Origin of the sequence: Escherichia sp. MOD1-EC5189 (assembly GCF_002966045.1) — a bacterium.
GTDB classification, from domain to species: domain Bacteria; phylum Pseudomonadota; class Gammaproteobacteria; order Enterobacterales; family Enterobacteriaceae; genus Escherichia; species Escherichia coli_F.
The window spans coordinates 1-50,625 of the sequence record NZ_PTRX01000032.1 but is presented as its reverse complement, the minus strand read 5'-3'; the positions used below and the strand labels follow the sequence as shown (position 1 = coordinate 50,625).

At 49.6% G+C, this 50,625-nt stretch carries 44 protein-coding genes, 1 pseudogene and 1 riboswitch; of the genes and pseudogenes, 28 read left to right on the top strand and 17 right to left on the bottom strand.

The window, feature by feature from the left end; genetic code table 11:
- The first annotated feature begins 144 nt into the window (after positions 1-144).
- Complete coding sequence (locus ATB02_RS21490) at positions 145-528, top strand: YjaA family stress response protein (protein ID WP_001353546.1); 384 nt, start codon at positions 145-147, stop codon at positions 526-528.
- A 63-nt stretch (positions 529-591) separates the two neighbouring features.
- Here ATB02_RS21490 and ATB02_RS21485 read toward each other — a convergent pair whose 3' ends face one another.
- Complete coding sequence (locus ATB02_RS21485) at positions 592-1,035, bottom strand: acetyltransferase (protein WP_105272200.1); 444 nt, start codon at positions 1,033-1,035, stop codon at positions 592-594.
- A 156-nt stretch (positions 1,036-1,191) separates the two neighbouring features.
- Between ATB02_RS21485 and metA the strand changes: the two genes are divergently transcribed.
- The 4 genes from metA to aceK all read left to right on the top strand — a co-directional run bounded on the left by metA (position 1,192) and on the right by aceK (position 7,375).
- Positions 1,192-2,121, top strand: a complete 930-nt coding sequence (gene metA / locus ATB02_RS21480) for a homoserine O-acetyltransferase MetA (protein ID WP_105272199.1) — start codon at positions 1,192-1,194, stop codon at positions 2,119-2,121.
- A gap of 268 nt (positions 2,122-2,389) precedes the next feature.
- Entirely contained in the window at positions 2,390-3,991 is a 1,602-nt protein-coding gene (gene aceB / locus ATB02_RS21475) for a malate synthase A (protein ID WP_105272198.1), read from the top strand.
- A gap of 29 nt (positions 3,992-4,020) precedes the next feature.
- Positions 4,021-5,325: an isocitrate lyase gene (gene aceA / locus ATB02_RS21470; RefSeq protein ID WP_000857856.1), complete on the top strand. Its 1,305-nt coding sequence runs from the start codon at positions 4,021-4,023 to the stop codon at positions 5,323-5,325.
- A gap of 313 nt (positions 5,326-5,638) precedes the next feature.
- Positions 5,639-7,375: a bifunctional isocitrate dehydrogenase kinase/phosphatase gene (aceK, locus tag ATB02_RS21465; protein WP_105272197.1), complete on the top strand. Its 1,737-nt coding sequence runs from the start codon at positions 5,639-5,641 to the stop codon at positions 7,373-7,375.
- Here aceK and ATB02_RS21460 read toward each other — a convergent pair.
- Both ATB02_RS21460 and iclR read right to left on the bottom strand, forming a co-directional pair.
- The gene (locus ATB02_RS21460; protein ID WP_105272196.1) at positions 7,344-9,530 is read right to left on the bottom strand and encodes a ShET2/EspL2 family type III secretion system effector toxin; all 2,187 of its coding nucleotides are present in this window, start codon (positions 9,528-9,530) and stop codon (positions 7,344-7,346) included. The two genes, aceK and ATB02_RS21460, sit on opposite strands and share 32 nt — an antisense overlap.
- Before the next feature lie 316 nt (positions 9,531-9,846).
- Positions 9,847-10,671 (bottom strand): glyoxylate bypass operon transcriptional repressor IclR, encoded by an 825-nt coding sequence (gene iclR / locus ATB02_RS21455; protein WP_032304279.1) that lies wholly within the window; start codon positions 10,669-10,671, stop codon positions 9,847-9,849.
- A 199-nt stretch (positions 10,672-10,870) separates the two neighbouring features.
- On the opposite strand from iclR, the gene metH reads away from it, so the two are divergent.
- Together metH and ATB02_RS21445 are read left to right on the top strand one after the other, a co-directional pair.
- Positions 10,871-14,554, top strand: coding sequence for a methionine synthase (gene metH, locus ATB02_RS21450; protein WP_000096047.1), 3,684 nt, complete (start codon positions 10,871-10,873; stop codon positions 14,552-14,554).
- Between the two features lie 219 nt (positions 14,555-14,773).
- Positions 14,774-16,405: a Na/Pi cotransporter family protein gene (locus ATB02_RS21445; RefSeq protein WP_000956830.1), complete on the top strand. Its 1,632-nt coding sequence runs from the start codon at positions 14,774-14,776 to the stop codon at positions 16,403-16,405.
- A gap of 89 nt (positions 16,406-16,494) precedes the next feature.
- On the opposite strand, the gene pepE is transcribed toward ATB02_RS21445, so the two are convergent.
- Entirely contained in the window at positions 16,495-17,184 is a 690-nt protein-coding gene (pepE, locus tag ATB02_RS21440; protein ID WP_000421763.1) for a dipeptidase PepE, read from the bottom strand.
- Positions 17,185-17,395: 211 nt separating this feature from the next.
- On the opposite strand from pepE, the gene rluF reads away from it, so the two are divergent.
- Positions 17,396-18,268, top strand: a complete 873-nt coding sequence (rluF, locus tag ATB02_RS21435) for a 23S rRNA pseudouridine(2604) synthase RluF (RefSeq protein WP_032185666.1) — start codon at positions 17,396-17,398, stop codon at positions 18,266-18,268.
- Here rluF and ATB02_RS21430 read toward each other — a convergent pair whose 3' ends face one another.
- Complete coding sequence (locus tag ATB02_RS21430; RefSeq protein ID WP_001207638.1) at positions 18,269-18,541, bottom strand: DUF3811 domain-containing protein; 273 nt, start codon at positions 18,539-18,541, stop codon at positions 18,269-18,271. It abuts the gene before it with no gap.
- A gap of 251 nt (positions 18,542-18,792) precedes the next feature.
- Positions 18,793-20,142: a lysine-sensitive aspartokinase 3 gene (gene lysC / locus ATB02_RS21425; protein WP_001290326.1), complete on the bottom strand. Its 1,350-nt coding sequence runs from the start codon at positions 20,140-20,142 to the stop codon at positions 18,793-18,795.
- Between the two features lie 91 nt (positions 20,143-20,233).
- A riboswitch (Lysine riboswitch) is annotated at positions 20,234-20,430 on the bottom strand.
- Between the two features lie 236 nt (positions 20,431-20,666).
- Between lysC and pgi the strand changes: the two genes are divergently transcribed.
- The 6 genes from pgi to psiE all read left to right on the top strand — a co-directional run bounded on the left by pgi (position 20,667) and on the right by psiE (position 27,185).
- A complete protein-coding gene (gene pgi, locus ATB02_RS21415; RefSeq protein WP_000789986.1) occupies positions 20,667-22,316 on the top strand; it encodes a glucose-6-phosphate isomerase in 1,650 nt (549 codons plus the stop codon).
- 512 nt (positions 22,317-22,828) lie between these two features.
- Positions 22,829-23,071 (top strand): exopolysaccharide production protein YjbE, encoded by a 243-nt coding sequence (gene yjbE, locus ATB02_RS21410; protein WP_000757333.1) that lies wholly within the window; start codon positions 22,829-22,831, stop codon positions 23,069-23,071.
- Positions 23,072-23,185: 114 nt separating this feature from the next.
- Positions 23,186-23,824, top strand: a complete 639-nt coding sequence (locus ATB02_RS21405; protein WP_105272195.1) for a YjbF family lipoprotein — start codon at positions 23,186-23,188, stop codon at positions 23,822-23,824.
- Positions 23,821-24,558 carry a capsule biosynthesis GfcC family protein gene (locus ATB02_RS21400; RefSeq protein ID WP_105272194.1) on the top strand — a complete coding sequence of 246 codons (738 nt, stop codon included), beginning with the start codon at positions 23,821-23,823 and terminating at the stop codon, positions 24,556-24,558. Before ATB02_RS21405 ends, ATB02_RS21400 begins: the two co-directional genes overlap by 4 nt.
- Entirely contained in the window at positions 24,558-26,654 is a 2,097-nt protein-coding gene (locus tag ATB02_RS21395; protein ID WP_105272193.1) for a YjbH domain-containing protein, read from the top strand. The genes ATB02_RS21400 and ATB02_RS21395 overlap by 1 nt, the downstream gene beginning before the upstream one ends.
- 120 nt (positions 26,655-26,774) lie before the next feature.
- The gene (gene psiE / locus ATB02_RS21390) at positions 26,775-27,185 is read left to right on the top strand and encodes a phosphate-starvation-inducible protein PsiE (protein WP_000202899.1); all 411 of its coding nucleotides are present in this window, start codon (positions 26,775-26,777) and stop codon (positions 27,183-27,185) included.
- A gap of 93 nt (positions 27,186-27,278) precedes the next feature.
- Here psiE and malG read toward each other — a convergent pair whose 3' ends face one another.
- The 3 genes from malG to malE all read right to left on the bottom strand — a co-directional run bounded on the left by malG (position 27,279) and on the right by malE (position 31,072).
- Complete coding sequence (gene malG / locus ATB02_RS21385) at positions 27,279-28,169, bottom strand: maltose ABC transporter permease MalG (RefSeq protein WP_001252058.1); 891 nt, start codon at positions 28,167-28,169, stop codon at positions 27,279-27,281.
- Positions 28,170-28,183: 14 nt separating this feature from the next.
- Positions 28,184-29,728, bottom strand: a complete 1,545-nt coding sequence (gene malF / locus ATB02_RS21380; protein ID WP_001353545.1) for a maltose ABC transporter permease MalF — start codon at positions 29,726-29,728, stop codon at positions 28,184-28,186.
- A gap of 153 nt (positions 29,729-29,881) precedes the next feature.
- Positions 29,882-31,072 (bottom strand): maltose/maltodextrin ABC transporter substrate-binding protein MalE, encoded by a 1,191-nt coding sequence (gene malE, locus ATB02_RS21375; protein WP_105272192.1) that lies wholly within the window; start codon positions 31,070-31,072, stop codon positions 29,882-29,884.
- 364 nt (positions 31,073-31,436) lie between these two features.
- Between malE and malK the strand changes: the two genes are divergently transcribed.
- The 6 genes from malK to ubiA all read left to right on the top strand — a co-directional run bounded on the left by malK (position 31,437) and on the right by ubiA (position 38,540).
- Positions 31,437-32,552 carry a maltose/maltodextrin ABC transporter ATP-binding protein MalK gene (gene malK / locus ATB02_RS21360; protein ID WP_000179165.1) on the top strand — a complete coding sequence of 372 codons (1,116 nt, stop codon included), beginning with the start codon at positions 31,437-31,439 and terminating at the stop codon, positions 32,550-32,552.
- 71 nt (positions 32,553-32,623) lie between these two features.
- Positions 32,624-33,964: a maltoporin LamB gene (gene lamB, locus ATB02_RS21355; protein ID WP_105272191.1), complete on the top strand. Its 1,341-nt coding sequence runs from the start codon at positions 32,624-32,626 to the stop codon at positions 33,962-33,964.
- A gap of 242 nt (positions 33,965-34,206) precedes the next feature.
- Complete coding sequence (gene malM / locus ATB02_RS21350; protein WP_032185672.1) at positions 34,207-35,127, top strand: maltose operon protein MalM; 921 nt, start codon at positions 34,207-34,209, stop codon at positions 35,125-35,127.
- A 228-nt stretch (positions 35,128-35,355) separates the two neighbouring features.
- On the top strand, positions 35,356-36,936 hold the full coding sequence (locus ATB02_RS21345; RefSeq protein WP_105272190.1) for a SopA family protein: 1,581 nt from the start codon (positions 35,356-35,358) through the stop codon (positions 36,934-36,936).
- Between the two features lie 221 nt (positions 36,937-37,157).
- A complete protein-coding gene (ubiC, locus tag ATB02_RS21340; protein WP_001353542.1) occupies positions 37,158-37,655 on the top strand; it encodes a chorismate lyase in 498 nt (165 codons plus the stop codon).
- A 12-nt stretch (positions 37,656-37,667) separates the two neighbouring features.
- Positions 37,668-38,540: a 4-hydroxybenzoate octaprenyltransferase gene (ubiA, locus tag ATB02_RS21335; RefSeq protein ID WP_105272189.1), complete on the top strand. Its 873-nt coding sequence runs from the start codon at positions 37,668-37,670 to the stop codon at positions 38,538-38,540.
- Positions 38,541-38,694: 154 nt separating this feature from the next.
- Here the strand turns inward: ubiA and plsB are convergent, their stop codons facing one another.
- Positions 38,695-41,118 carry a glycerol-3-phosphate 1-O-acyltransferase PlsB gene (plsB, locus tag ATB02_RS21330; RefSeq protein ID WP_000017354.1) on the bottom strand — a complete coding sequence of 808 codons (2,424 nt, stop codon included), beginning with the start codon at positions 41,116-41,118 and terminating at the stop codon, positions 38,695-38,697.
- Positions 41,119-41,288: 170 nt separating this feature from the next.
- On the opposite strand from plsB, the gene dgkA reads away from it, so the two are divergent.
- The 4 genes from dgkA (at position 41,289) to ATB02_RS21305 (ending at position 44,098) form a co-directional block, all read left to right on the top strand.
- The gene (gene dgkA / locus ATB02_RS21320) at positions 41,289-41,657 is read left to right on the top strand and encodes a diacylglycerol kinase (RefSeq protein ID WP_000002907.1); all 369 of its coding nucleotides are present in this window, start codon (positions 41,289-41,291) and stop codon (positions 41,655-41,657) included.
- Positions 41,658-41,766: 109 nt separating this feature from the next.
- Positions 41,767-42,375, top strand: coding sequence for a transcriptional repressor LexA (gene lexA, locus ATB02_RS21315; protein ID WP_000646078.1), 609 nt, complete (start codon positions 41,767-41,769; stop codon positions 42,373-42,375).
- A 72-nt stretch (positions 42,376-42,447) separates the two neighbouring features.
- Positions 42,448-43,773, top strand: coding sequence for an MATE family efflux transporter DinF (gene dinF / locus ATB02_RS21310; RefSeq protein WP_001353541.1), 1,326 nt, complete (start codon positions 42,448-42,450; stop codon positions 43,771-43,773).
- Positions 43,774-43,888: 115 nt separating this feature from the next.
- On the top strand, positions 43,889-44,098 hold the full coding sequence (locus ATB02_RS21305) for a CsbD family protein (RefSeq protein WP_001030595.1): 210 nt from the start codon (positions 43,889-43,891) through the stop codon (positions 44,096-44,098).
- Positions 44,099-44,139: 41 nt separating this feature from the next.
- Here the strand turns inward: ATB02_RS21305 and zur are convergent, their stop codons facing one another.
- Positions 44,140-44,655: a zinc uptake transcriptional repressor Zur gene (zur, locus tag ATB02_RS21300; RefSeq protein WP_001353540.1), complete on the bottom strand. Its 516-nt coding sequence runs from the start codon at positions 44,653-44,655 to the stop codon at positions 44,140-44,142.
- Between the two features lie 316 nt (positions 44,656-44,971).
- Between zur and ATB02_RS21295 the strand changes: the two genes are divergently transcribed.
- From ATB02_RS21295 to ATB02_RS21280, 4 genes and pseudogenes are all read left to right on the top strand, one after another.
- A complete protein-coding gene (locus tag ATB02_RS21295) occupies positions 44,972-45,976 on the top strand; it encodes a DUF2713 family protein (RefSeq protein ID WP_105272187.1) in 1,005 nt (334 codons plus the stop codon).
- A gap of 361 nt (positions 45,977-46,337) precedes the next feature.
- Positions 46,338-46,442 (top strand): annotated as a pseudogene (locus ATB02_RS21290) (tRNA-dihydrouridine synthase); the annotation flags it as partial.
- A gap of 202 nt (positions 46,443-46,644) precedes the next feature.
- Complete coding sequence (locus tag ATB02_RS21285; RefSeq protein ID WP_001504946.1) at positions 46,645-47,184, top strand: hypothetical protein; 540 nt, start codon at positions 46,645-46,647, stop codon at positions 47,182-47,184.
- Between the two features lie 16 nt (positions 47,185-47,200).
- Positions 47,201-47,635: a type II toxin-antitoxin system YafO family toxin gene (locus tag ATB02_RS21280; RefSeq protein WP_000549966.1), complete on the top strand. Its 435-nt coding sequence runs from the start codon at positions 47,201-47,203 to the stop codon at positions 47,633-47,635.
- Between the two features lie 26 nt (positions 47,636-47,661).
- On the opposite strand, the gene ATB02_RS21275 is transcribed toward ATB02_RS21280, so the two are convergent.
- The 6 genes from ATB02_RS21275 to ATB02_RS21250 all read right to left on the bottom strand — a co-directional run bounded on the left by ATB02_RS21275 (position 47,662) and on the right by ATB02_RS21250 (position 50,488).
- Positions 47,662-47,934: a pyocin activator PrtN family protein gene (locus tag ATB02_RS21275; RefSeq protein WP_001093909.1), complete on the bottom strand. Its 273-nt coding sequence runs from the start codon at positions 47,932-47,934 to the stop codon at positions 47,662-47,664.
- A gap of 36 nt (positions 47,935-47,970) precedes the next feature.
- Positions 47,971-48,543: a 3'-5' exonuclease gene (locus tag ATB02_RS21270; protein WP_001061339.1), complete on the bottom strand. Its 573-nt coding sequence runs from the start codon at positions 48,541-48,543 to the stop codon at positions 47,971-47,973.
- Complete coding sequence (locus ATB02_RS21265; protein WP_000207906.1) at positions 48,543-49,124, bottom strand: DUF551 domain-containing protein; 582 nt, start codon at positions 49,122-49,124, stop codon at positions 48,543-48,545. The genes ATB02_RS21270 and ATB02_RS21265 overlap by 1 nt, the downstream gene beginning before the upstream one ends.
- A 1-nt stretch (position 49,125) precedes the next feature.
- Positions 49,126-49,542: a hypothetical protein gene (locus ATB02_RS21260; RefSeq protein ID WP_001343341.1), complete on the bottom strand. Its 417-nt coding sequence runs from the start codon at positions 49,540-49,542 to the stop codon at positions 49,126-49,128.
- A gap of 146 nt (positions 49,543-49,688) precedes the next feature.
- Entirely contained in the window at positions 49,689-50,162 is a 474-nt protein-coding gene (locus ATB02_RS21255; RefSeq protein ID WP_000145671.1) for a class I SAM-dependent methyltransferase, read from the bottom strand.
- Positions 50,159-50,488: an Eae protein gene (locus ATB02_RS21250; RefSeq protein ID WP_105272201.1), complete on the bottom strand. Its 330-nt coding sequence runs from the start codon at positions 50,486-50,488 to the stop codon at positions 50,159-50,161. The genes ATB02_RS21255 and ATB02_RS21250 overlap by 4 nt, the downstream gene beginning before the upstream one ends.
- Between the last annotated feature and the right edge of the window lie 137 nt (positions 50,489-50,625).

The window sequence follows — 50,625 nt, the reverse complement described above, 5'->3', positions numbered from 1 at the left end:
GAAGTGAAACGCCGTAGCGCCGATGGTAGTGTGGGGTCTCCCCATGCGAGAGTAGGGAACTGCCAGGCATCAAATTAGAAAAACCCCGGTCCATAAGGCCGGGGTTTTTTGCATATCAATTATTTGCATGATGAAGGGAATCTCATGTCAGTTCTGTATATCCAAATTCGTCGTAATCAAATTACTGTTCGCGATCTTGAAAGCAAACGTGAAGTGTCAGGAGAGGCTGCCTTCAGTAACCAGCGCCTGTTAATCGCCAATTTCTTTGTTGCAGAAAAAGTTCTGCAAGATCTTGTTTTGCAACTCCACCCACGTTCACCCTGGTACTCTTTTTTGCCAGCAAAACGTATGGATATTGTTGTGAGCGCGCTGGAAATGAATGAGGGCGGTTTGTCACAGGTTGAGGAACGCATTCTTCATGAAGTGGTCGCTGGTGCAACGTTAATGAAATATCGCCATTTCCACATCCATGCGCAATCAGTGGTGCTCAGTGATAGTGCGGTCATGGCAATGCTTAAGCAGAAATAATCATGTCACCATTGGTGGGTACGAAACCTGAAGTTCAGCTCACCGGGATGAGAAAAAAATTGCCTACGCCTCCACATACGCCAGATTCAGCAACGGATACGGTTTCCCCAAATCGTCCACCTCAGAGCGTCCCGTAACCTTAAATCCCAACTTCTTATAGAACCCTACCGCCCGGGCATTTTGCTCATTAACATTGGTTGTCAGTTCCGGGGCCATTGAGAGCGCATGCTCGACCAGCAACCGACCCACGCCGCAGCCGCGCGCATCAGGATCGATAAACAGCGCATCCATATGCTGACCACTCAATAACATAAACCCAACCGGCTGATCCCGCTCATTAACCGCGACCCACAACGGCGCTTCCGGCAGGAAAGAACGTACTAGCTCCTCCAGCTCGGCCCGATACTCTGCTGATAAAAAATCGTGGGTGGCATCGACAGAACGGCACCAAATCGCAACCAGTTCTTCCCCTTCCTCATGCCGTGAGCGGCGAATACTAATAACCATTTCCTCTCCTTTTAGTCATTCTTATATTCTAACGTAGCCTTTTCCTTGAAACTTTCTCACCTTCAACATGCAGGCTCGACATTGGCAAATTTTCTGGTTATCTTCAGCTATCTGGATGTCTAAACGTATAAGCGTATGTAGTGAGGTAATCAGGTTATGCCGATTCGTGTGCCGGACGAGCTACCCGCCGTCAATTTCTTGCGTGAAGAAAACGTCTTTGTGATGACAACTTCTCGCGCGTCTGGTCAGGAAATTCGTCCGCTAAAGGTGCTTATCCTTAACCTGATGCCGAAGAAGATCGAAACTGAAAATCAGTTTCTGCGCCTGCTTTCAAACTCACCTTTGCAGGTCGATATTCAGCTGTTGCGCATCGATTCCCGTGAATCGCGCAACACGCCCGCAGAGCATCTGAATAACTTCTACTGTAACTTTGAAGATATTCAGGAACAAAACTTTGACGGTTTGATAGTTACCGGCGCGCCGCTGGGCCTGGTGGAGTTTAATGATGTCGCTTACTGGCCGCAGATCAAACAGGTGCTGGAGTGGTCGAAAGATCACGTCACCTCGACGCTGTTTGTCTGTTGGGCGGTCCAGGCCGCGCTCAATATCCTCTACGGCATTCCTAAGCAAACCCGCACCGACAAACTATCTGGCGTTTACGAGCATCATATTCTCCATCCTCATGCGCTTCTGACGCGTGGCTTTGATGATTCATTCCTGGCACCGCATTCGCGCTATGCTGACTTTCCGGCAGCGTTGATTCGTGGTTATACCGATCTGGAAATTCTGGCGGAGACAGAAGAAGGGGATGCATATCTGTTTGCCAGCAAAGATAAGCGCATTGCCTTTGTGACGGGGCATCCGGAATACGACGCACATACGCTGGCGCAGGAATTTTTCCGCGATGTGGAAGCTGGGCTGAATCCAGATGTACCGTATAACTATTTCCCGCATAATGATCCGCAAAATACACCGCGAGCGAGCTGGCGTAGTCACGGTAATTTGCTGTTTACCAACTGGCTCAACTATTACGTCTACCAGATCACGCCATACGATCTACGGCACATGAATCCAACGTTGGATTAATCTTCTATGATAGTCGATCGTTAAGCGATTCAGCACCTTACCTCAGGCACCTTCGGGTGCCTTTTTTATTTCCGAAACACACCTCAAGAGGTGAATAAATTTTATTCATATTGTTATCAATAGGTTAACATGTATTTTTATTTAAAATGGAAATTGTTTTTGATTTTGCATTTTAAATGAGTAGTCTTAGTTGTGCTGAACGAAAAGCACACAACGATCCTTCGTTCACAGTGGGGAAGTTTTCGGATCCATGACGAGGAGCTGCACGATGACTGAACAGGCAACAACAACCGATGAACTGGTTTTCACAAGGCCGTATGGCGAGCAGGAGAAGCAAATTCTTACTGCCGAAGCGGTAGAATTTCTGACTGAGCTGGTGACGCATTTTACGCCACAACGTAATAAACTTCTGGCGGTGCGCATTCAGCAGCAGCAGGATATCGATAACGGAACATTGCCTGATTTTATTTCGGAAACGGCTTCCATTAGAAAAGATGACTGGAAAATTCGTGGTATTCCTGCGGACTTAGAAGATCGTCGGGTAGAGATTACCGGACCCGTAGAGCGCAAGATGGTGATCAACGCGCTCAACGCCAATGTGAAAGTCTTTATGGCCGATTTTGAGGATTCACTGGCCCCGGACTGGAACAAAGTGATCGATGGACAAATTAACCTGCGCGATGCAGTTAATGGCACCATCAGTTACACCAATGAAGCAGGCAAAATTTATCAGCTCAAGCCCAATCCAGCGGTTTTGATTTGTCGGGTACGCGGTCTGCACTTGCCGGAAAAACATGTCACCTGGCGTGGTGAGGCAATCCCTGGCAGCCTGTTTGATTTTGCGCTCTACTTCTTTCACAACTATCAGGCACTGTTGGCAAAGGGCAGCGGTCCCTATTTCTATCTGCCAAAAACCCAGTCCTGGCAGGAAGCGGCCTGGTGGAGCGAAGTCTTCAGCTATGCAGAAGATCGCTTTAATCTGGCGCGCGGCACCATCAAGGCGACGTTGCTGATTGAAACGCTGCCCGCCGTGTTCCAGATGGATGAAATCCTTCACGCGCTGCGTGACCATATTGTTGGTCTGAACTGCGGTCGTTGGGATTACATCTTCAGCTATATCAAAACGTTGAAAAACTATCCCGATCGCGTCCTGCCAGACAGACAGGCTGTGACGATGGATAAACCGTTCCTTAATGCCTATTCACGCCTGTTAATCAAAACCTGCCATAAACGCGGCGCATTTGCGATGGGCGGCATGGCAGCGTTTATTCCGAGCAAAGATGAAGAGCGCAATAACCAGGTGCTCAACAAAGTAAAAGCGGATAAATCGCTGGAAGCCAATAACGGTCACGATGGCACATGGATCGCTCACCCAGGTCTTGCGGATACGGCAATGGCGGTATTCAACGACATTCTCGGCTCCCGTAAAAATCAGCTTGAAGTGATGCGCGAACAAGACGCGCCGATTACTGCCGATCAGCTACTGGCACCTTGTGATGGTGAACGCACCGAAGAAGGTATGCGCGCCAACATTCGCGTGGCTGTGCAGTACATCGAAGCATGGATCTCCGGCAACGGCTGTGTGCCGATTTATGGCCTGATGGAAGATGCGGCGACGGCTGAAATTTCCCGTACCTCGATCTGGCAGTGGATCCATCATCAAAAAACGTTGAGCAATGGCAAACCGGTGACCAAAGCCTTGTTCCGCCAGATGCTTGGCGAAGAGATGAAAGTCATTGCCAGCGAACTGGGCGAAGAACGTTTCTCCCAGGGGCGTTTTGACGATGCCGCACGCTTGATGGAACAGATCACCACTTCCGATGAGTTAATTGATTTCCTGACCCTGCCAGGCTACCGCCTGTTAGCGTAAACCACCACATAACTATGGAGCATCTGCACATGAAAACCCGTACACAACAAATTGAAGAATTACAGAAAGAGTGGACTCAACCGCGTTGGGAAGGCATTACTCGCCCATACAGCGCGGAAGATGTGGTGAAATTACGCGGTTCAGTCAATCCTGAATGCACGCTGGCGCAACTGGGCGCGGCGAAAATGTGGCGTCTGCTGCATGGCGAGTCGAAAAAAGGCTACATCAACAGCCTCGGTGCACTGACTGGCGGTCAGGCGCTGCAACAGGCGAAAGCGGGTATTGAAGCAGTCTATCTGTCGGGATGGCAGGTAGCGGCGGACGCTAACCTGGCGGCCAGCATGTATCCGGATCAGTCGCTCTATCCGGCAAACTCGGTGCCAGCTGTGGTGGAGCGGATCAACAACACCTTCCGTCGTGCCGATCAGATCCAATGGTCCGCGGGCATTGAGCCGGGCGATCCGCGCTATGTCGATTACTTCCTGCCGATCGTTGCCGATGCGGAAGCCGGTTTTGGCGGTGTCCTGAATGCCTTTGAACTGATGAAAGCGATGATTGAAGCCGGTGCAGCGGCAGTTCACTTCGAAGATCAGCTGGCATCAGTGAAGAAATGCGGTCACATGGGCGGCAAAGTTTTAGTGCCAACTCAGGAAGCTATTCAGAAACTGGTCGCGGCGCGTCTGGCAGCCGACGTGACGGGCGTTCCAACCCTGCTGGTGGCTCGTACCGATGCCGATGCGGCGGATCTGATTACCTCCGATTGCGACCCGTATGACAGCGAATTTATTACCGGCGAGCGTACCAGCGAAGGCTTCTTCCGTACTCATGCAGGTATTGAACAAGCGATCAGCCGTGGCCTGGCGTATGCGCCATATGCTGACCTGGTATGGTGTGAAACCTCCACGCCAGACCTGGAACTGGCGCGTCGCTTTGCACAAGCCATCCACGCGAAATATCCAGGCAAACTGCTGGCTTATAACTGCTCGCCGTCCTTCAACTGGCAGAAAAATCTCGACGACAAAACTATTGCCAGCTTCCAGCAGCAGCTGTCGGATATGGGCTACAAGTTCCAGTTCATCACCCTGGCAGGCATCCACAGCATGTGGTTCAACATGTTTGACCTGGCAAACGCCTATGCCCAGGGCGAGGGTATGAAGCACTATGTTGAGAAAGTGCAGCAGCCGGAATTTGCCGCCGCGAAAGATGGCTATACCTTCGTATCTCACCAGCAGGAAGTGGGTACAGGTTATTTCGATAAAGTGACGACCATTATTCAGGGCGGCACGTCTTCAGTCACCGCGCTGACCGGCTCCACCGAAGAATCGCAGTTCTAAGCAACAACAACCGTTGCTGACTGTAGGTCGGATAAGGCATTCACGCCGCATCCGACAATGAGCGCCTGATGCGACGCTTGCGCGTCTTATCAGGCCTACAGTCGTTGCCGAACGTAGGCCGGATAACGCGTTCACGCCGCATCCGGCAATCGGTGTACGATGCCTGATGCGACTCTTGCGCGTCTTATTAGGCCTACAACCGTTGCTGACCGTAGGCTGGATAAGGCGTTCACGCCGCATCCGGCAATCAACGCCTGATGCGACGATTTGCGCGTCTTATCCGGCAATTCACTGCTCCTGATGAGGGCAACAAATGCCGCGTGGCCTGGAATTACTGATTGCACAAACCATTCTGCAAGGCTTCGACGCTCAGTATGGTCGATTCCTCGAAGTGACTTCTGGGGCGCAGCAGCGTTTCGAACAAGCCGACTGGCACGCTGTCCAGCAGGCGATGAAAAACCGTATCCATCTTTACGATCATCACGTGGGTCTGGTGGTGGAGCAACTGCGCTGCATTACCAACGGCCAAAGCACGGACGCGGCATTTTTACTGCGCGTTAAAGAGCATTACACCCGGCTGTTGCCGGACTACCCGCGTTTCGAGATTGCGGAGAGCTTTTTTAACTCCGTGTACTGTCGGTTATTTGACCACCGCTCGCTTACTCCCGAGCGGCTTTTTATCTTTAGCTCCCAGCCAGAGCGCCGTTTTAGTACCATTCCCCGCCCGCTGGCGAAAGACTTTCACCCCGATCACGGCTGGGAATCTCTGCTGATGCGCGTTATCAGCGATCTGCCGTTGCGTCTGCGCTGGCAGAATAAAAGCCGTGACATTCATTACATCGTTCGCCATCTGACGGAAACGCTGGGGACAGACAACCTCGCGGAAAGTCATTTACAGGTGGCGAACGAACTGTTTTACCGCAATAAAGCCGCCTGGCTGGTGGGCAAACTGATCACGCCTTTCGGCACATTGCCATTTTTGCTGCCGATCCACCAGACGGACGACGGCGAGTTATTTATTGATACTTGCCTGACGACGACCGCCGAAGCGAGCATCGTCTTTGGCTTCGCACGCTCCTATTTTATGGTTTATGCACCGCTGCCCGCAGCACTGGTCGAGTGGCTACGGGAAATTCTGCCAGGTAAAACGACCGCAGAATTGTATATGGCTATCGGCTGCCAGAAGCACGCTAAAACCGAGAGCTACCGCGAATATCTCGTTTATCTACAGGGCTGTAATGAGCAGTTCATTGAAGCGCCGGGTATTCGTGGCATGGTGATGTTGGTGTTTACGCTGCCGGGTTTTGATCGGGTGTTCAAAGTGATTAAAGACAAGTTCGCGCCGCAGAAAGAGATGTCTGCAGCTCACGTTCGTGCCTGCTACCAACTGGTGAAAGAGCACGATCGCGTGGGCCGAATGGCGGACACCCAGGAGTTTGAAAACTTTGTGCTGGAGAAGCGGCATATTTCCCCGGCATTAATGGCATTACTGCTCCAGGAAGCAGCGGAAAAAATCACCGATCTCGGCGAACAAATTGTGATTCGCCATCTTTATATTGAGCGGCGGATGGTGCCGCTCAATATCTGGCTGGAACAAGTGGAAGGTCAGCAGTTGCGCGACGCCATTGAAGAATACGGCAACGCCATTCGCCAGCTTGCTGCCGCCAACATCTTCCCCGGCGACATGCTGTTTAAAAACTTCGGTGTCACCCGTCACGGGCGCGTGGTGTTTTATGATTACGATGAAATTTGCTACATGACGGAAGTAAACTTCCGCGACATCCCACCGTCGCGCTACCCGGAGGACGAACTTGCCAGCGAACCGTGGTACAGCGTCTCGCCGGGCGATGTTTTCCCGGAAGAATTCCGCCACTGGCTTTGCGCCGATCCGCGCATTGGTCCGCTGTTTGAAGAGATGCACGCCGACCTGTTCCGCGCCGATTACTGGCGCGCACTACAAAACCGCATTCGTGAAGGACATGTGGAAGATGTTTATGCGTATCGGCGCAGGCAAAGATTTAGCGTACGGTATGGGGAGATGCTTTTTTGAGTAAAGCTTCCATCTTATTTTTCTCCGCGATGTATCGAGGGTTATCCGTAAAGCCATAGCTTTCAGCCATCTTATTTAACGTATTAAGGATTAATTCAGCAATAACCCGGTGACCCAATTCAAAAGCCAACTCAAAGGCAGAGTATTTTTGTGGCGCTTTATGTTGCCAAAAATCCATAATATCTTCAGCGGTAAATCCAAAAAGGCGTGCATGGTCAGATAAAGCAAGATAAACCGTCTCTACAACGTTTTGTTGTTTATGCTGTATCGCTGAAAACAAACCGGGATATTCATTAGAATTATGTGCCAGGAGGAGGGTCTTCATATTTTTTTTATCGAATTTAAACGTATTAAACAGAGTGGGTAATGCGTTAAAAATAGTCTTAATAACGTTCATATGTCCGCGCTGCATGGCTATAAACAAACCCGTGTCGCGCGCAAGATTTTTGGCGGTCAGAAGATCTACAATATCAGAAGCGGAAATGTTAATTTCCTGGGCCAGACAGGGCAATGCTTCGAGTATAACTCTCACGATATCGCTATGCCCATTTTGCATCGCCAGGTATAGCCCCGGGTAACCATAAAAATCCTTTGCCTTCAGGAGAACGAGTACCTGCTCTTTAGTCAAATGACATGTGCGAATTAACAAAGGTAATGCATCCAAAAAAACTTTCAGCATGTCGGCATCACCATTCGCCATAACATAGTATAAAACATGGCTGGACGATCTACTTTTGGCACTCAGGATTTTATACACCTGTTCGTTATCTAAATGATGTGTAGCAGCAAGTTTAGGTAAGGCGTTCAGAATCGAGGTTACGACATTTTTATCCTTACGTGATATCGCTAAAAATAATCCAGAACAACCATTTTTATCTTTTGCCTCCACAATATTAATGAGGTTTTTTTTCGAGAGTAATCCTTCATATCCAGGAGCTGACAGTGAATTGAAAATAGTCTCAACGATATCCGCATTACCATAATTTATAGCCAAATATAAACCTGGCAGGTTAATACTATTATAGGCAGTCAACATTTCTGTTCTATGTAGTTCCGGCATTTTCTGGAGCTGAATCATCAGCTGCGTAAGTTTGTGATTCTGACCAATTGCCATAAGCAAATTCATCGTTGCAGGTGATAATGGAGGGGTTATTTCATCCACAGATCCTTTTAACATCAATAGCTGTTCTTTATGAAGTGCTGGAATTATTGCAACAGATTGGTTAATAACATGATCATTTGACCATTTCAGGAGGCTATAATCTACATTCATAAAATCCATCAGAGAATAGTGTTTAATATCCTCTTTACTTTCGCTCATGATTCTTATTTTATCGTTAGTTACATTAGGATCATAAACCGAAACCACGTAATGGGTACATCCTTCAGTTGTATTTTTTATTCTTAGCCGGGCCGTCAAAGCATGGTTATCCACCAATAATATGGCTGCCATAACACTAATACCATTTGATTCCATCTTGTCAAAATATGCCTTCATAACTAGACCGAAATCACCGCAGGCAGCAACACAACGCCCCTCAGGACGGCTGGAAATTAACGCCAAAGTCTGGTTTTTGCATTTTTTGTTGAAGTGAGCGAGAAAATTTTCAGCTGAAGAATAATCATCTTGATGGGGTTTGTAATCAACATTCTGATAAATATCATTAATATATTGTGCAGCAATGTGTCGGCATACTATACGGTTTTGGGGGCGCCCCGGAAAATAACATTGACCATTAAGTTTAACTCTTGGAAATTCTTTTTCTTTTCTATCTGAGGTTAGGTTTAATTCTTGTTTATCAAGAGTGTCTAAGCGTTGAGGTAAAATTTCCATTAGGTATTCTTCAAATATTGGAGCAATGGTTTGAGTGAGTGTCGTGTTTTCATTTTTATTAATTATCGTAATTTCTTTTTTATCAGTCTGTAAGACAGACGTGGAAAATTTAATGACAAAATCCTTATTACTAAAGATATGACGGCCGTTTTGTCTACAGTTTTCTGAGAAGCTTTTTAATAGAGGTGTCCCCAGCTCCTTGCCAGAAAATTTATTCTCGAGTTCTTTATAAAACAATTCACTCAGGTTTTGGTGTTCATTTGTCTGGGCTGTATTATTAATATTTAAAGAGAAAGAATTGCGATGAATACGAGTAATCATTTAAATATCTCATTGTTTATTGATGTCTGGAATTTTAACTATCAGAACAGTGAAAAATTTAATATGATTACAAGTAAAGAAATATCATAAATCGCTCAATCATCATAATGAAACCGCAAAAGTTTCGGCGCAATGAGTTCTTGCGATTTTGTTAATAATTAAGTGGTTTGATGTTTAAAAATAATGCTGAGTTAATAAAAGTGTGTGAAGTGTATGATATTAAGTTATTTTTGCGTCAATGCGATTAACAGATACCCTTATTCTATTGCTACTCAGGTATGACGGGCAGAATATTACCTCTACCCGCCAGAAAAAGTCAGCGCATTCCACCGTACGCCAGCGTCACTTCCTTCGCCGCTTTAATCACCATCGCGCCAAACTCGGTCACGCGGTCATCGGTAATACGTGAGATCGGCCCGGAAATCGAAATTGCCGCAAATGGTTCGCGGTGCTCATCGAAAATACACGCTGCGAGGCAACGCAGCCCCAGCGCATGTTCCTCATCGTCAAATGAATAACCCCGTTTGCGCGTCTGCGCGAGGTCTTCTTTTAAATGCACAGGAGACACCAGCGTTGCGTGAGTATAGGCATGTAACCCTTTGCGGTGCAGCAGCTTCGTCACCTGTTCTTCGCTCAGTTGGGCTAAAAAGGCTTTACCGGCACCGGAAGCGTGCATAGGTAATTTACCGCCGATAGGTGCGGACATTCGCATCAGGTGAGTACACTGTACCTGGTCGATAATAATCGCTTCGTGATCGCTTTGATCAAGTACCGCCATATTGACCGTTTCGCCAGACTCTTCCATTAGATTGCGCAGGATAGGATGAACAATGGCTAACAGATTACGGCTCTGGAGAAAGCTGCTGCCGACCATAAAAGCATGTGCGCCGATCGCCCAGTGACCCAGTTCGCCAACCTGACGCACAAAGCCCTGTTGTTGCATCGTGGTTAGCAAGCGATGGGTCGTGGAATTAGGCAATCCGGCTTGCTGTGCCAGTTCCGTGAGTGCCACACTGCCATTGGATTCGGCTATCCATTCCAGTAATTTCAGGCCACGCGTTAAAGACTGTACTTGCCCGGTAGCGGGGGCGGTGGCAGCGGCGGGTTTTCTGCCGCGTTTTGCGGGAACAGGTGCGACCATGACAGCCTCCTTTTTCTGTATCGTGGAAATCATTTTCATTTTTATTGCTATCTAATGCAATAGTTGCCACACTGATCCGATGAGTTAATGTTGAACAAATCTCATGTTGCGTGGTGCTCGCTTTTACCACAGATGCGTTTATGCCAGTATGGTTTGTTGAATTTTTATTAAATCTGGGTTGAGCGTGTCGGGAGCAAGTGTGAGCAGCAAAGTGGAACAACTGCGTGCGCAGTTAAATGAACGTATTCTGGTGCTGGATGGCGGTATGGGCACTATGATCCAGAGCTATCGACTGAACGAAGCCGATTTTCGTGGTGAACGCTTTGCCGACTGGCCATGCGATCTCAAAGGCAACAACGACCTGCTGGTACTCAGCAAACCGGAAGTGATCGCCGCTATCCACAACGCCTACTTTGAAGCGGGCGCGGATATCATCGAAACCAACACCTTCAACTCCACGACCATTGCGATGGCGGATTACCAGATGGAATCCCTGTCGGCGGAAATCAACTTTGCGGCGGCGAAACTGGCGCGCGCCTGTGCTGACGAGTGGACCGCCCGCACTCCGGAGAAACCGCGCTACGTTGCCGGTGTTCTCGGCCCAACCAACCGCACGGCGTCTATTTCTCCGGACGTGAACGATCCGGCATTCCGCAACATCACTTTTGACCAGCTGGTGGCGGCCTATCGTGAATCCACCAAAGCGCTGGTGGAAGGCGGCGCGGATCTGATTCTGATTGAAACCGTTTTCGACACCCTTAACGCCAAAGCGGCGGTCTTTGCGGTGAAAACGGAGTTTGAAGCGCTGGGCGTTGAGCTGCCGATTATGATCTCCGGCACCATCACCGACGCCTCCGGGCGCACGCTCTCCGGGCAGACCACCGAAGCATTTTACAACTCATTGCGCCACGCCGAAGCCCTGACTTTCGGCCTGAACTGTGCGCTGGGGCCAGATGAACTGCGCCAGTACGTGCAGGAGCTGTCACGGATTGCGGAATGCTACGTCACCGCGCACCCGAACGCCGGGCTGCCCAACGCCTTTGGTGAATACGATCTCGACGCCGACACGATGGCAAAACAAATACGTGAATGGGCACAAGCGGGCTTTCTCAATATCGTCGGCGGCTGCTGTGGCACCACGCCACAACATATTGCAGCGATGAGTCGTGCTGTAGAAGGATTAGCGCCGCGCAAACTACCGGAAATTCCCGTAGCCTGCCGTTTGTCTGGCCTGGAGCCGCTGAACATTGGCGACGATAGCCTGTTTGTGAACGTGGGTGAACGCACCAACGTCACCGGTTCCGCTAAGTTCAAGCGCCTGATCAAAGAAGAGAAATACAGCGAGGCGCTGGATGTGGCGCGTCAGCAGGTGGAAAACGGTGCGCAGATTATCGATATCAACATGGATGAAGGGATGCTCGACGCCGAAGCGGCGATGGTGCGTTTTCTCAATCTGATTGCCGGTGAACCGGATATCGCTCGCGTGCCGATTATGATCGACTCCTCAAAATGGGAGGTCATTGAAAAAGGTCTGAAGTGTATCCAGGGCAAAGGCATTGTTAACTCTATCTCGATGAAAGAGGGCGTCGACGCCTTTATTCATCATGCGAAACTGTTGCGTCGCTACGGTGCGGCAGTAGTGGTGATGGCCTTTGACGAACAGGGCCAGGCCGATACCCGCGCACGGAAAATCGAGATTTGCCGTCGGGCGTACAAAATCCTCACCGAAGAGGTTGGCTTCCCGCCGGAAGATATCATTTTTGACCCGAACATCTTCGCGGTCGCAACCGGTATTGAAGAGCACAACAACTACGCGCAGGACTTTATTGGCGCGTGTGAAGACATCAAACGTGAACTGCCGCACGCGCTGATCTCCGGCGGTGTTTCTAACGTTTCTTTCTCATTCCGTGGCAACGATCCGGTGCGCGAAGCCATTCACGCGGTGTTCCTCTACTATGCCATCCGTAACGGTATGGATATGGGGATCGTCAACGCCGGGCAACTGGCGATTTACGACGATTTACCCGCGGAACTGCGCGACGCGGTGGAAGATGTGATTCTTAATCGTCGCGACGATGGCACCGAGCGTTTACTGGAGCTTGCCGAGAAATATCGCGGCAGCAAAACCGACGACACCGCCAACGCCCAGCAGGCGGAGTGGCGCTCGTGGGAAGTGAATAAACGCCTGGAGTACTCGCTGGTCAAAGGTATTACCGAATTTATTGAACAGGACACCGAAGAAGCCCGTCAGCAGGCTACGCGCCCGATTGAAGTGATTGAAGGCCCGTTGATGGACGGCATGAACGTGGTCGGCGATCTGTTTGGCGAAGGCAAAATGTTCCTGCCGCAGGTGGTCAAATCGGCGCGTGTGATGAAGCAGGCGGTGGCTTACCTCGAACCATTCATAGAAGCCAGCAAAGAGCAGGGCAAAACTAATGGCAAGATGGTGATCGCTACAGTGAAGGGTGACGTCCACGACATCGGTAAAAATATCGTTGGCGTGGTGCTGCAATGTAACAACTACGAAATTGTTGATCTCGGCGTTATGGTGCCGGCGGAAAAAATTCTCCGCACCGCCAAAGAAGTGAATGCTGATTTGATTGGCCTTTCGGGGCTTATCACGCCGTCGCTGGATGAAATGGTTAACGTGGCGAAGGAGATGGAGCGTCAGGGCTTCACCATTCCGCTATTGATTGGCGGCGCGACCACCTCAAAAGCGCACACGGCGGTGAAAATCGAGCAGAACTACAGCGGCCCGACGGTGTATGTGCAGAACGCTTCACGCACCGTTGGTGTGGTGGCGGCGCTGCTTTCCGACACTCAGCGCGATGATTTTGTCGCTCGTACCCGCAAGGAGTACGAAACCGTGCGTATTCAACACGGGCGCAAGAAACCGCGCACTCCACCGGTCACGCTGGAAGCGGCGCGCGATAACGATTTCGCTTTTGACTGGCAGGCTTACACGCCGCCGGTGGCGCACCGTCTCGGCGTGCAGGAAGTCGAAGCCAGCATCGAAACGCTGCGTAATTACATCGACTGGACACCGTTCTTTATGACCTGGTCGCTGGCCGGGAAGTATCCGCGCATTCTGGAAGATGAAGTGGTAGGTGTTGAGGCGCAGCGGCTGTTTAAAGACGCCAACGACATGCTGGATAAATTAAGCGCCGAGAAAACGCTGAATCCGCGTGGCGTGGTGGGGCTGTTCCCGGCAAACCGTGTGGGCGATGACATTGAAATCTACCGTGACGAAACGCGTACCCATGTGATCAACGTCAGCCACCATCTGCGTCAACAGACCGAAAAAACGGGCTTCGCTAACTACTGTCTCGCTGACTTCGTTGCGCCGAAGCTTTCTGGTAAAGCAGATTACATTGGCGCATTTGCTGTGACCGGCGGGCTGGAAGAGGACGCACTGGCTGATGCTTTCGAAGCGCAGCACGATGATTACAACAAAATCATGGTGAAAGCGCTTGCCGACCGTTTAGCCGAAGCGTTTGCGGAGTATCTCCATGAGCGTGTGCGTAAAGTCTACTGGGGCTATGCGCCGAACGAGAACCTCAGCAACGAAGAGCTGATCCGCGAAAACTATCAGGGAATCCGCCCGGCACCAGGCTACCCGGCCTGCCCGGAACATACGGAAAAAGCCACCATCTGGGAGTTGCTGGAAGTGGAAAAACATACCGGCATGAAACTTACAGAATCTTTCGCCATGTGGCCCGGTGCATCGGTTTCGGGTTGGTACTTCAGCCACCCGGACAGCAAGTACTACGCGGTGGCGCAAATTCAGCGCGATCAGGTCGAAGACTATGCCCGCCGTAAAGGTATGAGCGTCTCAGATGTTGAACGCTGGCTGGCACCGAATCTGGGGTATGACGCGGACTGATTCACAAATCTGTCACTTTTCCTTACAACAAACAGGGCGCTCAATGAGTGCCCTGTCTCTTTATTAATATGAAACACTTATACTGGAATCAGGTTGGAATAATCTTAGCCGGAAAAACGAATGTCAAAAGTCACGATAAAGATTTCAGTCAGCGTGTTTCCGGTCCTTTGGTCATTCAATTGCTTCAGGAACATATAACGATAAGGAGAACCTGAACTCGTGTTAACGCTGCTTCACCTGCTTTCTGCCGTCGCCCTGTTGGTCTGGGGGACACATATTGTTCGAACAGGCGTAATGCGCGTCTTCGGCGCACGTCTGCGTACCGTTCTGAGCCGGAGCGTCGAAAAAAAGCCGCTCGCCTTTTGTGCGGGGATCGGCGTTACCGCACTGGTGCAGAGCAGTAATGCTACCACCATGCTGGTGACTTCGTTCGTCGCTCAGGATCTGGTTGCCCTCGCGCCTGCGCTGGTGATTGTGCTGGGTGCAGATGTCGGGACGGCGCTAATGGCGCGTATTCTCACCTTCGACTTATCCTGGCTGTCACCGTTACTTATTTTTATCGGCGTGATTTTTTTCCTCGGCCGCAAACAGTCACGCGCCGGGCAACTAGGCCGTGTCGGTATTGGTCTTGGGCTGATTTTACTGGCGCTGGAATTGATTGTGCAGGCCGTAACGCCGATCACCCAGGCAAACGGCGTTCAGGTGATCTTTGCCTCGCTAACCGGCGATATTCTGCTGGATGCGCTGATTGGCGCGATGTTCGCCATTATCAGCTACTCCAGCCTTGCTGCTGTACTGCTGACCGCGACTCTGACCGCCGCAGGCATCATCTCCTTCCCCGTGGCACTTTGTCTGGTGATTGGTGCTAACCTCGGCTCCGGCTTGCTGGCGATGCTCAACAACAGTGCCGCCAATGCCGCAGCTCGCCGTGTCGCGCTGGGTAGTCTGCTGTTTAAGCTGGTGGGTAGCCTGATTATCCTGCCGTTTGTTCATTTGCTGGCAGAGACAATGGGGAAGTTGTCATTGCCAAAAGCGGAACTGGTGATCTATTTCCACGTCTTCTACAACCTTGTACGCTGCCTGGTCATGCTGCCATTTGTTGACCCGATGGCACGGTTTTGCAAAACGATTATTCGCGATGAACCGGAACTGGATACCCAGCTACGGCCTAAACATCTGGATGTCAGCGCGCTGGATACGCCCACGCTTGCTCTGGCGAACGCTGCCCGCGAAACCCTGCGCATTGGCGACGCCATGGAACAGATGATGGAAGGGTTGAATAAAGTGATGCACGGCGAGCCACGGCAGGAGAAAGAGCTGCGTAAGCTGGCTGATGACATCAACGTTCTCTATACCGCCATTAAGCTGTATCTGGCGCGAATGCCAAAAGAAGAGCTGGCGGAGGAAGAGTCGCGTCGCTGGGCGGAGATCATCGAAATGTCGCTCAACCTTGAACAGGCCTCCGATATCGTCGAGCGCATGGGTAGTGAAATTGCCGACAAATCGCTGGCTGCAAGGCGAGCATTTTCGCTTGATGGCTTGAAGGAACTGGATGCGCTCTATGAGCAATTGCTCAGTAATTTAAAACTGGCAATGTCGGTTTTCTTCTCTGGCGATGTTACCAGCGCCCGTCGTTTGCGCCGCAGCAAACATCGTTTTCGCATTCTTAATCGCCGCTATTCCCACGCCCACGTCGATCGCCTGCATCAGCAAAACGTGCAGAGCATTGAAACCAGTTCGCTACATTTAGGCTTACTGGGAGATATGCAGCGCCTGAACTCGCTGTTTTGTTCAGTCGCTTACAGTGTGCTGGAACAGCCTGATGAAGATGAAGGACGGGACGAGTATTAATACCGTGACCCTGAAGGCCTGATAAGACGCGTAAAGCGTCGCATCAGGCACTATGTACAAGATGCCGGATCATGCATCCGGCAATTCACTTAAAAACGGTGACCCGCTTCCAGCGGCACCGCTTCTTCACCAGCCTTAAACACATAAGTGGTGTTCGGGCCACCCAGCGTAGCGTGACCTTTACTTACTGTGATCCAGTTACCTTCCGGCAGACCAATAATCGTCAGTTCTGGCGCGACGACCAGCAGTTCGCGAATACGCTGCTCACGGGTTTCACCTTTATGGCCTTCCGGCAGCGCGTTGGTGAAGTGCGGGTTGATTTGCAGCGGGAACAGATTTAGCGCATCGAAACCTTGCGGATCGACAATCGGCATATCGTTGGTGGTACGAATGGTTGGGCAAGCAAGGTTAGCGCCTGCGCTCCAGCCAATATACAGCGCGCCACGTTTCACCACGTCAGTAATTGGTGCCAGCAGCCCGCGCTCGCGGCACTGTTTCAGCAACTGGAAAGTATTACCGCCGCCTACAATCACAATTTCCGCATTTTCAATCGCGGCAACGGGATCGACAACGCTATGAATACCGGTGACAGAAACACCCAGCGGAGCGAGAACCGCAGCCGTTTTCGCTGTGTAATCATCCCAGGTCTGCGTTACGCCCGCGAAAGGAATAAATACCGCTGAACGGCGACCCTGCAACTGTTCAGCAATCAGCGGCAGCGCATGTTCCAGCCAGGCTTTTCCCGGCAGCGTCGAGTTACTCAATAAAAGCAGTTCCATTACTTCTCCGGTTAGTAAGAAATCACGGGAGGCATGCTATCACTGTGATTTTAATCGCTTACTGACATGGCTCACGATGTCGCACATTGCTTCTGGAAAGTGATTTGAGCAGGTAACGAATTCAAGCCAATGGAAATAACAAATAGTTCGCTCATGACTATTTTTTATCAACCCAAAGGTACGGTATATTCCGTTTTTTACAGGAGAATTTATGCTGCCCGACTCATCAGTCCGTTTAAATAAATACATCAGCGAAAGCGGAATTTGCTCACGCCGCGAAGCGGATCGCTATATCGAGCAAGGCAATGTGTTCCTTAATGGCAAGCGAGCCACCATTGGCGATCAGGTGAAACCCGGCGACGTTGTGAAAGTAAATGGTCAGTTGATTGAGCCTCGGGAAGCCGAAGATTTGGTACTTATCGCCCTGAACAAGCCCGTCGGTATTGTCAGCACCACCGAAGATGGCGAGCGCGATAACATTGTCGATTTTGTTAACCACAGCAAACGCGTGTTCCCGATTGGCCGCCTGGATAAAGATTCCCAGGGGCTGATTTTCCTCACCAATCACGGCGACCTGGTGAATAAGATCCTCCGTGCGGGTAACGATCATGAGAAAGAGTATCTGGTTACGGTCGATAAACCGATTACCGATGAATTTATTCGTGGTATGGGGGCGGGGGTGCCGATCCTCGGGACGGTGACGAAAAAGTGCAAAGTCAAAAAAGAAGCGCCGTTTGTTTTTCGCATTACCCTGGTGCAGGGACTGAACCGTCAGATCCGTCGCATGTGCGAGCACTTTGGTTACGAAGTGAAAAAGCTGGAGCGTACGCGCATTATGAACGTCAGTTTAAGCGGCATTCCGCTGGGTGAGTGGCGCGATTTAACCGACGATGAGCTAATTGATCTCTTTAAATTAATTGAGAATTCCACTTCTGAGGTAAAACCCAAAGCGAAGGCCAAACCGAAAACGGCGGGCATTAAACGCCCGGTGGTGAAGATGGAAAAAACATCAGAAAAAGGCGGTCGCCCGACGTCCAACGGTAAACGTTTCACCTCGCCGGGGCGCAAAAAGAAGGGGCGCTAATCAGCGCCTGCCGCGCGTTGACGTATTTGCCGACCAGCTAAACGATGCTTCGGGATCGGGTTTATAAGCCTGCTTTTTCTTCAACTGGCGGGCTTTTTTTGCTTCAGCCTCACGCTCAACCATTAATTTATCGATGTACTCTTTCTTAATGCTGTTAGTTTCCGAGTTGGTCAGCACGCGACCATGCGCAATACGCGCCCGATCCAGCAGTGTTTTAAGTTCACGCTGCTCGCGTTCAGTCATCTCTTTTTGGGTAATACGGGGGAGTGCCATGATGGTGCCCTCAGTGAGCCGGAGAGTTCAGTGTACGGGAATTCCTTTGCGAGCAGAACTGATAATATTCATTTTGCCTTCTCTTAAATATTTATCTCTCTCGATAATTAGCTAGAGATGCAGATAAAAAATTAAAGGTAATTATTCTTAGATAAAGATGCTGGTTAACAGGGAATAGACTCGTTTATTGATGGGCATAATGACAAGAAAAACATACGGCCCGAAATAATGTCTTTCGGACCATACTGTGTTTACTCAAACAAATTAAAATGCAGCTTCTGCACCACCTGCTCGGCATCTTCGCCGGGCACCAGGAAGCACAGGTTATGGCTGGATGCGCCGTAGCAAATCATGCGGATGTTAAACGGTTCCAGTACGCCAAATACCTCTTTGCCTACGCCGCAGGCTTTTGACAGGTCATTGCCAATCAACGCGACCAGCGCCAGGCCTTCTTCCACTTCTACCCGGCACAGTGCGGAAAGCTCCATCAGCAGAGATTGCGTCAGCAATGTATCGCCAGTGGAGGTTGAACCGGTGGTATCAAGGGTTAATGCCACGCTCACTTCTGATGTGGTGATTAAATCCACCGAGATATTATGCCGCGCGAGAATGCCAAAAACTTCCGCGAGGAAACCGCGAGAATGCAGCATATTCAGGCTGTGCAAAGTGAGCAGAGTCTGATTACGACGAAGCGCCAGGGCGCGGAACAGCGGCGGATTTTCAGTTTTATTGCACACCAGCGTACCACCTGCGCGTGGGTCTTTACTGGAGCCGACAAACACCGGAATATCGCTGCGTACTGCGGGTAGCAATGTTGCCGGATGCAGTACTTTTGCACCAAAAGTTGCCATCTCTGCCGCTTCGGCAAACGCGATTTCATCAATACGTTTTGCTGCGGTGACCACGCGTGGATCGGTGGTGTAGATGCCTGGGACATCGGTCCAGATATCAACACGAGAAGCGTGTAAAGCCTCCGCCAGCAAGGCTGCCGTATAATCGCTGCCTCCACGGCCAAGCGTCGTTGTACGGCCTTTACTTTCGCTGCCGATAAATCCTTGGGTGATCACTAAGCCTTCATTGAGGCGCGGGAGCAGCTGCAGCGCAGCCAGTTCCGCCAGCGCGGCTACATCTGGCTCTGCACGACCAAATCGGTCATTGGTACGCATCACTTTACGTACATCAAACCACTGTGCCTGAACATCGCGTTCGCGCAGGATCTCCACGAACAGCAGGGTCGACATCAGCTCGCCGTGGCTGACCAGTTCATCTGTCAGCGCCGGAGACGTTGCCAGCGCCGCCGCTTCTGCCAGAACAGTAATGTTCTCCAGCAGACGTTCAATCTCTTCACGGATAACGTTCGGGTAACGCAGACGTTCCAGAATGGCAAACTGGATATTGCGGATTGCGTCGAGTTTTTCGAATCGCTCGCCAGGTTCCAGTCCTTCAGCTAAAGCGACCAGCAGATTAGTGATACCAGCAGAAGCCGAGAGGACAACTAAACGTACGTTGGCATCAGAAAGCACAATATCAGCACTGCGGTTCATCGCGTCAAAATCAGCTACGCTGGTACCGCCAAATTTGGAGACAACAATTTCAGACATAACTACCTCGTGTCAGGGGATCCATTTTCAGCCTTGGCACAAGGGAAGAGCGGAAGACGGGTGGGCGCAGAGCGATACTTCGCTACTATTTTCACCCAGAAGTGCTCCACCACTTGCGAAACGCCCGACTGCGAACGCTTCTGGTGACAACCCAGGGGATTCAGCCCCTGTAGCCGATGATGAACGTGGCCAGCCGTTCAATCACCTCGGCGATGCACCCCCTCAGGTGTTATCACAGGACTGGCTCCTCCAACACCGTTACTTGGGCAACGCGCCTCTTCTGGCCTGCGCTAGCGCAGGTAGTACATTTATAAATAAAGGGTGAGCGGGGCGGTTGTCAACGATGGGGTCATGCGGATTTTTCATCCACTCCTGGCGGTCAGTAGTTCAGCTAATAAATGCTTCACTGCGCTAAGGGTTTACACTCAACATTACGCTAACGGCACTAAAACCATCACATTTTTCTGTGACTGGCGCTACAATCTTCCAAAGTCACAATTCTCAAAATCAGAAGAGTATTGCTAATGAAAAACATCAATCCAACGCAGACCGCGGCCTGGCAGGCACTACAGAAACACTTCGATGAAATGAAAGACGTTACGATCGCCGATCTTTTTGCTAAAGACGGCGATCGTTTTTCTAAGTTCTCCGCAACCTTCGACGATCAGATGCTGGTGGATTACTCCAAAAACCGCATCACTGAAGAGACGCTGGCGAAATTACAGGATCTGGCGAAAGAGTGTGATTTGGCTGGCGCGATTAAGTCGATGTTCTCTGGCGAGAAGATTAACCGCACCGAAAACCGTGCCGTACTGCACGTAGCGTTGCGTAACCGTAGCAATACCCCGATTCTGGTTGATGGCAAAGATGTCATGCCGGAAGTCAACGCGGTGCTGGAGAAGATGAAAACCTTCTCGGAAGCGATTATTTCTGGTGAATGGAAAGGTTATACCGGCAAAGCAATCACCGACGTGGTGAACATCGGTATCGGCGGTTCTGACCTCGGCCCGTATATGGTGACCGAAGCACTGCGTCCGTACAAAAATCACCTGAACATGCACTTTGTTTCTAACGTCGATGGAACTCACATCGCGGAAGTGCTGAAAAAAGTAAACCCGGAAACCACGCTGTTCCTGGTAGCATCTAAAACCTTCACCACTCAGGAAACTATGACCAACGCCCATAGCGCGCGTGACTGGTTCCTGAAAGCGGCAGGTGATGAGAAACACGTTGCGAAACACTTTGCGGCGCTCTCAACCAATGCCAAAGCCGTTGGTGAGTTTGGTATTGATACCGCCAACATGTTCGAGTTCTGGGACTGGGTCGGCGGTCGTTACTCTTTATGGTCAGCGATTGGCTTGTCGATTGTTCTCTCCATCGGCTTTGATAACTTCGTTGAACTGCTTTCCGGCGCACACGCGATGGACAAGCATTTCTCCACCACACCTGCAGAGAAAAACCTGCCTGTACTGCTGGCGCTGATCGGCATCTGGTACAACAATTTCTTTGGCGCGGAAACTGAAGCGATTCTGCCGTACGACCAGTATATGCACCGTTTCGCAGCGTACTTCCAGCAGGGCAATATGGAGTCCAACGGTAAGTATGTAGACCGTAACGGTAACGTTGTGGATTACCAGACTGGCCCGATTATCTGGGGTGAACCTGGTACTAACGGTCAGCACGCGTTCTACCAGCTGATCCACCAGGGTACGAAGATGGTGCCATGCGATTTCATCGCCCCGGCTATCACCCACAACCCGCTCTCTGATCATCACCAGAAACTGCTGTCTAACTTCTTCGCTCAGACCGAAGCGCTGGCGTTTGGTAAATCCCGCGAAGTGGTTGAGCAGGAATATCGCGATCAGGGTAAAGATCCGGCAACGCTTGACTACGTGGTACCGTTCAAAGTGTTCGAAGGTAACCGCCCAACCAACTCTATCCTGCTGCGCGAAATCACTCCGTTCAGCCTGGGTGCGTTGATTGCGCTGTATGAGCACAAAATCTTTACTCAGGGCGTGATCCTGAACATCTTCACCTTCGACCAGTGGGGCGTGGAGCTGGGTAAACAGCTGGCGAACCGTATTCTGCCAGAGCTGAAAGATGACAAAGAAATCAGCAGCCACGATAGCTCGACCAATGGTCTGATTAACCGCTATAAAGCGTGGCGCGGTTAATCATCGTTCATGCCTGATGCCGCTATGTAGGCCGGATAAGGCGTTTACGCCGCATCCGGCAACTGGTGCCTGATGCGACGCTTTACGCGTCTTATCAGGCCTACAGATCGATGCCGATATGTACATCGTATTCGGCAATTAATGCATAGCACGGTTAATTAAATAACCTTAATAACAATGCCGACTATAAGTCGGCATTGTTTTATCAGATAAATCCCCTTGTCTGTGATTTAACGAAAATCATACCGTGAGGTTAATCCTAAAATAGATTTTTAATCATGATTGATTTCGGAAAATACGTAGGTTAATTATTTTTGATTTTGTTTTAAATTTTTGATTTTAAATATTATTTATATATAAGTTGAAACTTATATTTGATATTCATTCCAATTATCTTAAAACCCCATCACTAATTCCCCACGCCGTAATTCGCATGCTTTAGTTGTGTATACTCGATCCCGCCCGAAATGTTTTTGGGTAAATCTCCATTCATTCAATGAAGGGAAATTGTTATGAAAAAAGTTCTGTATGGCATTTTTGCCATATCTGCGCTTGCGGCGACTTCTGCGTGGGCTGCACCTGTACAGGTGGGCGAAGCGGCAGGGTCGGCAGCAACGTCGGTTTCGGCGGGTAGTTCCTCCGCGACCAGCGTCAGCACCGTAAGCTCGGCGGTGGGTGTCGCGCTCGCGGCAACCGGTGGCGGTGATGGTTCTAATACCGGGACCACCACAACCACGACCACCAGTACCCAGTAATAAAGTATGTATCCCTAAAATAATTCGAGTCATCGCATCTGTGGCTTGAAGTATGACGGGGATTAACCATAACCACACTCCGGTGTGGTTATTCTGCCCCTCTGGAGAAGAGTCGTGAAGCGACCTGCACTCATTCTTATCTGCCTGCTATTACAGGCCTGTTCAGCCACGACTAAAGAGCTGGGCAATTCACTGTGGGACAGTCTGTTCGGTACGCCAGGCGTACAGCTGACGGACGATGATATTCAAAATATGCCCTACGCCAGCCAGTACATGCAGCTTAATGGCGGGCCGCAGTTGTTTGTGGTGCTGGCCTTCGCTGAAGACGGACAACAAAAATGGGTTACTCAGGATCAAGCCACTCTCGTCACACAACATGGTCGTCTGGTGAAGACTTTGCTTGGCGGCGACAACCTGATTGAAGTGAATAACCTTGCCGCCGACCCGCTGATTAAACCCGCACAAATTGTTGATGGCGCAACCTGGACGCGCACGATGGGCTGGACCGAGTACCAGCAGGTGCGCTACGCCACCGCACGCTCGGTTTTCAAATGGGATGGTACCGATACCGTCAAAGTCGGTAGCGTTGAAACTCCGGTTCGTGTGCTGGACGAAGAAGTCTCCACCGACCAGGCGCGCTGGCATAACCGCTATTGGATCGACAGCGAAGGGCAAATTCGCCAGTCGGAACAGTATCTCGGCGCGGATTATTTCCCGGTGAAAACCACTCTCATCAAGGCGGCAAAACAATGATTAAACAAACTATTGCTGCGTTGATTATGAGCGTGGGAGCGTCATCGGTCTTTGCGGCAGGCACCGTCAAAGTGTTCAGCAATGGCAGCAATGAGGCCAAAACGCTAACGGGCGCAGAGCATTTAATCGATCTGGTAGGCCAACCGCGGCTCGCAAACAGTTGGTGGCCCGGAGCGGTGATTAGCGAAGAGCTGGCAACGGCGGCGGCATTACGGCAGCAGCAGGCGTTGCTGACAAGGCTGGCAGACCTGGCCTCAGAATCCAGCACCGACGATGCCGCCGCCATTAACGCCTTACGCCAGCAAATTCAGGCGTTGAAGGTGACGGGCAGACAAAAAATCAATCTTGATCCTGATATCGTGCGCGTTGCCGAACGCGGTAACCCGCCGTTGCAGGGCAACTACACGCTGTGGGTCGGACCACCACCGTCCACGGTCACGTTATTCGGGCTTATCGGCCGTCCTGGCAATCAGCCATTCACTCCCGGTCGCGACGTGGCGAGCTATCTCTCTGACCAGAGCCTGCTCAGCGGTGCGGATCGCAGCTACGCGTGGGTCGTTTATCCGGATGGACGCACGCAAAAAGCTCCGGTGGCTTACTGGAACAAGCGTCACGTAGAGCCGATGCCCGGCAGCATTATTTATGTTGGCCTCGCGGACTCCGTCTGGAGTGAGACGCCTGATGCCCTTAACGCTGACATTCTTCAGACTCTGACGCAGCGGATACCGCAATAATGAAAAAAAGACATCTGCTTAGTTTACTGGCGCTGGGCATTAGCACGGCTTGCTACGGCGAAACATATCCTGCGCCCATTGGTCCGTCGCAATCGGATTTCGGTGGCGTAGGATTATTACAAACACCTACTGCGCGCATGGCGCGGGAAGGGGAGTTGAGTCTGAACTATCGCGATAACGATCAGTACCGTTATTACTCTGCTTCGGTGCAACTCTTCCCGTGGTTGGAAACAACGCTGCGTTATACCGATGTGCGCACTCGGCAGTACAGCAGCGTCGAAGCGTTCTCTGGTGATCAAACGTATAAAGATAAAGCCTTCGATCTCAAACTGCGTTTATGGGAAGAGAGTTACTGGCTGCCACAGGTGGCGGTTGGTGCGCGGGATATCGGCGGTACGGGGCTGTTCGATGCGGAATATCTTGTCGCCAACAAAGCCTGGGGGCCATTCGATTTTACGCTCGGCCTGGGCTGGGGATATCTGGGCACCAGCGGTAACGTGAAAAATCCGCTCTGTTCAGCCAGTGACAAATATTGCTATCGCGATAATAGCTACAAACAAGCGGGATCTATCGATGGCAGCCAGATGTTCCACGGCCCGGCCTCACTGTTTGGCGGTGTGGAATATCAGACGCCCTGGCAGCCGCTGCGTCTGAAACTGGAGTATGAAGGCAATAATTATCAGCAGGATTTTGCCGGGAAGCTGGAGCAAAAAAGTAAGTTTAACGTCGGGGCGATTTATCGCGTTACCGATTGGGCCGACGTTAACCTTAGCTATGAACGCGGTAACACCTTTATGTTTGGCGTCACGCTGCGTACCAACTTTAACGATCTACGCCCGTCCTACAATGATAACGCCCGTGCGCAATATCAACCGCAGCCGCAGGATGCCATTTTGCAGCATTCGGTGGTGGCGAATCAGTTAACGCTGTTGAAATACAACGCCGGACTGGCCGATCCGCAGATCCAGACGAAAGGCGATACGCTGTACGTCACCGGTGAGCAGGTGAAATATCGTGATTCGCGTGAAGGGATCATCCGTGCTAATCGGATCGTGATGAACGATCTGCCGGATGGGATCAAGACGATCCGCATTACAGAAAATCGCCTTAACATGCCGCAGGTGACGACGGAAACCGATGTAGCCAGCCTGAAAAATCATCTTGCCGGAGAGCCGTTGGGCCACGAAACGACGCTGGCGCAAAAACGCGTCGAGCCGGTAGTTCCTGCGTCCACCGAGCAGGGCTGGTATATAGACAAATCACGCTTTGATTTCCATATCGATCCGGTGCTGAACCAGTCGGTCGGTGGCCCGGAAAACTTTTACATGTACCAGCTGGGCGTGATGGGAACGGCGGATTTGTGGCTGACGGACCATCTGCTGACCACCGGTAGTCTGTTTGCTAACCTGGCGAACAATTACGACAAGTTTAATTACACCAATCCACCGCAGGATTCGCACTTACCGCGCGTTCGTACCCATGTGCGTGAGTATGTGCAGAATGATGTCTATGTGAATAACCTGCAAGCCAACTACTTCCAGCATCTGGGCAACGGCTTCTACGGTCAGGTCTACGGTGGTTATCTCGAAACCATGTTTGGCGGCGCGGGGGCAGAGGTGTTGTATCGCCCGCTGGATAGCAACTGGGCGTTTGGTCTGGATGCTAACTACGTTAAACAGCGCGACTGGCGTAGCGCGAAAGATATGATGAAATTCACCGATTACAGCGTGAAAACCGGACATCTGACCGCCTACTGGACGCCATCTTTCGCTCAGGATGTATTAGTGAAAGCCAGCGTCGGGCAGTATCTGGCAGGGGATAAAGGCGGCACGCTGGAAATCGCCAAACGCTTTGACAGCGGCGTGGTAGTGGGGGGGTATGCCACGATCACGAATGTTTCGAAAGAGGAGTACGGCGAAGGGGACTTCACCAAAGGCGTGTATGTCTCTGTACCGTTGGATCTCTTCTCGTCTGGCCCGACTCGTAGCCGTGCAGCAATTGGCTGGACGCCGCTGACGCGTGACGGTGGTCAGCAACTTGGGCGTAAGTTCCAGTTGTACGACATGACCAGCGACCGAAGCGTCAATTTCCGCTAACAAGCAGCGCCGAATACAGGAATCGTATTCGGCGTTGAACAAAACATACACAAAAAATATAGATCTCCGTCACATTTTTGCGTTATACAGGAAGTTCGCCACTGTGATGGAGGTACTGCTATGACGTCACTCTCTCGTCCGCGCGTGGAGTTTATCTCCACCATTTTGCAGACCGTACTCAATCTTGGCCTGTTGTGCCTCGGCCTGATTTTGGTTGTCTTCCTCGGCAAAGAAACGGTGCATCTGGCTGATGTGCTGTTCGCGCCAGAACAAGCCAGCAAATATGAGCTGGTGGAAGGGCTGGTGGTTTACTTTCTCTATTTCGAATTTATCGCGTTGATTGTGAAGTACTTTCAGTCCGGTTTTCACTTTCCCTTGCGTTACTTTGTCTATATCGGGATCACCGCCATTGTGCGCTTGATCATCGTCGATCATAAATCACCACTGGATGTGTTGATCTACTCGGCAGCGATCCTGCTACTGGTGATCACCTTATGGCTGTGTAATTCGAAACGGCTGAAGCGGGAGTAAAAAAAGGCGCTCCATAGAGCGCCGAATAACAGTCACAAGTTGGGATAACGTAAGTTGAGGGTGTAGCGGCATAACATTGGCAGAACAACATCTTTAACCTTTCACACCACCTGCCGTCAGTCCGTTGACCAGCCAGCGTTGAGCCAGCAAGAAGACGATGGTGATCGGTAATGCAGACATCACGGCAGCGGCGGCAAAGTCACCCCACAGGTAGTTTTGCGGGTTGAGGTATTGCTGCATTCCCACGGCCAGGGTGTAGCTGTTTACGTCACGCAGTAACAACGACGCGACCGGAACTTCAGTAATGGCAGCGATAAACGACAGGATGAACACCACCGCCAGAATCGGCACTGACAGCGGCAACAGGACAAGGCGGAAGGCCTGCCACGGTGTTGCACCATCCAGCGCCGCCGCTTCTTCCAGCGAACTGTCGATGGTTTCGAAATAGCCTTTGATGGTCCAGACATGCAGCGCAATCCCCCCCAGGTACGCGAAGATTACGCCGCCGTGAGTATTCAGGCCGATGAATGGAATGTACTCACCCAAACGATCAAATAACGCATACAACGCTACCAGTGAAAGCACCGCCGGGAACATCTGGAAAATCAGCATGCCTTTCAGCAGTGTCGCTTTACCAGGAAAGCGCATACGGGCGAAAGCGTAGGCGCAGGTGGTGGATAGCGCAACAATGCCAATCGCGGAAATTCCGGCGACCTTTACTGAGTTCCACAGCCACAGCAGTACCGGGAACGGCGGTGGCGTAATGCGCCCATCAGCCTGTTCAACGCTAAAACCTAACGCCAGTTTCCAGTGATCCCAGGAGATTTGTTCCGGGATCAGGCTACCAGTCGCGAAGTTCCCCTGACGCAGAGAGATAGCGACGACCATCAGCAGCGGGAACATAATCGCCGCGATAAAAAGTAGCAGTAGCAGATGAGTAATAAACAAACGTGCTTTTTGCGATTTCGGTTGGACCATTGCCATTTTTGTTATCTCCCTTAATCAAACTTCATTCGCGTGGCTTTCAGGTTGACGATCGCCAGCGCACCCACCAGCAGGAAGATCAGCGTGGCAATTGCCGCCGCCAGACCGAAGTCCTGACCACCGCCGCCTTCAAAGGCGATGCGGTAGGTGTAGTTAACGAGCAGGTCGGTATAACCGGCTGGCGTGGTAGTGCCAAGACGATCCGGGCCGCCGTTAGTTAACAGTTGAATCAGCACGAAGTTGTTAAAGTTAAAGGCGAAGCTGGCGATCATTAGCGGTGTGAGCGGCTTAATCAGCAGCGGCAGCGTAATTTTAAAGAAGTTCTGGAATGGACCTGCGCCATCCATTGCTGAGGCTTCATACAGATCGTCCGGAATCGCTTTCAACAAGCCCATGCAGAGGATCATCATGTACGGATAACCCAGCCAGGTGTTGACGATAATCAGCATCGTGCGGGCAGTGGTTGGATCGCTAAACCAGGCAGGCTTCACGCCAAATAGCGCGCTCAACATCATGTTGATTTCACCGAAGCTCTGGTTAAACAACCCTTTGAAAATCAAGATTGAAATAAACGATGGCACCGCGTAGGGCAGAATCAGCAGGACACGATAGACCGCTTTGCCGCGCAACGCTTCCCACTGCACCAGACACGCCAGAACCATGCCGACCGCCACTGTTAAAAAGACGGTGATTAGCGAGAACACCACGGTCCAGACGAAAATGGCGAGGAACGGTTTCTGAATGCCTTCGTCGGTGAAGACGCGGGTAAAGTTTTTCCAGCCGGTGGTCACGGTGTAACCGGGGCTTAACTTTTCATCGCCCCAGTTGCCGTCGGCGGTAATGGACTGGTAAAAACCAATTTGGTTATTCGGCCGATATTTCACACCGCTCTGGTTATTCGTCAGCGTGCCGTCACCGTCGAGTGTGTAGAGCGGCTGCGTGCCAGAAAACTGGCGCAGGGAGCTCATCATCACTTTGTTACCATCCGGCAGAATGGCAGTAATGTCACTCAGCGCCTGACGATTCTGGGTAATCACACGCAGATTCGCGCGCTCGCCTTCAGGCTGGGCGGCTGTTTCTTTTAGTTGCAGTTTTTGCTCGCCGCCAAATTTAAACGCGTCGGAGAGGTAATTTTTGCCAGTTTCGCCGTCGCTGAGCGCCAGTTGCCACTCATCGCCCGCCGGGTAAAGACCAAAGTTATAGGTTTTGCCTGCTTGCCAGGAGCGATCTAACAACACTTCCTGCGCACGTTCAAAAGTCAGCTGGTTAGTGCTGCTGTAGTTGGTGAAGGCAATGGCGATGGTGCAGACTAGAGGGAAAAGGACGAATAGCCCCATCCCAGCCATTCCCGGATAGACATAGCGCCAGGCGTAGGCTTTACGATTGGCGAAAATATAGAGCCCCGCTGAACTCAATATCAGCGTGGTAATGGCGAACAGGTATTCCCCTTGTGCGTACATTAAAACAACAAGGTAACCCACCAGCAGGCCGAGCAGACCTAACACTGACCATTTCAGCGCGTCGCTTTGCCACCAATGTTTCTTTTTAATGACATCCATGGGGTTCTTCCTCATTCCAGGACAGATAAAGCATTTACGCCTTATCCGACAACAACTGCCTGATGCGACGCTGACGCGTCTTATCAGGCCTACATACGTTTCGGTTTTGTAGGCCGGATAAGGCGTTTACGCCGCATCCGGCATTTCACTGCATTACTTGGTGATACGAGTCTGTGCATCTTTCAGCGCTGCATCCACAGTCTGACGACCGCTGGCGGCGTTGATCACGGCAGTACGCACGGCATACCAGAAAGCGGACATCTGCGGGATATTCGGCATAATTTCACCTTTCTGAGCGTTATCCATGGTGGCGGCAATACGAGGATCTTTCGCAAGTTCACCCTGATAGGACTTCAGCGCTACTGCACCCAGCGGTTTATCTTTATTAACCGCTTCCAGGCCTTCGTCAGTCAGCAGATAGTTTTCGAGGAACTCTTTCGCCAGCTCTTTGTTCGGACTGGCGGCGTTAATACCCGCGCTCAGTACGCCCACGAACGGTTTGGATGGCTGGCCCTTAAAGGTCGGCAGTACCGTTACACCATAATTCACTTTGCTGGTGTCGATGTTGGACCATGCCCACGGGCCGTTGATGGTCATCGCTGTTTCGCCTTTATTAAAGGCGGCTTCTGCGATGGAGTAATCGGTGTCCGCATTCATGTGTTTGTTTTTAATCAGGTCAACCAGGAAGGTCAGACCCGCTTTCGCGCCAGCGTTATCCACGCCCACGTCTTTAATGTCGTACTTGCCGTTTTCGTACTTGAACGCATAACCCCCGTCAGCAGCAATCAGCGGCCAGGTGAAGTACGGTTCTTGCAGGTTGAACATTAGCGCGCTCTTACCTTTCGCTTTCAGTTCTTTATCCAGCGCTGGGATCTCTTCCCATGTTTTTGGCGGGTTCGGCAGCAGATCTTTGTTATAAATCAGCGATAACGCTTCGACAGAAATTGGGTAAGCAATCAGCTTGCCGTTGTAACGTACGGCATCCCAGGTAAACGGATACAGCTTGTCCTGGAACGCTTTGTCTGGGGTGATTTCAGCCAATAGGCCAGATTGAGCGTAGCCACCAAAGCGGTCGTGCGCCCAGAAGATAATGTCAGGGCCATCGCCAGTTGCCGCAACCTGAGGGAATTTCTCTTCCAGTTTATCCGGATGCTCAACGGTGACTTTAATTCCGGTATCTTTCTCGAATTTCTTACCGACTTCAGCGAGGCCGTTGTAGCCTTTGTCGCCGTTAATCCAGATTACCAGTTTACCTTCTTCGATTTTGGCGAGAGCCGAGGCGGAAAACATCATCGTCGTTAATGCGGATAATGCGAGGATGCGTGCACCTGTTTTTATTTTCATAATCTATGGTCCTTGTTGGTGAAGTGCTCGTGAAAACACCTAAACGGACTCTAGTTTCTTTATACGGCAACCTCTTTCCATCCTCCTTGCCCCTACGCCCCTCCGTTGCTTTGTGTGATCTCTGTTACAGAATTGGCGGTAATGTGGAGATGCGCACATAAAATCGCCACGATTTTTGCAAGCAACTTCACGAAATTCCTTACATGGTCTCGGTTTAGTTCACAGAAGCCGCGTTCTCATCCTCCCGCCTCCTCCCCCATAAAAAAGCCAGGGGGTGGAGGATTTAAGCCATCTTCTGATGACGCATAGTCAGCCCATCATGAATGTTGCTGTCGATGACAGGTTGTAACAAAGGGAGAAGGGCATGGCGAGCGTACAGCTGCAAAATGTAACGAAAGCCTGGGGCGAGGTCGTGGTATCGAAAGATATCAATCTCGACATCCATGAAGGTGAATTCGTGGTGTTTGTCGGGCCGTCTGGCTGCGGAAAATCGACTTTACTGCGCATGATTGCCGGGCTTGAGACGATCACCAGCGGCGACCTGTTCATCGGTGAGAAACGGATGAATGACACTCCGCCAGCAGAACGCGGCGTTGGTATGGTGTTTCAGTCTTACGCGCTCTATCCCCACCTGTCAGTAGCAGAAAACATGTCATTTGGCCTGAAACTGGCAGGCGCAAAAAAAGAGGTGATTAACCAACGCGTCAACCAGGTGGCGGAAGTGCTGCAACTGGCGCATTTGCTGGATCGCAAACCGAAAGCGCTCTCTGGTGGTCAGCGTCAGCGTGTGGCGATTGGCCGTACGCTGGTGGCCGAGCCAAGCGTATTTTTGCTCGATGAACCGCTCTCCAACCTTGATGCCGCACTGCGTGTGCAAATGCGTATCGAAATCTCCCGCCTGCATAAACGCCTGGGCCGCACGATGATTTACGTCACCCACGATCAGGTCGAAGCGATGACGCTGGCCGACAAAATCGTGGTGCTGGACGCCGGTCGCGTGGCGCAGGTTGGGAAACCGCTGGAGCTGTACCACTATCCGGCAGACCGCTTTGTCGCCGGATTCATCGGTTCGCCAAAGATGAACTTCCTGCCGGTAAAAGTGACCGCCACAGCAATCGATCAAGTGCAGGTGGAACTGCCGATGCCGAATCGTCAGCAAGTCTGGCTGCCGGTTGAAAGCCGTGATGTCCAGGTTGGAGCCAATATGTCGCTGGGTATTCGCCCGGAACATCTACTGCCGAGTGATATCGCTGACGTCATCCTTGAGGGTGAAGTTCAGGTCGTCGAGCAGCTCGGCAACGAAACTCAAATCCATATCCAGATCCCTTCCATTCGTCAAAACCTGGTGTACCGCCAGAACGACGTGGTGTTGGTAGAAGAAGGTGCCACATTCGCTATCGGTCTGCCGCCAGAGCGTTGCCATCTGTTCCGTGAGGATGGCACTGCATGTCGTCGACTGCATAAGGAGCCGGGCGTTTAAGCACCCCACAAAACACACAAAGCCTGTCACAGGTGATGTGAAAAAAGAAAAGCAATGACTCAGGAGATAGAATGATGATTACTCTGCGCAAACTTCCTCTGGCGGTTGCCGTCGCAGCGGGCGTAATGTCTGCTCAGGCAATGGCTGTTGATTTCCACGGCTATGCACGTTCCGGTATTGGCTGGACAGGTAGCGGCGGCGAACAACAGTGTTTCCAGACTACCGGTGCTCAAAGTAAATACCGTCTTGGCAACGAATGTGAAACTTATGCTGAATTAAAATTGGGTCAGGAAGTGTGGAAAGAAGGCGATAAGAGCTTCTATTTCGACACTAACGTGGCCTATTCCGTCGCGCAACAAAATGACTGGGAAGCTACCGATCCAGCCTTCCGTGAAGCAAACGTGCAGGGTAAAAACCTGATTGAATGGCTGCCAGGCTCCACCATCTGGGCAGGTAAGCGTTTCTACCAACGTCATGACGTTCATATGATCGACTTCTACTACTGGGATATTTCTGGTCCTGGTGCCGGTCTGGAAAACATCGATGTTGGCTTTGGTAAACTCTCTCTGGCAGCAACCCGTTCCTCTGAAGCTGGTGGTTCTTCCTCTTTCGCCAGCAATAATATTTATTACTATACCAACGAAACCGCGAACGACGTATTCGACGTACGTTTAGCGCAGATGGAAATCAACCCGGGCGGCACGTTAGAGCTGGGTGTCGACTACGGTCGTGCCAATCTGCGTGATAACTATCGTCTGGTTGATGGTGCATCGAAAGATGGCTGGTTATTCACTGCAGAACATACTCAGAGTGTCCTGAAGGGCTTTAACAAGTTTGTTGTTCAGTACGCTACTGACTCGATGACCTCACAGGGTAAAGGTCTGTCGCAGGGTTCTGGCGTTGCGTTTGATAACGAAAAATTTGCCTACAATATCAATAACAACGGTCACATGCTTCGTATCCTCGACCATGGTGCGATCTCCATGGGCGACAACTGGGACATGATGTACGTGGGTATGTACCAGGATATCAACTGGGATAACGACAACGGCACCAAATGGTGGACCGTCGGTATTCGCCCGATGTATAAGTGGACGCCAATCATGAGCACCGTGATGGAAATCGGCTACGACAACGTCGAATCCCAGCGCACTGGTGACAAGAACAATCAGTACAAAATTACCCTCGCACAACAATGGCAAGCTGGCGACAGCATCTGGTCACGCCCGGCTATTCGTGTCTTCGCAACCTACGCCAAGTGGGATGAGAAATGGGGTTATGACTACAACGGTAGCTCTTCAACCAACCCATACTACGGCAAAGCTGTTCCAGCTGATTTCAACGGCGGCAGCTTCGGACGTGGCGACAGCGACGAGTGGACCTTCGGTGCTCAGATGGAAATCTGGTGGTAATAGCAAAACCTGGGCCGGATAAGGCGTTCGCGCCGCTTCCGGCAATCAGCGCCTGATGCGACGCTTGCGCGTCTTATCAGGCCTACAACGGCTGTCAAATGTAGGCCGGATAAGGCGTTTACGCAGCATCCGGCATAAAAACAGGTTGTCATTATCTGAAAGGGGCGAAAGCCCCTCTGATTATCGGGTTTGGCGCGCTATTGCCTGGCTACCGCTGAACTCCAGATTTTGAGGTGAAAACAATGAAAATGAATAAAAGTCTCATCGCCCTCTGTTTATCAGCAGGGTTGCTGGCAAGCGTGCCTGGAGTCAGCCTTGCCGAAGTTAACTACGTACCGCAAAACACCAGTGACGCGCCAGCCATTCCATCTGCCGCGCTGCAACAACTCACCTGGACACCGGTCGATCAATCGAAAACCCAGACCACCCAACTGGCGACCGGTGGCCAACAACTGAACGTTCCCGGCATCAGTGGTCCGGTTGCTGCGTACAGCGTCCCGGCAAACATTGGCGAACTGACCCTAACGCTGACCAGCGAAGTGAACAAACAAACTAGCGTATTTGCGCCGAACGTGCTGATTCTTGATCAGAATATGACCCCATCAGCCTTCTTCCCCAGCAGTTATTTCACCTACCAGGAACCTGGCGTGATGAGCGCAGACCGTCTGGAAGGCGTTATGCGCCTGACACCGGCGTTGGGGCAGCAGAAACTTTATGTACTGGTCTTTACCACGGAAAAAGATCTCCAGCAGACGACCCAACTGCTCGACCCGGCAAAAGCCTATGCCAAAGGCGTCGGTAACTCGATCCCGGATATTCCTGACCCGGTTGCTCGTCATACCACCGATGGCTTACTGAAACTGAAAGTGAAAACGAACTCCAGTTCCAGCGTGTTGGTGGGGCCTCTATTTGGTTCTTCCGCTCCAGCTCCGGTTACGGTAGGCAACACGGCGGCACCAGCTGTGGCTGCACCCGCTCCGGCACCGGTGAAGAAAAGCGAGCCGATGCTCAACGACACGGAAAGTTATTTTAATACCGCGATCAAAAACGCTGTCGCGAAAGGTGATGTTGATAAGGCGTTAAAACTGCTTGATGAAGCTGAACGCCTGGGGTCAACATCTGCCCGTTCCACCTTTATCAGCAGTGTAAAAGGCAAGGGGTAATTACGCCCCACAGTGCTGATTTTGCAACAACTGGTGCGTCTCCTGGCGCACCTTTTTTTGTGCTTCTTTCCTGGGATATGAGCGATTTTTTATAGTACTTCACTTCTTCTTCACTAAGAATGTGCATTATCTCAATGCCATATCAGAGATTCTTTTCCTATCCCCGGTAGTGTCTGGACGCTCAGGCTACTTTTCCAGGTTATTTTATTTCTGTAATACAGAGGTTTTATGATAGGTCATATCACAAATTCTGGCGGCAATAACTCTTTGATGAAACATGATGTGGTGCAAGGAAATAATAAATTAGATCTTGATTTACTACGTAATTTCAATGGGGTACCAGGGTTAAATCGAGAAAATTTTATTTATATCAGCAATATATTTTTAAATATAAAACAACGGAACGAAAAAAATCATTCAATAAATATGTTTCGTGAAGTCTCAATCAGTAATGATATTATAAGCGTAAAATTTTATAGAAATGAAAAAATAGAGTGTGCTTGTGATTTTCTGATGGATAAAGATGCGCAGGGGTATATCGACCTGTCTGATTTGGATTTAACAAGTTGCCATTTTAAAGGTGACGTTATTTCGGAGGTATCTTTTTTATCGTCAAATCTACAACATGCAACTTTCGAATGTAAAGAAATTGAGAATTGCAATTTTACTAAGGCAACAGTTAATAATGTCATATTTAAATGTCGACGTTTACACAATGTGATTTTTCTCAAAACGAGTGGCGAATGTGTTGATTTTAGCCAAAATATTCTTGATACAGTTGACTTCTCGCAGAGTCAACTTGGTCATAGTAATTTTCGCGAATGTCAGATTAAAAATTCAAACTTCGATAATTGTTATCTTTATGCTTCGCACTTCACCAGAGCAGAATTTCTTTCTACCAAAGAAATATCATTTATTAAATCGAATCTGACAGCTGTTATGTTTGATCATGTGCGAATGTCGACAGGGAATTTTAAAGACTGCATTACAGAGAAATTGGCATTAACGATTGATTACTCAGATATATTTGGTAATGAAGATCTTGATGGTTATATCAATGGCATTATCCAAATGATTAATACGTTGCCTGATAATGCAGTGAAATTAAAATCCGTTCTGGCAGTCAAACTGGTGATACAATTAAAAATTCTTAATATTGTTAATAAAAACTTTATTGAGAATATGAAAAACACATTTAGTCATTATCCTTATGTGAGCAATCCAATTATACGTAGCTATTTATATCATGATGAAGATGATAAGTTCGATATTTTTATGCGTCAACATCGTTTTAGTAAGGTGAAATTTGATGTCACACAGATGAATACTTTCATTAATAGATTTCGTGTGAATAAATGGTTGATTGATCAAAATAATAATTTTTTTATCCAACTTATCGATCAGGCTCTACGATCATCGGATGAGATTATCAGAGAAAATGCCTGGTATCTTTATAAAGAGTGGATACGCAGTGATCATATATCACCTGTATTTAAAGAAGTTGACGATTATTTAAGAACATTTAACGCCAAGCAATTAACACAAAACGACAATATCTTTATCCTGTTTTCCTCTGTCGATGATGGGCCAGTTATGGTGGTAAGCTCCCAGCGCTTACATGATATGTTGAATCCTACAAAAGATACCCATTGGAAATCCACCTATATCTTTAAATCCAGACATGAAATGCTGCCTGTTAATATTACTCCGGAAACACTTTTCGGCTCCACATCTCATGATGAACATGCGCTTTTCCCAATTTTTACTGCAAGTTGGCGAGCTATCCATAAAAAGAATAAAGGTGTGTAAGTAAAGGAAAACATCACCATTCCTGGCATCCCGGGCGGTGATGCCCCTATGGTTGCTCTTGCCAGCACGGGCATCGGCAAGCGTAAGGTTCAACAGCGTTTTATCACTTCATGCGATTGTTGCGTTTTTGTTGCGCATTAGATCACTTAATTTGCTATACATCTCCCGTAAACACTTTTCTGCGATACAATGCCTTTACGTTATGTAACGGAGAGTTCGGCATGTCACACCCCGCGTTAACGCAACTGCGTGCGCTGCGCTATTTTACAGAGATCCCTTCCCTGGATCCGCAACTGCTCGACTGGTTGTTGCTGGAAGATTCCATGACGAAACGTTTTGAGCAGCAGGGAAAAACAGTGAGCGTGACGATGATCCGCGAAGGGTTTGTCGGGCAGAATGAAATCCACGAAGAACTGCCATTGTTGCCGAAAGAGTCCCGTTACTGGTTACGTGAAATTTTGTTATGTGCCGATGGTGAACCGTGGCTTGCCGGTCGTACCGTCGTTCCTGAGTCAACGTTAAGCGGGCCGGAGCTGGCGTTACAAAAATTGGGTAAAACGCCGTTAGGGCGCTATCTGTTCACATCATCGACATTAACCCGGGACTTTATTGAGATAGGCCGTGATGCCGGACTGTGGGGGCGACGTTCCCGCCTGCGATTAAGCGGTAAACCGCTGTTGCTAACCGAACTGTTTTTACCGGCGTCACCGTTGTACTAAGAGGAAAAAAATATGGAGTGGAGTCTGACGCAGAATAAGCTGCTGGCGTTTCATCGCTTAATGCGTACGGATAAGCCAATTGGCGCGTTACTGCTGCTCTGGCCAACATTATGGGCGTTGTGGGTGGCGACACCGGGCGTTCCCCGGCTCTGGATCCTGGCGGTGTTTGTCGCGGGTGTCTGGCTGATGCGCGCTGCTGGTTGTGTGGTGAATGATTATGCTGACCGCAAGTTTGATGGTCATGTTAAGCGTACGGCGAACCGACCACTTCCCAGCGGCGCGGTAACGGAGAAAGAGGCGCGTGCGCTGTTTGTCGTGCTGGTACTGATTTCGTTTTTACTGGTGCTGACGCTGAATACGATGACCATTCTGTTGTCGATTGCCGCGCTGGCGCTGGCGTGGGTGTACCCGTTTATGAAGCGGTATACCCATCTACCGCAAGTGGTGCTGGGGGCGGCGTTTGGCTGGTCGATTCCAATGGCTTTTGCCGCTGTGAGTGAGTCGGTGCCGTTGAGTTGCTGGTTAATGTTCCTCGCCAATATTCTGTGGGCAGTGGCTTACGACACGCAGTATGCGATGGTTGATCGTGATGATGATGTGAAGATTGGCATTAAATCCACCGCAATCCTGTTCGGCCAATACGATAAATTGATTATTGGTATTTTGCAGATTGGCGTACTGGCGCTGATGGCGATCATCGGTGAGTTAAATGGCTTAGGCTGGGGATATTACTGGTCAATTCTGGTGGCTGGCGCGCTGTTTGTTTATCAACAAAAACTGATTGCCAACCGTGAGCGAGAAGCCTGCTTTAAGGCATTTATGAATAATAACTATGTTGGTCTGGTACTGTTTTTAGGGCTGGCAATGAGTTACTGGCATTTCTGATGATGTAAAAAAGCCGGATGATCATCCGGCTTTCTTCTGGGCTGCCTGATGCGCTGCGCTTCTCAGGCCTACACAACATATCGCAATTTATTGAATTTGCAGATCATGGTAGGCCGAATAAGGCGTTTGCGCCGCATCCGGCAATTCTCACTGATTACCCTTCGCCCTGCGTCGCACTCTCAATCGTCAAACGCACGTCTGATGTAATCAACTCCGCCAGCAACTGATAGACTTTCATCGTTTCTGCCGGTTCGGCGTCGCCGCTATCGCTGATATACCCTTCATCACGCAGTGTCAGCACCAGAGAACTGAACACCGCCTTGTCGAAGAACTCTGGCGCGTTGATACCGTGCAGCACGGAGAGACGTTGCGCGACGGTGCGGCTCTCTTTTTCCAGCGTACCGCGGTTGATCGACGGGTTGGCGCTCAACAGCCAGAAGGTGATGGCATAACGTTGCAGCGTTTCGCGCGCGCCTGCGGCCAGCAGCTGTAGCGTGCGAGAATGCGCCGGGTTGATATGCAACTCATCATCTTGCAGGGTAATCAGACCCTGACGTTGCATCTCATTTGCCAGCGCATCAATAACGTCTGGCAATTCGTCGCGATCCCAGCGCAGGAACAGCTCCGCTTTCAGCATTGGGTAAAGCACATTGACGTGCTCCATCAATACGTCGCGGGAGATGTGGCGATGCTGAGTGACAATTGCCGCCATCAGCGAAGGCAGCACCAACATATGCGCAATGTTGTTGCGATAGTAGGTCATCAACACCGCTTGCTCGCGCGGCAGAATGATGATGTCGCCGATAGTGTCTTTCTCGACTTCAAACTTGTTCATTTGCAGCGCGTGATCGATAAGCTCGCTGGCGCTGGCTGAAGGAACGGTAGAGTCCGTGGAGTAAGGCACATTGCGCATCAGATCCAGGTAGCAGTTGAGTTGCTCGGTTAACTGCTCGCGGGTGAGTGAGCGCTGACGTGACGCCAGAAGCGCAGTACAGCACAGGTTCATGGCGTTTGCCGCGCCTGCGTTGTTAATGCGTACCATCAGATCGGCAGCAATATTATTGACCGTCGGCGTTAACCAGGCCGGACGCACCGCTTCGATGGGATCGATAGATTCACGCCAGTCTGGTACGTGCTGGTTAAGGTAGGTCATCAACGGCATTGGTTCACCGAAGTTGACGTAACCCTGACCGAGATTACGCAGCTTGCTTAAACCGCGCAGCATCTGCGGCAGGCTCTCTTTCTCTTTCGTTGCACCGCGCAGTTCTTTGGCGTAAGTACCCACTTCCATGACGTGCTCATAACCGATGTAGATCGGAATCAGCGTAATCGGACGCGTGCCGCCACGCAGCATCGCCTGAATGGTCATCGACAGTGTACCGGTTTTCGGGTCAAGCAAACGCCCCGTACGGGAACGACCGCCTTCCACAAAGTACTCGACGGAATAACCACGGCTGAACAGTTCGCCGAGATACTCACGGAAAACGGTGGAGTAGAGTTTATTGCCTTTAAAAGTACGGCGAATGAAGAACGCACCCAGACGGCGGAAAATCGGCCCGGCAGGCCAGAAGTTCAGGTTGATCCCGGCGGCGATATGCGGTGGCACCAGCCCCTGGTGATAGAGCACGTAAGAAAGCAGCAGGTAGTCCATGTGACTGCGGTGGCAAGGCACATATACCAGCTCATGACCGTCATGAGCCAGCTGGCGAACGCGCTCAGCGTTATGGACGTTAATGCCCTGATAAAGTCGGTTCCAGGTGAAGCCCAGAATACGGTCAGTCAGGCGAATCATCTCGTAAGAGAAATTCGCCGCAATCTCTTCCATCAGTGCAATGGCGTTCTGCTGCGCTTTTTCATGGGAGATTTTTTTGCTGCGCGCTTCATCTTCTACCGCTTTGGCAATGGCGCGGGAGGCGAGCAGCTTATTAAACAGATCCTGACGGGCAGGAAGACGTGGACCTACGGCAGCCAGACGCTGACGAGCAAAGTGCATACGTGCCACGCGCGCTAGTTTCTGGGCGATAGTTTTATCCGTGCCGTGTTCATCGGCCATGCGGCGCAGAGAAACTGACGGTGAGAAACGCACAAAACTGTCGCGACCGAGCCACAGTACGGCGAAAAATTTCTGCACGCCATTTAGCATACGCAGCGGTGGGTTCACTTCACCTTTTTCCCGCCCAGGCGCGCGACCGAACATCACCGATACCGGCACCATCTGCACATCCAGATTTGGATTGCTACGATGCAAATCAAGATAGTCGTGGAACAGCTTAATGGACTCTTCTTTCGGTGTGTAATAGGTGAAAACACGCGGCCCGCCGTGAATGAACACATAGCGCGGCAGTAGCGTGCCGTCAATCTCCAGCGGCTCTAAGGGGTCAGGCAGGTCATGTGCCAGACACTGGGCGCGCAACGTCAGCAAATCTGCTTTCGAGTTGTACGGTAAAACGTACATAATTGGACGAGAGGTATCCAGCCCCAGTTCAGGGGCAGGATCTGCCGGAATAGACTTGCTTTTTACCAGGATGCTTAATGGTAAATTCAGTAATTTGTAGTAAATTCGTGGCCAGCCGGACATAAACGATGTAAAGCCTCTGGTTAATAATGCAAATGCGCGGCAAGGATAGCAGAAACTCATGGGAAATTCTGTGGTATCCGCTCATGTTTCGCGCGGCGTTACGCAAACCCGAATCATCGGATTTAACGGTACACTGATATTGACGCTCATAATGTAAAAAGGTTCTTTCAATGGCCAATAATACCACTGGATTCACCCGAATTATCAAAGCTGCTGGCTATTCCTGGAAGGGGTTACGCGCGGCATGGATCAACGAAGCGGCATTCCGTCAGGAAGGCGTAGCGGTATTGTTGGCGGTGGTCATCGCCTGCTGGCTGGATGTGGACGCGATTACTCGCGTGCTGCTTATCAGCTCCGTCATGCTGGTGATGATTGTGGAAATTCTCAATAGTGCCATTGAAGCCGTGGTTGACCGAATTGGCTCTGAATACCATGAGCTTTCCGGACGCGCTAAAGATATGGGGTCCGCTGCGGTACTGATCGCGATTATCGTCGCCGTGATTACCTGGTGCATCCTGTTATGGTCGCATTTTGGATAACCCTTCCAGAATTCGATAAATCTCTGGTTTATTGTGCAGTTTATGGTTCCAAAATCGCCTTTTGCTGTATATACTCACAGCATAACTGTATATACACCCAGGGGGCGGAATGAAAGCGTTAACGGCCAGGCAGCAAGAGGTGTTTGATCTCATCCGTGATCACATCAGCCAGACAGGTATGCCGCCGACGCGTGCGGAAATCGCGCAGCGTTTGGGGTTCCGTTCCCCAAACGCGGCTGAAGAACATCTGAAAGCGCTGGCACGCAAAGGCGTTATTGAAATTGTTTCCGGCGCATCACGCGGGATTCGTCTGTTACAGGAAGAGGAAGAGGGGTTGCCACTGGTAGGTCGTGTGGCTGCCGGTGAACCGCTTCTGGCGCAGCAGCACATTGAAGGTCATTATCAGGTTGATCCTTCCTTGTTCAAGCCGAATGCGGATTTCCTGCTGCGCGTCAGCGGGATGTCGATGAAAGATATCGGCATTATGGATGGCGACTTGCTGGCTGTGCATAAAACTCAGGACGTACGTAATGGTCAGGTCGTCGTCGCTCGTATTGATGACGAAGTTACCGTTAAGCGTCTGAAAAAACAGGGCAATAAAGTCGAACTGTTGCCAGAAAACAGTGAGTTTAAACCGATTGTCGTTGACCTTCGTCAGCAAAGCTTCACGATTGAAGGGCTGGCGGTTGGGGTTATTCGCAACGGCGACTGGCTGTGACATATCTCTGAGACCGCGATGCCGCCTGGCGTCGCGGTTTGTTTTTCATCTCTCTTCATCAGGCTTGTCTGCATGGCATTCCTCACTTCATCTGATAAAGCACTCTGGCATCTCGCCTTACCCATGATTTTCTCCAATATCACCGTCCCGTTGCTTGGGCTGGTCGATACGGCGGTTATTGGTCATCTTGATAGTCCGGTTTATCTGGGCGGTGTGGCGGTTGGTGCAACGGCGACCAGCTTTCTCTTTATGCTGTTGCTGTTTTTGCGCATGAGCACCACCGGGCTTACTGCGCAGGCTTATGGTGCCCAAAATCCCCAGGCATTAGCCCGTGCGCTGGTACAGCCGTTGCTGTTGGCTCTGGGGGCTGGGGCGTTAATTGCGCTACTGCGTACGCCGATTATCGATCTGGCGCTGCATATTGTTGGCGGTAGCGAAGCAGTGCTGGAACAGGCGCGGCGCTTTCTTGAAATCCGCTGGTTAAGCGCACCGGCGTCGCTGGCGAATCTGGTGTTACTTGGCTGGCTACTCGGCGTGCAATATGCCCGTGCGCCAGTAATTTTGTTAGTAGTCGGCAATATTCTCAACATAGTGCTGGATGTCTGGCTGGTGATGGGGCTGCATATGAACGTGCAGGGCGCTGCGCTGGCGACGGTTATTGCGGAATATGCAACATTGCTGATTGGTCTGCTACTAGTGCGTAAAATCATCAAAACACGCGGTATCTCCGGCGAAATGCTGAAAAAAGCCTGGCGAGGTAATTTCCGTCGTTTGCTGGCGCTTAACCGCGATATCATGCTGCGCTCGCTGTTGCTGCAACTCTGTTTTGGTGCGATCACCGTACTTGGCGCACGACTTGGAAGTGACATCATCGCGGTAAACGCGGTTCTGATGACTCTACTCACCTTTACCGCCTATGCGCTTGATGGTTTTGCCTACGCGGTTGAAGCGCATTCAGGTCAGGCGTACGGTGCGCGCGACGGGAGCCAGCTATTGGAGGTCTGGCGCGCAGCGTGCCGCCAGTCGGGGATCGTTGCACTACTGTTTTCGGTGATTTATTTACTGGCAGGGGAACACATCATTGCGTTGTTGACGTCGTTAACCCAGATTCAGCAGCTGGCCGACCGCTATCTTATCTGGCAGGTGATTTTGCCATTGGTCGGTGTCTGGTGTTATCTACTGGATGGCATGTTTATAGGCGCAACGCGTGCGGCTGAAATGCGTAACAGTATGGCGGTAGCAGCAGCAGGTTTTGCCCTGACGCTCCTTACGCTGCCGTGGCTGGGCAATCATGGTTTGTGGTTGGCGTTAACTGTCTTTCTGGCGCTGCGCGGGCTTTCTCTGGCAGCTATCTGGCAGCGTCACTGGCGCAACGGTACCTGGTTTGCAGCAACGTGACGGTTAAAAATTCTGAATAAATAATCCTGGGTAAAATTCCTGACTACACTTAATCTCACGTTCAGAAGAAAAGTGAGCGTACTCTCATTCACAACCTAACGATGAGGTCTTGATTATGAATAAAGATGAAGCCGGCGGTAACTGGAAACAGTTTAAAGGTAAAGTGAAAGAGCAATGGGGCAAACTGACCGATGATGATATGACGGTCATTGAAGGTAAACGTGATCAACTGGTCGGTAAAATCCAGGAACGTTATGGTTATCAGAAAGATCAGGCAGAAAAAGAGGTCGTGGATTGGGAAACCCGCAATGAATATCGCTGGTAATTAATCCCTTCTGCCCGACGTGTACAAGGATGTACGCCCTGTTAGCGAGATTTCTTTTTCACCTGAATAGAGTGGTCATGGTGGCACTGTTCAGGATGACGACACGCTTCTATTTCTACACATGCTGAACATAATCCATGTGCTTCAATCACATTATGCCGCAGGGCAAAACCCATTTTTGCCGCCAGCGTATGCATGATGTCCTCCACACCTTCCGCACACTCTTCTTTCACCGCACCGCAGCGATCGCAAATAAACATAGCTGAAGTATGCGTTGGCTGGTCGAACAGATGACAGAGCACATAGCTGTTGGTGGACTCAACTTTATGCACAAACCCTTGCTCAAGGAGAAAGTCTAGCGCGCGGTAAACCGTTGGCGGCTTGGCTTGCGGTTCAGCTTCGCGCAACAAATCAAGCAGATCATAAGCGCTGATAGCGCCATCCTGCAGACTCATCAGGCGTAACACTTCCAGGCGCTGCGGGGTCAGGCGCACATTACGCTGCGCACAGAGTTTTTCAGCCTGCGCTAATAATTCCTGCGTTGTGGTCTTTTCCATCGGGCACCTCAAGGTGTGGGTTAAGAATGTCCTTACTTTACCATGTTCCAGGAAAAACACCGAGAACCCTTATTGTTGTTGTAATGTTGATTTTCTGCTTCATAGGTAAGGTGTTGTATAGCCAGGTGACACCATTATCAACATGACAATAATTATTACTCCATTTTTAAATACATTGCTTGAAGTTAACTCGCTATTTATTTAAATGCGTTTGAAAGTATGCCTACAGATCAGAAATTATGAGCGATTTTTGATAGTGACTTTTTGTCAAATGAATTATAAGAATGATACAGCTCGGTAAAAAGGTGGATAAATTATGTCAAGTATAATAGGAAGTTCAAGAGATTACTTTAATAAAAGCCTCAACTCAAATCAATACGATAATAAAGATGTAAGCTCGGGAAAACTTAAGGATCTGTATAATAAATCGGTTGATTATGCAACGATGAGTAATCGCGCTGCGATTATTGCAAAAATAGATTTGTTTATTCAGAGGATTACCCATAATTTATGGACTGCAAGTGAAAAGAATGTTTCCTTAATTGGACGAATAAATGCTCTCAAAAATTGGGTTGAGGAGTGTATTGAACAGTGCACTAATGAGCAATTAGGTGATCGTGACTATATTTCTGCATTTGTAGAACGGGCGATTTTTCATTATGCGATGGATTTTGTTTGTAATCCAATGGAAAATAGCGATGCAACTCTAATAGACAGGTGTACTTTCGATGTAATAAATCAGAATGACCTTCCCTCCGCAATTCAGCTATTTTATGATAAACCCTATGGTAAAGTACCTGTAGCGTCATTACATCTAAAAACTGTAAGCGAAGGTTTTTTAAATTTGGAAAATGCATATAAAGCAAAGAACGATGCTCGCTTAAAACCCTTGGCTTCCCTTTTACTTTCATTCTCATATGGTAGTGCATCAGCTGATATCATAGCAACAGCACAAAGAGTTAATGATTATTGTGAAAACCACATAACAAGTAAGATAAAAATATTATCTCGTCAAGTGATGAAAAAAAGCCTGATGGATATGAAAGAATTAGTAGATAAAAATGAACTGGATTTTAATTTAATTCTGAATGATAGGAGAAAGCAGGCTGAAGAAGACAATAAAGACATCACAGACATTACAAAAATGCAGGCTGCAGGTGAGACGTTAATTAAATTCGTTCAATCATTTGACCCAGACTCAACGGGACCCATTGTAATTGGCAAAGATATGAATGACAAAGATATAAATGACAACGATCTCATTAACGAAGATATTATTAAGTTCATTTATGACCTATTCGGTATTGTGTTAAAAAAATAAAATGTGAATTTTCTCTGTAGTATGGAATTTTTTACATAAAAGAACCCAATATTGCTTGGGTTCTTTTTTATCTATCATTGCCATTCGCCGCGAGATAGTTCAACACGCTTTTATGTATGATTTTTTATTTATCGTCGAAACTGAATTGCTTATCATTGCTTTTCACAACGCTAACATCTAATAAGATTATTTCTTCAATTCGCGAGAGCGTCACGCTTTGAAGGGATCTCATTTTTCTTTTTCAAAGAGCCAGGCGCTTCCTGTTGTTATGGTATAGTACCCCGCTATTGAGCCTCCTGAACAGTGATGCTGAATAACATAACTCCATGATATATCGTTAAAATAATCTCTACTTTTGAAAATGCACGGTAATTCTGAAATGCAAAAAATCAACCAAACCAGCGCAATGCCTGAAAAAACTGACGTTCACTGGAGTGGTCGGTTTAGCGTTGCACCAATGCTCGATAGGATGTACCGTTTTTGAAAAACAACTAGTTATACACTTTGCGGGAGCCTATTGGGAACCTGAAGTTTTGCTCTTTCTATTCATATCTATTCATAAAGCACCATTTGCTGCCTTATCTGATTGACCAAAAACAACCGCGGTTATAGACTTTGCTCCAAATAGCTAAGGCTATTGCTTAGTAAGTAAAACAGTTGAGGTTGCCATGAATCCGTTTAACGCCATTACTTTTGCTGCATTGTGCGGGCCTCTGGCTTGTCCTGCTGCTATGGCGCAGGAGTTCATCATCCAGCCAGCCCCTGTGATTGCTAAACCTTTTGAGTACTCTCCTTCTGTTGAGGAATTCTCACGCAGAATGGAAGAGGGTAAGGAGATCTTGCAAAAGTTAACAATTGCAGCAGATGACTACTATATCTGTTTGATTGATCTTAATAGCCAAGATGCTCGCGAGTTTGTTTCCAAAAACGGGACAGATACGACAGAGGCATGCGAAATGTTCCTGCGTGCTTTTGAAGAAGAAGTGAAGCGTACAATTGAATCGCCTCTGCCTGAATTTATCAGGTCAGAACTGAAGGTTTACTGGCGTCATATTGCTAAAGCTCGCTCATCTGTCACTCGCCTTAACAATTACATAAAGAGCATATTTAAAGAAACTGTTACTTTTAGCGGGCGCGCGGATCTTGCTGGAATTGCAGCACTAGCTAGTCACACATCAAATAAGCTAAAATCGATGCAATTTCACTAACCGATAGCGGACGACCATGCATCTAGAAGTCTCTATTAATCCAGAAACTAGAGCTGAATTTTTTGATGAAGTTTTTCTCAAATTCCCGGAGCTAGAGTCTTCTATCATTGATGATTTCAAGAGATACAAAGCAACCGGTGAGCTTCCGCATTATTTCGGTAGGGACGTTGCGTATACTCAGCCCTATGGTGCTTTTCGGGCTGGGTTGATGCATATCCATCTTTGTCTACCGCCAAACAAGTTTCCCGAGAAACTTCCACAACCGGATAGGGTCTGCAAGAAAGGTGATCCTGATAATGATGCTTGTCTTGTGTATGTCCAAGGTGAGCTTTATGAGAATAAATATTCACTCATTGCTATTATGTATCCCGATGCACATGAAAAAGCAAGAAAACATGATGTGATGAGCTATCTGGCGCGAATTGCCCAGAATTATAAAGATGAAAACTAACCCGCCGAAGCGGGTTTTTTGTGAGATTAGTTATTTATTTTCCTATTTGTTCTTACCCTCTCCCATTCAATTCTGCCTTCTTCACGCCGTTTATCTATATATTCAGCAAGATCCTGAATGTTGATGCAGCGCTTTGCTTTCTGTGATGTACCAACACGATAAGTCGGGATCGGCAATTGGCATGCATTTGCTTTCGCTTCTGCTGTGTTAGGGCTCATACCGAAATACTTTTGGCATACAGCTGACAGCTCAATGTTTGGGGTATTGAATTCAGCCATCAGTAAAAACAAGGTGTTCATAATTTTCTCCATCAAAACCGGCTGCACCCGGGAAGATCATAATTCTGTGCTGGTGGCAGGAATTAATTTCTGCCAGATAGCGGAAACATATTTTGCCTGATGACGGGCATCAGCCAGGGCGTTGTGCCGTTCGCCATCGAAAGGCATGTCCATTTTGGGGTCGAATCCGATGGAACGCCCAAGCGTAACGATCGTGCGTACATCGTGGTCATTCCAGTACGCCCACGGGCAGATTTGTCCTGCTCGCTCGTAAGCTCCACGTAAAATTACGTTGTCGAAGGTGGCCCCGTTACCCCAGACTTTTAAATATTTCGTATTGTCTGCGTGCCGGTTAATGAAATGGTTTAGTTCTGAGAGAGCATCGCTGATCGACAAAGTATCATCAATACAGATTGCAGCTCGCGCTTCAGGGCTTTGTTTCAACCACCACAGGATGGTATCGCCGTCAGGTGTAGCTCCTTGCTTCATAGCACTGTCTAGGCTGACAACCGCATAGAATTCTTGTCCGATGTCTCCGGTTTCTGGAGTGAAGAACACCGCGCCAATGGAAACGATCGGTGCATCCTTATTTTTCCCCATCGTCTCAAGGTCGATCATTAAGTTGTTCATCACTTCACCTCCTGCGGCGGTTCCGGTAGCAGCATCCAGTGAGTTGCTTGCTCAATACCATTACCCGGCTTAATCGTTGCATCTCCGCGCCGAAAGGTGCTTCCGGTATAGCGTGCGGAGCATATTAGCGGTTCAACCAGAGAGCTATCGAAATTCACCGAAATAAGCACGTTCTGGCCCTTTTCAGGCATTCGATCACTACAGCTTATCCAACCATCCGGAGTTACCGGAGAGTTGCCATTTACATCGAAGTTTGGCTCTGCGTCCTGAACCAGGAGGATGTAACCATTCTTGGCAGTATCAAGTTCTAACGCCTCGGTTACGGTGCCGAAATAGCGATTACCTAAATCAGCATCACAAGTGCTTACATCAATGGAAACTTCCATGCCTTCGATTAATTCTGGCAAGTTGTAAGTTTGGCTTACAGGTTCTGCACTATCAGCTTCGCGCCGCTTCTGTAGCTCTGCTGCCATCGCTCTCACGACTTCAACTGGTGCCCTTGCAGCAAACTCCATGTTGGTGATCAGCTCATTAAGATATTGATCGCTGGGATACTGTTTCTTATCGGTTATAGTGGTCATATCACTCTCCTTTCCCCTGAAGCATAGCGGCACGGCAGGCGTTCCAGCCTCTCACCTCTGCAATAGCGGCAACAGCATCGACCGCGTACATGCTAAGAGGATTAGGCATTGGTTTTTCTTCCGGTACTACTAGCACTGGAGGGGCGGCGTAAATGCCCTCTATCACTAAATGTTTGCGCTCAAAATCATCTGGCTCTCGATGATATACGTAACTCCAGTCACCAAGGTTATCATTGCGCCTGCAACGGAAACCTATCGGCTCTGCTTCCAGCGATGCCAGCGCGACTTTAAATGCGGTAAGTACGTTTTTAACCACATCGATTTTGAATACTATTTCATCACATACAAACGATTTATCGTCTACTACCGTTTCAATTCCGGTAATCGTGTTTTGTAGCCATTTGGTTAATTCAGCCATTTTTCATTACCGCCCTTTCGGGCGGTCTCCTGATGTTCTGAGGGTGCAGGAATCCCTCCGGTTAAGGATTAAATTTTATTTACAGAACTGAATTTAATTATTCAGATATACGTATCTGTAACCTTACGAACCTACTCACTGGATGCCTATTTCATAAAAATAATCCAGTGGGTTTTATCGTTTTTTCCTGTTCGTTGACCGATAACAGGTTTTCTGTCGGTCAGTACCAATATCTGGCGAACAGGTATTTGCGTTTCATTCCATTTAAAAATCAGAACGCCGGATGGACGCAACACACGAAAGGCTTCTTTAAATCCCTGCCGCAAATCATCACGCCAGGTATCTTTATTCAGCCGTCCATATTTCTTTCCCATCCAGGCGTTATCACCAACACGCTCAAGATGCGGAGGGTCGAATATAACCATCGAAAAAGATGCGTCTGCAAATGGTAGTGCACGAAAATCAGCTATCAGATCAGGACTGATAATCAGGCGTCGTCCATCACACAATGTGTGCTCTTCCTTTCTGATATCGCTAAATATCGCCCGGTCGTCATTCTTATCGAACCAGAACATGCGACTGCCACAGCACATGTCGAGGATTGCTGCATGTCCAGTCACTGGCTGCCTCCTTTGCGAAGCCGTTCCGCCCATTCTTCAAGGGATTTCTCTGCATATTCACCGGACAGGCCATCAATCGGATGCGATTCATTAGCTAACTCTTCTTTTGCTGACAGAATCATGCGTGTAACGTCGAAAACTTCAGCCAAAGGCTTATTGATAAATCCGTGATTGAAAGCAGCAGCAAGACGGCTTGCGGTATAGTTAATACCCTCGTTGCGAGCCTCAGCACGTACTTCATCGAATTTACGCACCAGATATTCAGCGTTTGTTTCGTTAACCTTTAAATCACTTGGGATGCATTTACCTTTCAGAAAACCATCCATCTCAATTAGTGACATTTGTTTCATTTTTTCCCACTCCGCCACATCGCATTCAGATATTTGTGTCAACGACGGATGAAAAGTGATCCACTTATATCTCCACCAACGGCCCAATATTGATCCACCGTTTTACTCAGGAT

Bases quoted from the DNA above. Each gene is read 5' to 3' on its own strand.
- ATB02_RS21490 (WP_001353546.1), top strand. From the start codon at position 145: ATGTCAGTTCTGTATATCCAAATTCGTCGTAATCAAATTACTGTTCGC.
- ATB02_RS21485 (WP_105272200.1), bottom strand. From the start codon at position 1,035: ATGGTTATTAGTATTCGCCGCTCACGGCATGAGGAAGGGGAAGAACTG.
- metA (WP_105272199.1), top strand. From the start codon at position 1,192: ATGCCGATTCGTGTGCCGGACGAGCTACCCGCCGTCAATTTCTTGCGT.
- aceB (WP_105272198.1), top strand. From the start codon at position 2,390: ATGACTGAACAGGCAACAACAACCGATGAACTGGTTTTCACAAGGCCG.
- aceA (WP_000857856.1), top strand. From the start codon at position 4,021: ATGAAAACCCGTACACAACAAATTGAAGAATTACAGAAAGAGTGGACT.
- aceK (WP_105272197.1), top strand. From the start codon at position 5,639: ATGCCGCGTGGCCTGGAATTACTGATTGCACAAACCATTCTGCAAGGC.
- ATB02_RS21460 (WP_105272196.1), bottom strand. From the start codon at position 9,530: ATGATTACTCGTATTCATCGCAATTCTTTCTCTTTAAATATTAATAAT.
- iclR (WP_032304279.1), bottom strand. From the start codon at position 10,671: ATGGTCGCACCTGTTCCCGCAAAACGCGGCAGAAAACCCGCCGCTGCC.
- pepE (WP_000421763.1), bottom strand. From the start codon at position 17,184: ATGGAACTGCTTTTATTGAGTAACTCGACGCTGCCGGGAAAAGCCTGG.
- rluF (WP_032185666.1), top strand. From the start codon at position 17,396: ATGCTGCCCGACTCATCAGTCCGTTTAAATAAATACATCAGCGAAAGC.
- ATB02_RS21430 (WP_001207638.1), bottom strand. From the start codon at position 18,541: ATGGCACTCCCCCGTATTACCCAAAAAGAGATGACTGAACGCGAGCAG.
- lysC (WP_001290326.1), bottom strand. From the start codon at position 20,142: ATGTCTGAAATTGTTGTCTCCAAATTTGGCGGTACCAGCGTAGCTGAT.
- pgi (WP_000789986.1), top strand. From the start codon at position 20,667: ATGAAAAACATCAATCCAACGCAGACCGCGGCCTGGCAGGCACTACAG.
- yjbE (WP_000757333.1), top strand. From the start codon at position 22,829: ATGAAAAAAGTTCTGTATGGCATTTTTGCCATATCTGCGCTTGCGGCG.
- ATB02_RS21400 (WP_105272194.1), top strand. From the start codon at position 23,821: ATGATTAAACAAACTATTGCTGCGTTGATTATGAGCGTGGGAGCGTCA.
- ATB02_RS21395 (WP_105272193.1), top strand. From the start codon at position 24,558: ATGAAAAAAAGACATCTGCTTAGTTTACTGGCGCTGGGCATTAGCACG.
- psiE (WP_000202899.1), top strand. From the start codon at position 26,775: ATGACGTCACTCTCTCGTCCGCGCGTGGAGTTTATCTCCACCATTTTG.
- malG (WP_001252058.1), bottom strand. From the start codon at position 28,169: ATGGCAATGGTCCAACCGAAATCGCAAAAAGCACGTTTGTTTATTACT.
- malF (WP_001353545.1), bottom strand. From the start codon at position 29,728: ATGGATGTCATTAAAAAGAAACATTGGTGGCAAAGCGACGCGCTGAAA.
- malE (WP_105272192.1), bottom strand. From the start codon at position 31,072: ATGAAAATAAAAACAGGTGCACGCATCCTCGCATTATCCGCATTAACG.
- malK (WP_000179165.1), top strand. From the start codon at position 31,437: ATGGCGAGCGTACAGCTGCAAAATGTAACGAAAGCCTGGGGCGAGGTC.
- lamB (WP_105272191.1), top strand. From the start codon at position 32,624: ATGATGATTACTCTGCGCAAACTTCCTCTGGCGGTTGCCGTCGCAGCG.
- malM (WP_032185672.1), top strand. From the start codon at position 34,207: ATGAAAATGAATAAAAGTCTCATCGCCCTCTGTTTATCAGCAGGGTTG.
- ATB02_RS21345 (WP_105272190.1), top strand. From the start codon at position 35,356: ATGATAGGTCATATCACAAATTCTGGCGGCAATAACTCTTTGATGAAA.
- ubiC (WP_001353542.1), top strand. From the start codon at position 37,158: ATGTCACACCCCGCGTTAACGCAACTGCGTGCGCTGCGCTATTTTACA.
- ubiA (WP_105272189.1), top strand. From the start codon at position 37,668: ATGGAGTGGAGTCTGACGCAGAATAAGCTGCTGGCGTTTCATCGCTTA.
- plsB (WP_000017354.1), bottom strand. From the start codon at position 41,118: ATGTCCGGCTGGCCACGAATTTACTACAAATTACTGAATTTACCATTA.
- dgkA (WP_000002907.1), top strand. From the start codon at position 41,289: ATGGCCAATAATACCACTGGATTCACCCGAATTATCAAAGCTGCTGGC.
- lexA (WP_000646078.1), top strand. From the start codon at position 41,767: ATGAAAGCGTTAACGGCCAGGCAGCAAGAGGTGTTTGATCTCATCCGT.
- dinF (WP_001353541.1), top strand. From the start codon at position 42,448: ATGGCATTCCTCACTTCATCTGATAAAGCACTCTGGCATCTCGCCTTA.
- ATB02_RS21305 (WP_001030595.1), top strand. From the start codon at position 43,889: ATGAATAAAGATGAAGCCGGCGGTAACTGGAAACAGTTTAAAGGTAAA.
- zur (WP_001353540.1), bottom strand. From the start codon at position 44,655: ATGGAAAAGACCACAACGCAGGAATTATTAGCGCAGGCTGAAAAACTC.
- ATB02_RS21295 (WP_105272187.1), top strand. From the start codon at position 44,972: ATGTCAAGTATAATAGGAAGTTCAAGAGATTACTTTAATAAAAGCCTC.
- ATB02_RS21285 (WP_001504946.1), top strand. From the start codon at position 46,645: ATGAATCCGTTTAACGCCATTACTTTTGCTGCATTGTGCGGGCCTCTG.
- ATB02_RS21280 (WP_000549966.1), top strand. From the start codon at position 47,201: ATGCATCTAGAAGTCTCTATTAATCCAGAAACTAGAGCTGAATTTTTT.
- ATB02_RS21275 (WP_001093909.1), bottom strand. From the start codon at position 47,934: ATGAACACCTTGTTTTTACTGATGGCTGAATTCAATACCCCAAACATT.
- ATB02_RS21270 (WP_001061339.1), bottom strand. From the start codon at position 48,543: ATGAACAACTTAATGATCGACCTTGAGACGATGGGGAAAAATAAGGAT.
- ATB02_RS21265 (WP_000207906.1), bottom strand. From the start codon at position 49,124: ATGACCACTATAACCGATAAGAAACAGTATCCCAGCGATCAATATCTT.
- ATB02_RS21260 (WP_001343341.1), bottom strand. From the start codon at position 49,542: ATGGCTGAATTAACCAAATGGCTACAAAACACGATTACCGGAATTGAA.
- ATB02_RS21250 (WP_105272201.1), bottom strand. From the start codon at position 50,488: ATGGATGGTTTTCTGAAAGGTAAATGCATCCCAAGTGATTTAAAGGTT.